42 protein-coding genes and 3 pseudogenes are annotated in these 41,153 nt (G+C 69.6%); 26 read left to right on the top strand and 19 right to left on the bottom strand.

Going from position 1 to position 41,153, the window contains the following annotated elements:
* From ACFKCF_RS45880 to ACFKCF_RS45845, 8 genes are all read right to left on the bottom strand, one after another.
* Nucleotides 1-1,021 (bottom strand): LacI family DNA-binding transcriptional regulator (locus ACFKCF_RS45880; protein WP_394501670.1); only part of this gene is annotated, 1,021 nt, incomplete at its 3' end.
* Between the two features lie 115 nt (nucleotides 1,022-1,136).
* A complete protein-coding gene (locus ACFKCF_RS45875; RefSeq protein ID WP_394501669.1) occupies nucleotides 1,137-2,465 on the bottom strand; it encodes a NosD domain-containing protein in 1,329 nt (442 codons plus the stop codon).
* Between the two features lie 162 nt (nucleotides 2,466-2,627).
* Entirely contained in the window at nucleotides 2,628-3,587 is a 960-nt protein-coding gene (locus ACFKCF_RS45870; RefSeq protein ID WP_394501668.1) for a hypothetical protein, read from the bottom strand.
* A gap of 33 nt (nucleotides 3,588-3,620) precedes the next feature.
* Nucleotides 3,621-4,652, bottom strand: a complete 1,032-nt coding sequence (locus ACFKCF_RS45865; protein ID WP_394501667.1) for a LacI family DNA-binding transcriptional regulator — start codon at nucleotides 4,650-4,652, stop codon at nucleotides 3,621-3,623.
* A 60-nt stretch (nucleotides 4,653-4,712) separates the two neighbouring features.
* Nucleotides 4,713-5,834: a glycoside hydrolase family 172 protein gene (locus tag ACFKCF_RS45860; RefSeq protein ID WP_394501666.1), complete on the bottom strand. Its 1,122-nt coding sequence runs from the start codon at nucleotides 5,832-5,834 to the stop codon at nucleotides 4,713-4,715.
* Nucleotides 5,835-5,862: 28 nt separating this feature from the next.
* Nucleotides 5,863-6,690, bottom strand: a complete 828-nt coding sequence (locus ACFKCF_RS45855; protein ID WP_394501665.1) for a carbohydrate ABC transporter permease — start codon at nucleotides 6,688-6,690, stop codon at nucleotides 5,863-5,865.
* Nucleotides 6,687-7,646, bottom strand: coding sequence for a carbohydrate ABC transporter permease (locus ACFKCF_RS45850; RefSeq protein WP_394501664.1), 960 nt, complete (start codon nucleotides 7,644-7,646; stop codon nucleotides 6,687-6,689). The genes ACFKCF_RS45855 and ACFKCF_RS45850 overlap by 4 nt, the downstream gene beginning before the upstream one ends.
* 13 nt (nucleotides 7,647-7,659) lie before the next feature.
* A complete protein-coding gene (locus ACFKCF_RS45845) occupies nucleotides 7,660-8,964 on the bottom strand; it encodes an ABC transporter substrate-binding protein (RefSeq protein ID WP_394501663.1) in 1,305 nt (434 codons plus the stop codon).
* A gap of 204 nt (nucleotides 8,965-9,168) precedes the next feature.
* Here ACFKCF_RS45845 and ACFKCF_RS45840 point away from each other — a divergent pair, with 204 nt between their 5' ends.
* The 5 genes and pseudogenes from ACFKCF_RS45840 to ACFKCF_RS45820 all read left to right on the top strand — a co-directional run bounded on the left by ACFKCF_RS45840 (nucleotide 9,169) and on the right by ACFKCF_RS45820 (nucleotide 11,735).
* A complete protein-coding gene (locus ACFKCF_RS45840) occupies nucleotides 9,169-9,891 on the top strand; it encodes a PfkB family carbohydrate kinase (protein ID WP_394501662.1) in 723 nt (240 codons plus the stop codon).
* Nucleotides 9,836-9,961, top strand: a pseudogene (locus tag ACFKCF_RS45835) (PfkB family carbohydrate kinase); the annotation flags it as partial. The gene ACFKCF_RS45840 and the pseudogene ACFKCF_RS45835, both read left to right, overlap by 56 nt.
* A gap of 11 nt (nucleotides 9,962-9,972) precedes the next feature.
* Nucleotides 9,973-10,323, top strand: coding sequence for a replication initiator (locus tag ACFKCF_RS45830; protein WP_394501661.1), 351 nt, complete (start codon nucleotides 9,973-9,975; stop codon nucleotides 10,321-10,323).
* A complete protein-coding gene (locus ACFKCF_RS45825) occupies nucleotides 10,320-10,496 on the top strand; it encodes a helix-turn-helix transcriptional regulator (RefSeq protein ID WP_394501660.1) in 177 nt (58 codons plus the stop codon). The genes ACFKCF_RS45830 and ACFKCF_RS45825 overlap by 4 nt, the downstream gene beginning before the upstream one ends.
* Nucleotides 10,497-10,499: 3 nt before the next feature.
* Nucleotides 10,500-11,735, top strand: a complete 1,236-nt coding sequence (locus tag ACFKCF_RS45820; RefSeq protein WP_394501659.1) for a tyrosine-type recombinase/integrase — start codon at nucleotides 10,500-10,502, stop codon at nucleotides 11,733-11,735.
* A gap of 158 nt (nucleotides 11,736-11,893) precedes the next feature.
* Here the strand turns inward: ACFKCF_RS45820 and ACFKCF_RS45815 are convergent.
* The 3 genes and pseudogenes from ACFKCF_RS45815 to ACFKCF_RS45805 form a co-directional block, all read right to left on the bottom strand.
* A pseudogene (locus ACFKCF_RS45815) lies at nucleotides 11,894-12,010 on the bottom strand (IS5/IS1182 family transposase); the annotation flags it as partial.
* 107 nt (nucleotides 12,011-12,117) lie between these two features.
* Nucleotides 12,118-13,896 carry a reverse transcriptase domain-containing protein gene (locus tag ACFKCF_RS45810; protein ID WP_394501658.1) on the bottom strand — a complete coding sequence of 593 codons (1,779 nt, stop codon included), beginning with the start codon at nucleotides 13,894-13,896 and terminating at the stop codon, nucleotides 12,118-12,120.
* Between the two features lie 491 nt (nucleotides 13,897-14,387).
* Nucleotides 14,388-14,664, bottom strand: a pseudogene (locus tag ACFKCF_RS45805) (transposase); the annotation flags it as partial.
* A 456-nt stretch (nucleotides 14,665-15,120) separates the two neighbouring features.
* On the opposite strand from ACFKCF_RS45805, the gene ACFKCF_RS45800 reads away from it, so the two are divergent.
* A complete protein-coding gene (locus ACFKCF_RS45800; protein ID WP_394501657.1) occupies nucleotides 15,121-16,578 on the top strand; it encodes an arabinofuranosidase catalytic domain-containing protein in 1,458 nt (485 codons plus the stop codon).
* 169 nt (nucleotides 16,579-16,747) lie between these two features.
* On the opposite strand, the gene ACFKCF_RS45795 is transcribed toward ACFKCF_RS45800, so the two are convergent.
* Both ACFKCF_RS45795 and ACFKCF_RS45790 read right to left on the bottom strand, forming a co-directional pair.
* Entirely contained in the window at nucleotides 16,748-17,362 is a 615-nt protein-coding gene (locus ACFKCF_RS45795; protein ID WP_394501656.1) for a DUF4240 domain-containing protein, read from the bottom strand.
* Between the two features lie 142 nt (nucleotides 17,363-17,504).
* Nucleotides 17,505-18,674, bottom strand: a complete 1,170-nt coding sequence (locus ACFKCF_RS45790; protein WP_394501655.1) for an acyl-CoA dehydrogenase family protein — start codon at nucleotides 18,672-18,674, stop codon at nucleotides 17,505-17,507.
* A 115-nt stretch (nucleotides 18,675-18,789) separates the two neighbouring features.
* Between ACFKCF_RS45790 and ACFKCF_RS45785 the strand changes: the two genes are divergently transcribed.
* Nucleotides 18,790-19,503: a TetR family transcriptional regulator gene (locus tag ACFKCF_RS45785; protein ID WP_394501654.1), complete on the top strand. Its 714-nt coding sequence runs from the start codon at nucleotides 18,790-18,792 to the stop codon at nucleotides 19,501-19,503.
* Here ACFKCF_RS45785 and ACFKCF_RS45780 read toward each other — a convergent pair.
* Entirely contained in the window at nucleotides 19,493-19,903 is a 411-nt protein-coding gene (locus ACFKCF_RS45780) for an organic hydroperoxide resistance protein (protein WP_364853122.1), read from the bottom strand. The genes ACFKCF_RS45785 and ACFKCF_RS45780 overlap by 11 nt on opposite strands.
* 82 nt (nucleotides 19,904-19,985) lie before the next feature.
* Here ACFKCF_RS45780 and ACFKCF_RS45775 point away from each other — a divergent pair, with 82 nt between their 5' ends.
* Complete coding sequence (locus tag ACFKCF_RS45775) at nucleotides 19,986-20,552, top strand: TetR/AcrR family transcriptional regulator (protein WP_394501653.1); 567 nt, start codon at nucleotides 19,986-19,988, stop codon at nucleotides 20,550-20,552.
* Between the two features lie 24 nt (nucleotides 20,553-20,576).
* Here the strand turns inward: ACFKCF_RS45775 and ACFKCF_RS45770 are convergent, their stop codons facing one another.
* A complete protein-coding gene (locus ACFKCF_RS45770) occupies nucleotides 20,577-22,355 on the bottom strand; it encodes a PA14 domain-containing protein (protein WP_394501652.1) in 1,779 nt (592 codons plus the stop codon).
* 117 nt (nucleotides 22,356-22,472) lie between these two features.
* On the opposite strand from ACFKCF_RS45770, the gene ACFKCF_RS45765 reads away from it, so the two are divergent.
* From ACFKCF_RS45765 to hypF, 4 genes are all read left to right on the top strand, one after another.
* Nucleotides 22,473-23,459 carry a phosphotransferase enzyme family protein gene (locus ACFKCF_RS45765; protein WP_394501651.1) on the top strand — a complete coding sequence of 329 codons (987 nt, stop codon included), beginning with the start codon at nucleotides 22,473-22,475 and terminating at the stop codon, nucleotides 23,457-23,459.
* A gap of 98 nt (nucleotides 23,460-23,557) precedes the next feature.
* On the top strand, nucleotides 23,558-25,165 hold the full coding sequence (locus ACFKCF_RS45760; protein ID WP_394501650.1) for an FAD-dependent oxidoreductase: 1,608 nt from the start codon (nucleotides 23,558-23,560) through the stop codon (nucleotides 25,163-25,165).
* 34 nt (nucleotides 25,166-25,199) lie between these two features.
* Nucleotides 25,200-26,432 (top strand): cytochrome P450, encoded by a 1,233-nt coding sequence (locus ACFKCF_RS45755; RefSeq protein WP_394501649.1) that lies wholly within the window; start codon nucleotides 25,200-25,202, stop codon nucleotides 26,430-26,432.
* Between the two features lie 63 nt (nucleotides 26,433-26,495).
* Nucleotides 26,496-28,766, top strand: a complete 2,271-nt coding sequence (hypF, locus tag ACFKCF_RS45750) for a carbamoyltransferase HypF (RefSeq protein ID WP_394501648.1) — start codon at nucleotides 26,496-26,498, stop codon at nucleotides 28,764-28,766.
* On the opposite strand, the gene ACFKCF_RS45745 is transcribed toward hypF, so the two are convergent.
* A complete protein-coding gene (locus ACFKCF_RS45745; protein ID WP_394501647.1) occupies nucleotides 28,733-29,254 on the bottom strand; it encodes a hypothetical protein in 522 nt (173 codons plus the stop codon). The two genes, hypF and ACFKCF_RS45745, sit on opposite strands and share 34 nt — an antisense overlap.
* 146 nt (nucleotides 29,255-29,400) lie before the next feature.
* Between ACFKCF_RS45745 and ACFKCF_RS45740 the strand changes: the two genes are divergently transcribed.
* From ACFKCF_RS45740 to hypE, 13 genes are read left to right on the top strand one after another with little or no spacing between them, the layout of a single operon-like run.
* Nucleotides 29,401-30,411 carry a hydrogenase expression protein HypE gene (locus ACFKCF_RS45740; protein WP_394501741.1) on the top strand — a complete coding sequence of 337 codons (1,011 nt, stop codon included), beginning with the start codon at nucleotides 29,401-29,403 and terminating at the stop codon, nucleotides 30,409-30,411.
* A gap of 16 nt (nucleotides 30,412-30,427) precedes the next feature.
* Nucleotides 30,428-32,233, top strand: a complete 1,806-nt coding sequence (locus ACFKCF_RS45735) for a nickel-dependent hydrogenase large subunit (RefSeq protein WP_394501646.1) — start codon at nucleotides 30,428-30,430, stop codon at nucleotides 32,231-32,233.
* Entirely contained in the window at nucleotides 32,233-32,688 is a 456-nt protein-coding gene (locus ACFKCF_RS45730; protein WP_394501645.1) for a hypothetical protein, read from the top strand. Before ACFKCF_RS45735 ends, ACFKCF_RS45730 begins: the two co-directional genes overlap by 1 nt.
* A complete protein-coding gene (locus ACFKCF_RS45725) occupies nucleotides 32,685-33,320 on the top strand; it encodes a DUF5947 family protein (RefSeq protein ID WP_394501644.1) in 636 nt (211 codons plus the stop codon). Before ACFKCF_RS45730 ends, ACFKCF_RS45725 begins: the two co-directional genes overlap by 4 nt.
* Complete coding sequence (locus ACFKCF_RS45720; protein WP_394501643.1) at nucleotides 33,317-33,535, top strand: hypothetical protein; 219 nt, start codon at nucleotides 33,317-33,319, stop codon at nucleotides 33,533-33,535. Before ACFKCF_RS45725 ends, ACFKCF_RS45720 begins: the two co-directional genes overlap by 4 nt.
* A gap of 26 nt (nucleotides 33,536-33,561) precedes the next feature.
* Entirely contained in the window at nucleotides 33,562-34,197 is a 636-nt protein-coding gene (locus tag ACFKCF_RS45715; protein ID WP_394501642.1) for a DUF6084 family protein, read from the top strand.
* Nucleotides 34,198-34,203: 6 nt separating this feature from the next.
* Complete coding sequence (locus tag ACFKCF_RS45710; protein ID WP_394501641.1) at nucleotides 34,204-35,133, top strand: hypothetical protein; 930 nt, start codon at nucleotides 34,204-34,206, stop codon at nucleotides 35,131-35,133.
* Entirely contained in the window at nucleotides 35,130-35,951 is an 822-nt protein-coding gene (locus tag ACFKCF_RS45705) for a hydrogenase maturation protease (protein ID WP_394501640.1), read from the top strand. The genes ACFKCF_RS45710 and ACFKCF_RS45705 overlap by 4 nt, the downstream gene beginning before the upstream one ends.
* Before the next feature lie 6 nt (nucleotides 35,952-35,957).
* Nucleotides 35,958-36,065, top strand: coding sequence for a DUF6893 family small protein (locus ACFKCF_RS45700; RefSeq protein ID WP_394501639.1), 108 nt, complete (start codon nucleotides 35,958-35,960; stop codon nucleotides 36,063-36,065).
* Between the two features lie 7 nt (nucleotides 36,066-36,072).
* Nucleotides 36,073-36,456, top strand: coding sequence for a hydrogenase maturation nickel metallochaperone HypA (locus tag ACFKCF_RS45695; RefSeq protein ID WP_394501638.1), 384 nt, complete (start codon nucleotides 36,073-36,075; stop codon nucleotides 36,454-36,456).
* Complete coding sequence (locus tag ACFKCF_RS45690; RefSeq protein WP_192785127.1) at nucleotides 36,434-36,706, top strand: HypC/HybG/HupF family hydrogenase formation chaperone; 273 nt, start codon at nucleotides 36,434-36,436, stop codon at nucleotides 36,704-36,706. The genes ACFKCF_RS45695 and ACFKCF_RS45690 overlap by 23 nt, the downstream gene beginning before the upstream one ends.
* Before the next feature lie 12 nt (nucleotides 36,707-36,718).
* Nucleotides 36,719-37,876, top strand: a complete 1,158-nt coding sequence (hypD, locus tag ACFKCF_RS45685) for a hydrogenase formation protein HypD (protein WP_394501637.1) — start codon at nucleotides 36,719-36,721, stop codon at nucleotides 37,874-37,876.
* Entirely contained in the window at nucleotides 37,873-38,946 is a 1,074-nt protein-coding gene (gene hypE, locus ACFKCF_RS45680; protein ID WP_394501636.1) for a hydrogenase expression/formation protein HypE, read from the top strand. The genes hypD and hypE overlap by 4 nt, the downstream gene beginning before the upstream one ends.
* Nucleotides 38,947-39,009: 63 nt before the next feature.
* On the opposite strand, the gene ACFKCF_RS45675 is transcribed toward hypE, so the two are convergent.
* The 3 genes from ACFKCF_RS45675 to ACFKCF_RS45665 are packed head-to-tail and all read right to left on the bottom strand — an operon-like array spanning nucleotide 39,010 to nucleotide 40,300.
* A complete protein-coding gene (locus tag ACFKCF_RS45675; protein WP_394501635.1) occupies nucleotides 39,010-39,609 on the bottom strand; it encodes an SIS domain-containing protein in 600 nt (199 codons plus the stop codon).
* Nucleotides 39,606-39,821 carry a HypC/HybG/HupF family hydrogenase formation chaperone gene (locus tag ACFKCF_RS45670; RefSeq protein WP_394501634.1) on the bottom strand — a complete coding sequence of 72 codons (216 nt, stop codon included), beginning with the start codon at nucleotides 39,819-39,821 and terminating at the stop codon, nucleotides 39,606-39,608. Before ACFKCF_RS45670 ends, ACFKCF_RS45675 begins: the two co-directional genes overlap by 4 nt.
* Entirely contained in the window at nucleotides 39,818-40,300 is a 483-nt protein-coding gene (locus ACFKCF_RS45665) for a phosphoheptose isomerase (protein WP_394501633.1), read from the bottom strand. The genes ACFKCF_RS45670 and ACFKCF_RS45665 overlap by 4 nt, the downstream gene beginning before the upstream one ends.
* Before the next feature lie 150 nt (nucleotides 40,301-40,450).
* Between ACFKCF_RS45665 and ACFKCF_RS45660 the strand changes: the two genes are divergently transcribed.
* Complete coding sequence (locus ACFKCF_RS45660; RefSeq protein ID WP_394501632.1) at nucleotides 40,451-40,990, top strand: DinB family protein; 540 nt, start codon at nucleotides 40,451-40,453, stop codon at nucleotides 40,988-40,990.
* Nucleotides 40,991-41,153 lie beyond the last annotated feature (163 nt).

The raw sequence follows: 41,153 nt of genomic DNA, 5'->3' as shown, positions 1-41,153 counted from the left end.
ACCGCGGCGGCGGCCCCACCGAGTCCCGCCTGACCAGCGGGCATGGCATGAGATGTCCCTGCTCTCGTTGCCCGAGGCCGTCTTGGATGAGCTCCAGCAGCCGGCGGACCGCCCACGTGCCCATCTCGTAATGGGGCAGGGCGACGGTCGTCAGTGCGGGGGACAGCTCGGGTGCGATCAGGTCCTGATCGTCGTACCCGACGACGGACAGGTCGTGTGGGATGCGCAGGCTGTTCTCGGCCGCGGCGCGGTAGCACCCCATCGCCATCCGGTCGTTGTAACAGAAGATCGCGGTGGGCCGTTCGTCGAGGTCGAGAAGGCGCCTCGCCGCTCGGTAACCTCCCGCCGTGTCGCCGTGCTCGGCCACGACAAGCTCCGGGGTAGCGGGGACCCCGGCCGCGGCCAGCGTTTCGTGGTACCCGGCCAGGCGTCCGGATGCCGCCGGGACCTCCAGCGACTCGGTGGCGAACCCGATCCGCCGGTGACCCGCGCGGAGGAGCTCGCCCACCGCCGCGGCCGCGCCTCCGCGTTCGTCGGGCACCACGTACGGCATGGACCCGCCGGTGGGGCGGGCGTCCAGGACGACGGTGCTCACGTCGCCGAGCATCTCGGGGATCTCGACGTCGCGGTGGTACATGGTGGCGTAGATGACACCATCGACCCTCCGGTCGAGCAGCGCCCGGACGGCCCGGCGTTCGAGCGCGTGCTCTCCCCCGGTGTTCACCAGGAACAGCAGGTAACCGGCCCGCCAGGCCGCGTCCTGAGCTCCCTGGATCATCCGCCCGGCGAACGGGGTGGTCGCTATGTCGTCGCTCACGAACCCGATCGTCTGCGTCCTGCGGGTACGGAGGCTGCGGGCGATCGGGTTGGAGGTGTAGCCGAGGTCGCGCGCGGCGGCGAGGATCCGCTCCCGGGTCTCGGGGCTGACGCGCGCGCCCTCGACGTTGTTCAGGACCACGGAGACTGTTGAGACGCCTACGCCGGCTCGGGCCGCGACGTCCTTGATCCGTGGCTTTCCCATGGTTCTCCCTGAAGAATCGATTCAGCAAATCGATTCTTCATCCCAAAACGGACACTGGCAAGGGTTCGATTCCGAGGCGTTACCGGGCCCGGGAGCTCGGGCCGCCCGGCAGAGGCTAGGGGGTGGCGCGGAAGGTGTACTCGGCGGCGTAGGCGACGAACTGCGAGGCGGTGGCGCTGTCGATCACTTTCGTGCCGTGCGTGCTCTCATCGAGCACCACGGCGTTCACCGCCACGTTGCTGACCACGCTGTTGTTGGACACGTGGTTGTTGTGTCCGGCGGCGACGAGGATCATGGTGGGTTGCGCGCCGGATGGTTTGATCTTGGCCGGAGCGACGTCATAGGCGAAGAGGTTGCCGGTGACCATGTTGCCGTCACCGCGCAGGTGGATCACCCCGTACAGGTCGTCCTTGCCGTTGTCGTACGGCTGCATCGGCCCCCAGGGTTCCGGTTCCCTCCGGAAGTGGTTGCCGCTGACGAGGTTCTCCTTGTTGGCCCCATCCGAATCGAGCATCCCGGGGTAGAAGCCGTGCAGCCGGTTTCCCGTGATCGACGACCGGTTGGTGTTCCGGAGGTGGATCAGGCTCTTGCCACGCGGGAAGATGTTGTTCCCGGCGATCAGCAGCCCTTGGTGCCCTTCGGCGAGAATCGAGTAGCCGATGTATCCGGCCCCGACATGGTTGTCGGTGACCTTCGACGCCTGTCCGGAGCCGATCAGCTCCACGCAGCTCCCGCATTCGGCGATGAAGTTGCCGTGCACGCTCAGCGCGTCCGCGTCTCGCACGATCAGTGCGCGCTCAAGGTAGACGAACCCCATCCGTTCGATGCGGAAGGCGTCGTTCGCCGTTTCGACGCGGATCCCGATCCTGCCGTTGGCGTAGGAGTTCTGGTTCGGCGTGAAGGAGAGTCCGTCGAGGCAGAAGTTGTCGAAGACGACCGAGCTCAGCCGTGGATCCCCGCTGCGGGAGACCAAGAAGGCCTCGCTCTTGCCGTCGGTGTTCTCGACCCGGATCCGGCTGCCGCCCGGCCAGATCTCGTGCCAGGCCGAGGTGTCGCCGGCGTTGTACCGGATGCTGGAGGAGGCGAAGCCGTGGCCGTCGCCCTTGATGGTGAGGTAGCTGACATCGACCGTGACCCTGGTCTTGAGCGGGTAGTCGCCGGGCGGGATGTGAATCACCGCACCGGGCTTCGACGACTGGTCGGGCTGGCGCTGCTTGATGTCGGCGATGATGTCGTTGATCAACGCGCCGATGTCGGTGTAGCAGGTGATGGCCGGGTTGGTGGAGTGGGGCCAGGTCGTGACGTCGTACACCGTGGACGGCCGGGTCTGAGCGGCTGCGGCGGGCCGGCCTGACAGCACGGCTAAGCCGGCCGCCGCCGCGCCGACGGCCGGCACTCCTCTGAGCAGCGCGCGGCGGGCGAGGCTGGGATTCTTCTCGGTCATGCGGTTCCTCCTGACGGTGGGAAGCGATATCTGGGGGGTCGAGAAGGCAGGTGGGCTGAAGTGTGCCCGCCGTGCTCCAGCCCAGAGAGCAAGGCGGCGCTTGAGGGCATGCCGGTCGGCTTTGTCGAAGGTGGTTCGAGGGCCCGTCGAGCGGGCGGGGTGTCACATCGGGAGCGGCTGGGTGCTCTGCAGGCCGTGAGCCGGATCGAGGCGCACGGGGATCGGGCCGGTGATTTCGCCGATGAAGCCGCCGTCGTCGGTGTGGCGGAAGGCGAGCATGACCCAGGCGCCCGCGCGATCTCGAACGATGCGGCCGCTGTAGAGGGACTCTTCGGTGAGGCGCCGCGCCTGCCGCGGGTCGTACGGTCCGAGCAGGTCGCCGGGTTGGAGTACCCAGACACCGCCGCGCTCGCCGGTCGAACGCCGCTCCTCCGACAGCTCGGTGTGAAGGCTCGAGAACAGCAGTACGGGGCTGCCGCCGACGATCTCCACCTGGATGACCTCCAGGTGGCCGAAGCCGGTGCCGGGCGCGCTGAGCGGAGGTTGCGCTTCCCAGGTGAGCAGATCGTGGGAGCGGGCGTGTCCGATCACACCGCGCTGGTCGGGGTCGCCGACCCGGGAGCGGGCGGTGATGAGCATGTGCCAGCCGTCCCCGCCAGGGTCTCGAAAGACCCAGGGGTCACGCCACGCTTCATCGGGCCACTGAGCGCCATGGAGTTGTTCGTACCAGCGTGGGTCGCTTTCCAGGATGGCTTCCGCGCCGTGCTTGTGCCAGGTGTGCAGGTCGTCCGAGGTGGCCAGGCCGATGCGCTGTTTGAGCCCGCGTTCGGCGTGGCTGGTGCCGGTGTAGAACATGTGCCAGGTGCCGTCGTCCGCCCGGACGATCGAGCCTGTCCAGGTGGTGTAGTCGTCGAAGGCGGGGCTGGTGCTGGGGGCGAGGGCGTCAGGGCGTACGGTCCAGTCGGTGAGGTCGGCGGACACGGCATGGCCGACCGAGACGTTCCAGTGGCGCTGGTCGGGGTCGCCGATCGTCTTGGGCGCCTTGAGGAAGTACAGATGGTAGGTCTCGCCGTCGTCGGCGAGCCAGAAGTCCCAGACCCAATGGTCGTCGAGACGCAGCACGTAAGACCCTTCCGGTGATGACGCCGGTACGCCTCAGGCGGACGGTGCCGCGACCGAGGACCGGCGGACGAGGGGGCAGGGCAGTGTCCGCACGGGGACAAGCCCTGTTTTCCGGGCGGGGTCGTCGATCAGCTCCATGAGGCGATCGACGGCCCAGGCGCCCATTTCGTAGTGGGGTAGCTGCAGGGTGGTGAGGGCGGGGTACAAGCCGTCGGCGATGTACTCCTGGTTGTCGAAACCGACGACCGACACGTCCGCGGGGATGCGCAGACCGAGCTCGGCGGCCGCCCGATAGGCCCCCATGGCCATACGGTCGTTGTAGCAGAAGATCGCGGTGGGCCGGGGCGTGCGCTCCAGCAGGCGGCGGCAGGCCAGGTAGCCGCCCGTGGACTCGGACTCCTCCCGCACCACGAGTGCGGGATCGTAGGCGATCCCCGACTCCTCCAGTGCCTGCCGATAACCGTGCAGGCGCCCGTGGGTGGCGGGAACGTCGTCGCTGTTGAGGGCGAGCCCTACGCGCCGGTGGCCGTGCTCGAGCAGTTCCCGGGTGGCGTCGTAGCCTCCCTGGACCTCGTCCGGGACCACGGCGGGCGGCCCATCACCTTCGATCCTCGCGTCGGCCAGGACCAGCGGGAGACCGTGCAGGGCGGCCGGAATCTCGACGACCTGGTGGTACATCGTGGCGTACAGCACCCCGTCGACCTGTTGCTGGTGCAGCGCCTGGATGCCGCGCGCCTCCGCGGCCGGGTCTCCCCCGGTGTTGATGAGCATCAACGCCCACCCGCGAGTCATCGCGACCTCCTGGGCGCCGAGGATCAGCCGGCCGGCGTGCGGGGTGGTCGCGATGTGGTCGCTGATCATCCCCAGCATGTGGCTGCGCTGGGTGCGCAGTCCGCGGGCCATTTTGTTGGGGGCGTACCCCAGCCGCTCGGCTGTCTCGCGAACCCTGCGACGGGTTTCGTCGGGCAGCCGGGCGCCCTCCACATCGTTGAGCGCGCGGGAGACGGTCGTGATGGACACGCCTGCTTCGCGTGCGACGTCCCGGATGCTCGGTCGCCTGGTCACCGCCTGTCTCCTCTTCCTCGCTGCTGCCAGGGGGATCCCTTGATGGCGTGGTCGGTCGCATCACTCGTCCCAGAGACCGTGCTCGGGCCAGCGGCGCGGCAGCCGCTCCTCGACCGGGGGGAGGTCGGCGTGCGGGGCGTGCGGATGGAGTTGGTACCAGTAAGCGACGCTGGAGTAGTCGTTGCCCTGGTCGTTGGCGTGGCCATGTTCAATGGTGACGCGAATGGACTCGGCGAAGCGAACGGGATCCTCGATGTGGAAGCGGTACATGCTCCACAGGCCGAAGTGCTCCTGCGGACTGCTGGCCAGCGATATGCCGTGGTACGGCCCGGCGTACCCCCCGCTCGGGAATCCCCACGCGGCGTTGAAGTAGTCCTCGGTGCCGGTGCCGTGCAGGGACGGCGGCCACTGCTCACCATCGATGAAGATCATGTCATCGCCCTCCCCCGGCCAGGTGAACTGCTGGTTGGAGGCGTCGAAGTTGTCGATGCTCAGCACGCAGCCGACGTAGTGCCCGGTGCCGGTGGCGTCCAGGATGACGTAGTTGTCGTCTCCGGTGAGGTTGACGCCCGGCAGCTCCCACGGTGGGGGGTTCTCCGCGCCCGAGGGGTGCACGACCTTCTGGCAGGGCTTCTCCTGCCGGTAGTAGGCGTGGAAACGGCCCATGTCCTCGGGAATCGGCTCGTTGGTGAGCTCATAGTCGATGTAGTAAAAGAAATTCTCCACCGGCATGTCGCTCTCGTTGCGCAGTACGATCTCGGCGCGCGAGCCGAACGGCATCGGGAAGTAGCAGTTCATCGCGGCTGCGAATGGGCCCTTGGGTCCGCGGCGCGGACCGAAGACCATGCTGAGCGGCAGTGACACGTAGTGCGTACAGGTTGCGTGCCCGACCCCGAAGAAGTCGCCCAGCGGGCTGCGCACGCTGGGGTTGTCCTCGCCGTCCCAGTACATCTCGATGACGAGCTTGCGCAGGTACTTCTCCGAGTAGCACCGGGTGGTCAGCCAGATGTGCTCGATGATCCCGCTGCCCTCGATGTCGGCCAGCACGTGGGTCTCGCCCGGGGCGACGACGGCGAAGTCGCGGTTGCCGCCGGTACGGTCCCAGGTCGACGATCGCAGCGATCGTCCGGCCTTGACGTGCGGAAGTCCGCCCAGCGGGCTGGTCGGCTGCCAGAACTGCATGGATATTGACCTTTCGCGAAATGGTGGATCAGCCCTTGACGGCGCCGAGGGTCATGCCCGCGACGATCCGCCGCTGGAGCAGCAGGGTGAACAGGACGACGGGGACGGAGTACAGGGTGGCCAGTGCGGTCATGGGTCCCCATTGCAGGCCGTACTGGGTCTGGAAGTTGGCGATGACGATCGGCGTCGTCTGCGCCCGCACCGCCGTGAGCAGCAGCGCGAACAGGAACTCGTTCCAGGACGCGAGGAAGGCGAAGATCGCCGTCACCGCGATGCCGCCGCCGACGACCGGCACCACGATCCGCACCATCGCCTGCAGCCGGGTGCAGCCGTCGACCTTCGCCGCCTCCTCCAGACTGGACGGCACTGCCTCGAAGAAGCTGGCCATCAGCCAGATCGACAGCGGCAGCGAGATCGTCGTGTGGGCCAGGGCGAGCGCGGTCGGCGTGTCGGTGATGCCGGCCGCACTCATCAGGTTGACCAACGGAACCCCGACGGCGACGGGCGGCACCATACGGGTGACCAGGGCCAGCATGACGAAGATCCGCCCGCTCACGGTCCCGTAGCGGGTGATGCCGTATGCGGCCGGGACCGCGAGCAGGACCGACAGCAGCGTGCTGATCACGGCGGTGGAGGTGCTGTTGATGAACGAGGGAATCACGCCGGGCGTGGCCAGAGCGGTGCCGTAGTTCTCCAGGCTCCAGGACTCGGGCAGCACCATCGGCGGCACGGCGATGGCGTCAGTGGGCAGTTTCAGCGAGGTCAGGACGAGGTACGCGAACGGAAACGCGTACAACACCACGATGGTGGCCAGCAGTGCCCACAACAGCGTGCGGGTGCTCATGCGGGAGGTCATCGCGCCGCCCCCTTCCCCGGCCGCCAGATGGTGGCGACCGCGATCAGCGCTACGACCAGCATCGCGAGCAGGTAGAGGGTGCCCATGGCGCTGGCGAGCCCCGGCTCGCCGAATCGCACCATCGTCCGGTAGATGAGCAGGCTGAGCGTCTCGGAGGCCGACTGTGGGCCGCCATTGGTCTGGATGAGGATCACGTCGAAAGCCCGCGCCGCGTCGATGCCGCGTACGACGAGCGCGACGGCGATGACCGGCCGCAGCAGCGGCAGCGTCACGCGTGTGAGGGTGTGCCAGGGCCCGCTGCCGTCGAGACGAGCGGCCTCCAGCACGTCGCCCGGAATGTTCTGCAACCCCGCGAACAGCACCAGGGCCATGAACGAGGTGGTCAGCCAGATGTCCGGCAGAGCCACCGAGAACAGCACGATGCCCGGGTCACTCAGCCAGCCGATCGCGTCGGGCCCGCCGATGACGCCGAGCCGGGTGAGCAGTTCGTTGACGATGCCGAAGTTGTCGATCAGCAGGAACCGCCAGAGCAGGCCCGCCACCACCGGGGCGATCATCAGGGGGTACAGGAACAGCGTCCGGATCCACCTTGCCCGCCTGCCGAGCGCGTTGAACAGCAAGGCCACCGCCAGCCCGAGGGTGAATTCCAGCGTGACGACGAGCGTCGTGTACAAGGCCGTACGACCGGCAGCGCCGAGAAACTCGGGCGAGGTCAGCGCCTGGCCGTAGTTGCCCAGTCCGGTGAATTCACGTGTCCCGGCCAGCGGGGCGATGTCGTACAGGCTGTCCACGACCAGCTTCACCAGCGGCCAGCCGACGAACACCGCCAGGAACACCGCCGCCGGGGCCATCAGAGCCAGCGCGAACCGGTCGTCGGTGAACCCGCGACCGGGCCGGCGGCGCCGGTGATCGCCCCTGGCCGGGGCCTCGCCGCCAAGGGGGACGGTCCTGTCCACCGTTCGGATCAATTCACTTGGCAAGGCTCTGGACCTTGCTCTTGGCGGCGGCCAGCAGGGCCGCGTAGTCGGCGTTCGGGGTGAGCGACTGCTGCAGCATCGGGATCAGCACGGTGTCCACGATCTGCTGCCACTTGGCCGTCGCCGGACGTGGCTTGGTGGCTGTCGCGTTGAGGGTCTCCAGCAGCGGCTTGAAATGTTCGTAGCCGGGCCTGTCGGCGTACTGCTCGAATGCCGACTTCCGAGCCGCCAGCCCGAGTGAGGACTCGATCGCCATCGCGTTGTTGTCATAGGCGAACTTGACGAACTCGGTGGCCAGGTCGGCTTGCTTGCCGGCCTTGGGCACTGACAGGTACCAGGGACCGGGGACGCCTGCCACGCCCGCCGCTCCTCCGATCATGGGCGCGACCCCGACCTTGCCGTGCACCGGGGAGTCCTTCGGGATGAGCGGAAATGCGTGCGCCCAGAACCGCATCATCGCCGTCTTGCCCTGGTTGAACAGGTTCTGCGCGCCCGCCCAATCAAGCTGCCCGGCACCGGGCGGGCTCACCTTGAGCTTGTTGTTCAGGTCGCTGTAGAACGTCAGCGCCTTCAGGTGCTGCTCGTTGTCGACGATGACGTGGCCGGAGGCGTCCAGGACCATGCCCGGCGACCCGGCCTGCAGCACGTGCGCGAGCCATTCGGTCTCGACGGCGCCTTTGACGTCTGTGCCGTACAGCGTGCCGCCGCGGGTGAAGAAGGCCGCCACGTCGTTGAACTGCTCCCACGTCGTGGGCGGGGCGAGCTCGCGGCCGTACTTCTTCTTGAAGGCGGCCCGTTCGCCGGAGTCCTCGAACAGGTCCTTGCGGTAGAAGAGGATCTCGGCGTTGGTCCACACGGGCATGCCGACGAACGTGCCGCCGACCTGCGCCTCGGTCACGAGGGCCGGGAACAGGTCAGCCTTGACGTCCGCCGTGAACAGCTCGGTCAAGGGGCGTACGGCCCCCGCGAACGCGGGCAGCCAGATCGCGTCCAGGGCGGCCACATCGAAACTGAGGGCGCCGGAGGACAGCTCACCGGACAACCGATTGAACAGGCCGTCGTACGGCAACTCGATGAACGTCACCTTCGCGCCGGTCTTCGTGGTGAACGCCTCGGCGACCTTCGTCAGCTCAGCTTTGCCGCCCGCCTCGACCAGGACGCTGAGGGCCTTGGCGCCGCCTGCGCCCGATCCGCTCGTCGTCCCGCCGGCGCCGCACGCCGTGGCCATTACCGCCAGGCCCGACACGCCCGTCCACCTCAACAGGTCGCGCCGGGACAGGCCTGAGTTGTGAGACATGGTGCTCTCTCCCGTCAGCCCGGGGCTCATGCGGTGCACCCCCGACCGCCGCAGAGCAAAAACGTTTGCGCAAACGTAGCTCCCTGCATCGAAGCAGGTCAAGAGGACGAGCGAAACTTCCCCGCAATCCTCCCGAAACCAGCCTCCGGCCTTGCGGAATCGATTCATCAAATGTCACCATGTCGCCGGCATGAAGGGAGGCACATGACGTTCCTGGTGATCGGCGAGAGCCTCGTCGACCTGATCGGCTCTCCTGACGCACGGCGGTTCAGCGCCGTCGCGGGAGGCAGCCCGCTCAACGTCGCGGTCGCGCTTGCCACGCTCGGGCAGCCAGTGCGATTCGCCAGCGAGATGGGCGACGACTTCTTCGGCGACCTGCTGCGGGACCATCTCGGCAGACACGGAGTCGGGCCTGCCGAGATAGTCCCGAGCGCCGCGACCAGCCTGGCCTTCGCCAGGATCGGCGAGGGCGGGTCGGCGTCCTACGACTTCCGGTTCGACTGGCGCTTCTCCGGCCCGGTCTCGCTCGACGGCGTCACCTGCCTGCACACAGGATCGCTGGCCACGCTCGTCGAGCCCGGCGCCAGGCATGTCCGGGAGGTGATGCGGGCCGCTGCCGAAGCGGGAATCGTCGTCTCCTACGACCCCAACATTCGCACCTCGCTCATCGGCGACCGGGCATCCGCACTGACGTCGGTCGAGGACTGCGTACGGCTCTCGCGACTGGTCAAGGTGAGCGCGGAGGACCTGGCCTGGCTGTATCCGGGCGAGCCGGGCCTGGACGCGGCGCGACGCTGGGCGGCGTGGCCGGGGAAGCGCCTGGTCGTGGTGACCCGGGGCGGCGACGGCGGTCGGCGATCCTCGGTGACTCGTGATCACCTGCCCCGCACCCGTCGTCGAACTTGTCGACACGGTCGGCGCGGGTGACACCTTCACCGCCGCCTACCTTGCGGTTCTCGGCGATGGCGAACTCACCGCGCAGCGAGTTCGCGACTCGTTGCGCCACGGATGCGCGACCTGGAGCTGTACAACCTGCGTGACCACGCCCGCCGCCTCATCACCACCTGCATGCGCCTTGGCAGCGAACCCGACCTCGCCGAACTCCGCCTCACCAACTGGGCCCACATGCTCGGCTTCCGCGGCCACTTCTCGACCCGCTCCCGCCACTACTCCACCACCCTCGGCGACATCCGAGCCGAACGCGAACACCACGCCCGAGACAACGACATCACCACCGGCCGCCTCCCCCTCTTCGACGAAGACAGCGTCCTCGTCATCAGCGAATGGGAGTACGCAGGCAAGGGCCACTCCCTCGGCGATCAACTCCCGGTCGCTGCCATCACTGGAGGGTGCCTATGAGTACTCTCGCCAAGCTCTGGACTGTGGAGGACGTAGCAACCTTCCTCGGTGTTCCGGTCGCCACGCTCTGCCAATGGCGGCACCACCGCACAGGCCCCAGAGGCCGCAAGATCGGCCGTCACCTGCGCTATGTGCCCGAGGACGTCATGTCCTGGGTCCAGGACCAGGAGTAGCCCATGGCCTTCGTCAAGGACCTGTGGACGAAGACCATCCGGACCCCGGACGGCAAGTCGCAGAAGGTCAAGACCGCACGCCACGGCAAGGGCAAGCGCTGGCTCGCCGTCTGGGTGGACCCCGACGGCAAGGAACGTTCGACCGCGTACGACCGCAAGGCCGACGCCGAACGCAAGATCGCCGCCATGGGCGCCGACATCGCCCGCGGCGACTACATCGACCCGAGTGCCGGCAAGGTGCTCTTCGCCGACCTCGCCGAACGGTGGCTCGCCTCACGCATCGTGGACCCCTCGACCAAGATCCGGTACGAGTACATCCACCGCCTCCACGTCGCGCCGACCTTCGCCAAGCGTCAGGTGAAGAGCATCAAGCCGTCGCAGATCCAAGCGTGGATCAGCGGCCTGAGCAGCCGCTTCGAGACCTCGACCGTACAGACGGCCTTCCTGGTCCTGCAGGGCGTCCTCGACCTGGCCGTCGCCGACGAGGCGATCAAGCGAAGTCCCGCCAAGTCGCCGATCGTTCAGGTGCCGAAGCGCACCGCGGAAGAGATCACAGCGTGGTCGGACGAACGGGTCCACGCCCTGATCGACGCTCACCCCGCCCTCTTCCGTCTGCTCCCGATGCTCGGAGCCGCATGCGGACTACGGCAGGGTGAGCTGTTCGGCCTGGCCCTCGAAGACATCGACTTCGAGGAGCGCCTTCTCCGTGTACGACGGCAAATCAAGAAGTTAGGAGCCGACCACGTCTTCGCCCTCCCGAAGAACGACCGTGAGCGGGTCGTACCGCTGCCCGACTGGGCCGCCGAGGCCATCAAGCGGCACGTCTCGACCTATCCCCCGCTGGCTTGCTCTCTGCCCTGGGAGAAGGTGGACGGCAAGCTTCGCACGCACAACTTGCTGTTCCGATGGACGGACGACCGCTTCATCAAGGCCAGGAGCTACAGCGAGACCGTGTGGAAGCCCACCCTCGTAAAGGCCGGCGTGATTCCCGGCCCCGCTAGGGACTCACGCCAACGCGCCCGCTTCGTCACCTCCCGCAAGGAAGGGCTTCACCAGCTTCGTCACTACTACGCCAGCGTCATGCTCGCCGGCGGGGTCTCGGTCAAAGAGCTTGCCGAGTATCTCGGGCATGCCGATCCCGGCTTCACCCTGCGCGTCTACGCTCACATGATGCCGGGCTCACATGATCGTGCCAGACAGGCGATCGATGACCGTCTGTTCCGCCTCCCGGGCCGTTGAAGGCGCCAAGCGTTGGGACGGCGTGGTGCGGTCGACGTCGAGGCTGCTTCCAGACGGGCTGGTCTACTGCAGACGCAACGTCTGCAGGACCTCCGCGGGTGTCAGGACCACAATGCCTACTCGGCGTTTGAGTTCTTCCCGTTTCTTAAGACGTCGTCTCATTTGGTGAGTCGGCGGTAGCAAATAAGGGCGGCGGCGATCGCGACGAAGGATGCGAAGTGGTCGGCCCGGCGTTCGTAGTGGCGGTGCAGGCGTCGGCAGCCGGCCAGCCAGGAGGATGGGTCGGCCGAGCGACGAGGTGTCAGCCGGGGCTGATCCTTTTCCGCTCGGCCTCCCGCCGAACCGGACTTGATGGTTTCCCGATCATCCGGCTCTCCAGTGACTACTGCGTGAACGGTGAAGCAGGTTGCCCGTGGATTTGGTCATGGCAGGCGGCGCAGACCACGAGGGTCTTTCGTCGCCGGTTGGCCATGGCTTTGGCCCACTGGGGCTGGAGCGGCCCGGGTGCGCCGAGGTCTTTCAGCGCGCGGACGTGGTGGACCTGAACCTCGCCCTTGTGCTGGCAGATCTCGCAGATGTCCGCCAGGAGCCGGGTGAGCAGCTCTTTGTGCGGATAGTCGACCCGGATCGGCTGGCGGTCGATGACCGTCGCCGTCTTGTGCCGATGGAGTGGTATCCCACCGAACCGTGCGACCAGTGGCTGCCTGCCAGGGCGTTCGAGGCATGCCTCGAAGCAGGTGCGCGGCCCGTGCGGTGTGGAGATCTTGGCCTTATGCTTGGCCGCCATCTTCGACACCGACGAGCGGTGCTTGCCTGCCAGGGTCTTGAGCATCGAGGTCTCCATGACCCAGCGCAGCCGGTGAAGCCGGAAGACGTCTCCGGCCAGCAGGTAGTACTGGACGATGCCCCGGTAGATGGCCCCGTAGGTTGCGACGATGGTGTAGTCGGCGCCGTTGGTCAGGGCCTTCTGCTTGGCGGGTTTGCCGTGCCGCAGGTAGGGGTTGGCTTTGGCCTTGATCACATCCAGGGGTATCCGCAGCGCGACCTGCCCGTTGACCGTCCTGCGACGTCGGGTGGTCTTGCTGCTGTTGTGCTGGATGGTGATCTCATAGCCGAGGAACCGGGCCGCGCCGGTGCGGGCGTGGGTGATCAGCGTCTTGTCCGCCGACAGTTCCAGCTTGAGTTCGTCGCGCAGGAACGTCGTCAGCCGCTGTTTGATCTCCTCGGCTTCGGCCTTGGGTCCGGTGAACCCGAGCAGATGGTCATCTGCGTATCTGCAGTAGCGCAGCCGTCGATACTCCGGATCGCCCGGGTCGGCGCTGGGCAGGCTGACCATCCGTCGCCGTAGTGTCCGAGCCTCGGCTCGGTCGCCGCGTCGGCGGGCTTTGGCCAGTTGGTTCTGCAGGTCGAGGTAGGCAGGATTGCGAGCCCTGCGTCCCCCTCGGGTGTACTCCGGAATCAGAACCGTCTCGACGAACACATCCAGCTTGTGCAGGTAGATCGAGGACAGGATCGGCGAGGCGACCCCGCCTTGAGGAGCGCCCGACAAGGTGGCTCCCCATTTCCAGTCCTCCAGGTATCCGGCCCTGAGCATGTTACGCACCAGCCGCAGGAACCGGTTGTCGTGGATCTTCTCCGACAAAATCTTGATCATCAGGTCGTGGTCCAACGACCCGAAGCAGTCGGCGATGTCTCCCTCGATGAACCAGGCCGTCCCGGTCCAGGTGTTGGCGATCTCCCGCAGCGCGGTATGACAGCCTCGCCGTGGCCGAAACCCGTGAGACCGGTCGGAGAACGTCGGCTCGTAATACGCCTCAAGCAACAGACGCACGACTTCGCCGACGAGTTTGTCCGACCAGGTCGGCAGCCCCAGCGGACGCGTCTTCCCGTTCTTTTTCGGGATATGCACCCGCCGGACCGGACGGAATCGATAGCGCTCGTGGCGCATCGCATCAATGATGCCTTCGATCTTCCGCACGGACATGCCGTCCACGGTTTCCTGCGTGACTCCGGGCGTCATCGCGCCATGGTTGGCATAGATGCGTCCGTAAGCCAAGAGATATAACTGCGGATTGAACAGTTGCCGATACAGTCCTTCACATGGCAGGCCACGCCTGCCGCGTTCACGCAGGACACCCAGCACCGTTGCGGCGCTCTGCATTACGCATACCTCCCGATCTGGTGGTGTCCGATCACCTGGCCTCCTTCGCCCATGTAGACGGCTTTTCCGCCCTCCCTGGCCGGTCGTGACTCCGGCGACTACTACGAGGCCTCCGTCGCCATAGGGCTCGCGCCCGACAGGCGATCCCGCGTTCGTCTCTGTTGCACGTGACAGCGTGACGTAGGCGTCCCACTCATCTCCTTGAACACCCTCGCTGGGCGTCGCCCCGCACTCCGGAGGTTGCATCAGCCGACAATCGAAGCCAACGCAGAGCACGGCACCGGTTTCAAAGGTCTTTCCGGCAGATGGGAACTTGCATCGACTGGAGATTAGGATTCAGGCAATCAAGCTTTCGCCATATCACGCGGGCCCCTCCGGCACCCCGTCCCAGACCTCTGGGCTCGGCCGCCGGATTTCCTGGCATGCTATTGTCCCCTTCACCTTTCGGATCCAGGTCAGCCATTCGGCCCAGAAACCTCCCTCCAAGTCCCTCCCGGCTCAGCCGGGGATACAACAGAGCGCCTCGCGGCGCACACGGTCCGCTCGACCACCCAGCGTGACGTCGTCTGCCAGGAGGCTCCGAAGACGGGCAGGGAGCTGCCGCCAGGCGCAGCCGGTGATGGCCACGTACACGATCGCCGCCAGGATCAGACGATCGTTCACCCGCCGCCGCCCGCCACCTTGGGGCCTGGTCGGCGATGGCGGAACCACTCGCTGGAATAGCTCCCATAACTCATCCGGCACCAACCGCTGTAAGAACGCTTCCACGACTCATCCACGAGCGATCTCCAAATGAGTCACGCTCTTATTAGAGCCCTAAAAAGGAGGCCGCAGACCGGCCCGAGCCCGGTTGATCGAGGACGGGAAGCAAGCACCAATTAATCGCCGACGCCACCGGCATCCCGCTCACAGCCGCCGGACGGCGGTCCGCTGAGGCGGGCGACGTTCACCTCCCGGCGGACGCGGGGGATGAAAGTTTCACGACATCTCCTCGCAACGGTGCGAACGCGTCACGGTAAGAGCCCAGGCGGCGCGCCGACGGCACCCGGGCGTCCGGGAGATTTGATCCACGTTCTTGACGCCGGGACCTTCATTGGATTGACTCCCCACTACTGTTAACCGCGAATTGATGTCGGGCGAGAATCAATGTTAGCGTTAACACTACCTAGCAGGCCCGCCGTGTCGGCGCCGTCCGATTTCGATTCCCGATCGAGAGAAGAAGGCATGATGCTTTCCGGGAGCCTGAGAAGGGCGCTCGCGGCCGGGGCGAGCACGTTGATCGCCGCCGCCTGCCTGGTTGGCGGTGGTACAGCCCAGGCCGCGACATCGCAGTCGTGTGACATCTACGCCGCGGGCGGGACGCCGTGTGTGGCGGCGCACAGCACGACCCGTGCTCTGTACGGCGCCTACAACGGCCCCCTGTACCAGGTCCGGCGGGCCTCGGACAACACGACCCGCGACATCGGCGTGCTGAGCGCGGGTGGAGTCGTCGACGCCGCCGCCCAGGACTCCTTCTGCGCCAACACGACCTGCCTCATCACCATCATCTATGACCAGTCCGGCCGCAATAACCGCCTCACCCAGGCGCCTCCCGGCTACTGGAAGGGTCCTGCCCCTGGCGGATGGGACAACCTCGCCGACGCGAAGGCGGCCCCGATCACCATCGGCGGCCAGAAGGCGTACGGCGTCCGCGTAGAGCCCGGCACCGGCTACCGCAACAACAACACCAACGGCGTCGCGACCGGCGACCAGCCCGAGGGCATCTACGCCGTCGTCGACGGCACGCACTACAACGAGTGGTGCTGCTTCGACTACGGCAACGCCCAGACGGACGGCCAGGCCGACTCCCCCGCCATCATGGAGACCGTCTACTTCGGCGCCGACAAACAGTGGGGCTACGGGGCCGGAGCCGGCCCCTGGATCATGGCCGACCTGGAGTGGGGACTGTTCTCCGGCGTGAACGCGGGCTACAACAACCTCGCGCCCATCAACCACCGCTTCGTCACCGCCATCGTCAAGGGCGAGCCGAACCACTGGGCGATCCGGGGCGGCAACGCACAGTCGGGCGGCCTGACGACCTACTTCGACGGACGGCGCCCCAACGGCTACCACCCGATGAAGAAGGAAGGCGCCATCCTGCTCGGCATCGGCGGCGACAACAGCGTCTCGGGCCGCGGCACCTTCTTCGAGGGCGTGTTGACCTCCGGTTATCCGAGCGCCGCCACCGAGGACGCCGTACAGGCCAACATCGCCGCCGCCGGCTACGCGCCAGCGGGCGGCGGCAACCCGCAGCAGGGCGTCCAGATCGTGGGCGGCCAGTCCGGCCGGTGCGTCGAGGTGCCGAACTCCAGCACTGCCAACGGCACCCAGGTGCAGTTGTGGGACTGCGGGAGCGGCACCAACCAGCGGTTCACCTACACATCGGGCAAGAGCCTGCAGGTGTACGGCAACAAGTGTCTGGACGCCTACGGGCAGGGCACCACCAACGGCACCCAGGTAATCATCTGGGACTGCAACGGCCAGGCCAACCAGCAGTGGAACGTCAACTCCAACGGCACGATCACCGGCGTGCAGTCGGGGCTGTGCCTGGACGCCAACGCGGCGGGTACCGCCAACGGCACGAAACTCATCCTGTGGTCCTGCAACGGACAGGCCAACCAGCGGTGGACCCTGCGCAGCTGATTCTGACCATCTGGTTAGACCGTGACTCATTTGGGCGCTGACAGATGGCCCGCCTTCCCGCATCCGCATGGCGATCCCGGAGCCCTTCGTCGGCCAGCAAGCCTGTCGACGAGGGCTTTCCGGCAGTATGCGAGTGTTGAACGCCTCAGGAGCGGCAACTATCGGATCTTCATAGGTCCAGGTAGCGGGCTATCCGGGGAAGCCTGCGAGCCAACTCCTGCTCATCATCGAAATCCCATTGCTCGCCGCGGGGACCACTGGAAACCAGCGGGAAATCACCGGAAACGCCACGAGCCTCCGCGGCTTCGCCAAGCCCGTCCGCCCCGTGTCCTGTCACCCGCTCGTAGGCGTCGTAGTGCACGTAGGCCAGAACTTCGAATTCCGGCTCTTCTTCCCTCATCTGCTCCGGATCCGATGGCCGGCGCTTCGTGGAGTTGGCATACGACTCCTCCAACTCCAGCAGGTGGAGCACCTCAGGAAGTTCGATCAGCCGATCGGGGCAGTCGGTGACGGACTCGAACGTCTCGCGCCCCAGACTGACGAGCCAGTTCACGAAGTACTCGAAGCCGTCGAGCGAACCGCTGCCGAACACGAACCAGTACGCCGCATACAGATCGACGGTGCAGCCGCGATTCTGAGTGATCGTCCACCAGACGTCATAGTCGATGATTTCATCGACCGGTCGACGGGAAAGCTCGCCCTCCAACCACGCGACACGCGCTTTCCTCGTGTCAGTCTCATGGCCGGAACGCTCGATCAGGTCCCAGAATTCGTCGACGTCCATGCCGCGTGATGCTGGCACTCCTTGAGCCGTCCTGTAAAGATCACGGAATAGGGACGGAACAGGCCGAGAGCGAAGATCAGCCCGGGTTTCAGCGGACCCGGCCCACCGCCCAAGAAGAGCCGGATCCCCGCACGTCAACCGCCTACTTCAAGAGCTGGCGGGCCATCACCATGCGCTGGATCTGGTTGGTGCCCTCGTAGATCTGGGTGATCTTGGCGTCGCGCATCATCCGCTCCACCGGATAGTCCCGCGTGTAGCCGTACCCCCCGAGCAGTTGGACGGCGTCCGTGGTGATCTCCATGGCCGCGTCGGAGGCCGCGCACTTGGCGGCGCTGGAGAAGAAGGTCAGCTCCTTGACCGGCGTCCCGCGCATGGCCGTCTCGGACATGCCCGCGGCCGCGTACGTGAGCTGCCGGGCCGCCTCCAGTTTCATGGCCATGTCTGCGATCATGAACTGCAGGCCCTGGAAGTCGGCGATCGGGCGGCCGAACTGGCGGCGCTCCTTGACGTAGCCGATGGCGTAGTCGAGCGCGCCCTGGGCGATGCCGAGCGCCTGGGCGGCGATGGTGACGCGGGTGTGGTCAAGGGTGGCCAGGGCGGTCTTGAAGCCGGTGCCCGGCGCGCCGATCATGCGCCAGGCGGGGACGCGGACGTCCTCCAGGATCACCTGGCGGGTGGGCGAGCCCTTGATGCCGAGCTTCTTCTCCTTGGGGCCGAAGGAGACGCCCTCATCGGACTTCTCGACGACGAAGGCGGAGATTCCGCGCGCGCCGGCCGACGGGTCCGTCACCGCCATCACGGTGTAGTACTCCGACACCCCGGCGTTGGTGATCCACATTTTGGTGCCGTTGAGGACGTAGTCGTCGCCGTCCCGGACCGCCCGGGTCTTCATCGACGCCGCGTCCGAGCCCGCCTCCGGCTCGCTCAGCGCGTACGAGAACATCGCCTCGCCGCTGGCCACCGCCGGCAGGTAGCGGGACTTCAGCTCCTCCGAGGCCGACAGCAGGAGCGGGACCGTGCCGAGCTTGTTGACGGCCGGGATCAGCGAGGACGAGGCGCACGCGCGGGCGACCTCCTCGATGACGATCACCGTGGCCAGCGCGTCCGCCCCGGCGCCCCCGTACTGCTCGGGGATGTGCACGGCGTGGAAGTCGGCCGCGACGAGGTCCTTGTAGACCTCCCAGGGGAACTCCTCGTTCTCGTCCGCGGCGGCGGCGCGCGGGGCGATCTTCTCCTCGGCGAGGGCCCTGATCGCCTCGCGGAGCATGGGGTACTCCTCCGCCACGTCGTGCAGGTGGCCGGCCAGGCTCATTCGCTTCTCCCAACTCAAGGACAGGCACTCAGTGACTCAAGATAAGGCACTCAGTGACATGACGCCAGAGCGGGTGTACGGTGAATCACCCCGACAGGCGGATGGAAGGGAGCAGATGTCCGCGAGGCGAGACGCGCGGCGGGAGCTGATGTCCGCGGCCATCAGCCTGTCGCTCGACGCCGGGTTCGACGCGACCACGGTGGACGAGATCGCCAAGGCCGCCGGAGTGGCCAGACGGACGTTCTTCCGGCACTTCCGCACGAAGGAGGACGCGATCCTCCCCGACCACGACGCGTGCCTGGGGCGGGTGACGGAGTTCCTCCAGGAGGCCTCTCCGCTGCGCTCGCCGCTCCTCGTGATCGCGGACGCCGCCGGGATCGTCCTGGACATGTACGCCGAGGACCCGGAGACGGCCGTCAAGCGGTACGAGCTGACGCGGCGGGTGCCGGCGCTGCGCGAGTGGGAGATCGCCGCCATCAGCCGCTACCAGCGGGCCTTCGTCGGCTACATGGACGGCCGCCGCGCGCAGGACGGCGGGCAGGAGTTCCGGCTGCGCCACGAGGTCGCCTCCGCCGCCGTGGTGGCCGCGCACAACCACGTGCTGCGGGGCTGGCTGCGCTCCGGCGGCCGGGGGGACGTACGCGCGCGGCTCGCGGCGGCGATCTCGGAGGTGACCAAGGCCCTCGGCCCCTGGGTGGACGGCCTCGCGGCCGAGGCCGCCGCGGACGAGGTCATGGTCGTCCTCACCACCCGCCGCACGCCGCTGTGGAAGATCGCCGAGGAGATCGAGGCCGTCACCCGCCGCCCCGACGATCCCGCTACTCGATGACCAGGTTGACGGGGATGTTGCCGCGGGTGGCGTTGGAGTAGGGGCACACCTGGTGGGTGGCCTCGACGAGCGCCCGGGCCGCCTCCGGCGCGATGGAGTCGGGCAGTTCGACCCGGAGCGTGGCGTCGAGCTGGAAGCCGCCCTTGCCGTTGGGCGACAGGCCGATCTCGGCCGTGACCGACGCGTCCGAGACGTCGAGCTTCTGCTGCGCGCCCACGAGCCGCATCGCCGAGGCGAAGCAGGCGGCGTAGCCTGCGGCGAAGAGCTGCTCGGGATTGGTGCCCTCGCCGTCGCCGCCCAGCTCCTTCTGCATGGCCAGCTTGACGTCCAGCTTCCCGTCCGAGGAGACCGCGCGGGCGTCACGGCCGGCGGAGGTGGCGATGGCGGTGTAGATGCTCATGTTCGTTGCCCTTCGTTTAGACAGACCTGTCTGTCTGCTGCTGAACCTGAGAGTAGACAGGTCTGTCTGGTATCGTCAACTCGTGAGCGCAGAAACGTTGGAGGGCCGTCGCCCCAGCCCGGCGCGCGAGCGCGTCCTCGAGACCGCGACGCGCCTGTTCTACACGGAGGGCGTCCACTCGGTCGGGATCGACCGGATCATCGCCGAGGCGGGCGTCGCCAAGGCGACCTTCTACCACCACTTCCCGGGCAAGGACGACCTCGTCCGCGCCTACGTGGTCCAGCAGACCTCGCTGCAGCGCACCCTGGTCGCGGCCCTGCGGGCCACTTCGCCGCGCGAGAAGCTGCTGGAGATCTTCGCCTACATGTGCGAGTTCGGCGCGGGCACCACCTATCGCGGCTGCCCGTTCGTCAACACGGCGGCCGAGTATCCCGACCCAGGCCACCCCGTACGGCAGGCCATCAACGAATACCGTCACTGGGTCCGCGGACTCTACCGCGACCTCCTCGCCGCCGACGGCCACGCCGACCCGGAGCGGACCGCCGACATCCTCCTGCTGCTCAGGGACGGGCTCGTGGTCGGCTTCGACCTCGAGGATCCCGCCACGGTCCGCGCCGCCGTCCAGGAGGCGCTCGCCAGGGTGCTGTGAGCCCCCGGCCGGGGGCTCACAGGCTCAGCCGGCGAGCAGGTTCGCCGTGGGGATGATCTGCCGCTGTACGGTGGGACTGGACCAGTGCAGCTGGGCGATGGCGTCGTAGCCGCTGTCGTAGAACTCCATCTTGAGGTTGTGCGCCCCGGCGCTGAGCGCGATCTGGCCGCTGTCGTCGCGCTTGGAGTGGTCCGTCCAGTTGTCCACGAGGAGCGTGCCGTCCACCCAGAGCCGCACGCCGTCGTCGCTCGTGGTGATGAACGTGTACGTCTCGGCCCGCTCGGCGATCACCTTGCCGGTCCACCGCACGCTGAACGTGTCGGCGGACACGGCCGGGTCGGGGGCGTTCGCGCCCCAGTCGAAGTCCACCGCCGGGTCGATCCGGGTCAGCTTGGGCGTGGTCAGGTCGGCGTTGTCGAAGTAGGTCGCGGACAGGCCCTGCTGGTCGATGACCAGGGTCGTGGCCGAGCGCGCGGGGAGCGTGAGCGTCGCGGAGCCGCCCGCGACGGCGGCCGTGCCGGTGCGGTGCGGGGCCCACGTGTCGGAGGTGCTCTGCCAGATCGCGGCCGTGCCCGCCGTCAGGCCGGTGAACGTGAGCTTGGTCTCCAGCGGCTGGGCGCCGACGTTGACCAGGACGACGTTCTTGGCCGCGTCCGAGGCGAACGCGTACAACTGGTCGGTGTCGGCCGTCGCCTGCACCATGGTCGTGCCGAACGGGCGGAACAGGCCCTCGCCGGTGAACATGCCGATGCCGTGGTAGATGGGCAGCGGCTCGCTGCGCTGGATGCCGCCCTCGCCCTTCGTGCTGGTCAGGCCGAGCTGGCCGTTCTTGTCGCCGTACTGGTAGGCGGCGGCTCCGGCGTGCAGGATCTGGCCCAGCGCCGCCGCGCCCCACAGCGTGTTGAAGTGGGTCAGCGTACGGTGGCCGTCGGGGTCGTCGAAGTCGGAGTTGAACTCGCCGATCTGCAGGTCGATCTTGCGGCCGAGCACGGACTCGGCCAGCGCGCCGACCTCCTTCAGGTCCGTCTCGTAGCTGCGGATGGCGGCGCCGAGGAGGTCCTCGTCGGTGATGGGGTCCTGGCCGTTGCCGTAGTCGTGGTAGTCGAGGAAGTCGACCCGGTCCCGCGAGCCCTCCAGGAACGTCCTGATGTACGACAGGTCGTTCCAGGCCGTGGCGGGGCCGCCGACGCGGACGGCGGAGTCCACGGCGTCGAGGGCGTCGGTGATCAGGTTGAAGCGCCGGCTGTACTCAGATGCTGACATTTCCGGCTTTTCCGGGGTGCAGGTGCAGTTGAGCTCGTTGCCCAGGATGAAACGCCGCACCGGCGTGCCCGAGGCGGCGAAGTGCCGGTAGAGGGCGACCGCGTCGTCCCGGTTCACCTCGGCGGTCTGGCGGCCGTCCACCTGGAGGATGACGACCGGCTCGGCGCCCAGGTCGCGGATGGCCGCGATCCAGGCGTCGCCCGTGATGGTCGTGTCGCACTTGTACCCGCCGCACACGATCGGGCTGGAGGGGTTACCCGGCTCCTGGTAGTGCAGCTCTATGCGCATCCGGCCCGCTTTGAGGTTGCGCAGGTTTTCGCGGTGCCGGGAGTCGTTCGTGATGTACGAGCCCTCGCCGTACCCGGTGATGCCGACGCCGTAGTCGCCGGCGGACAGCGTACGAACCGGCTTGGTGAAGTCCACCGAGACGGCGGCGGCAACGGCCGCCTGCGCGGGTGCCGCCACCGGCCAGATCGCCACGGCCGCGGCCAGGCCGCCCGCGAGAGCGGCGCGAAGCGCGCGGCGCGCTGATGCAGTCATCCTTCTCCTGTCACAAGATCCGTGAGAACTCGTGGATCATGACATATACGGATGACAGCCGAGTGAATGCGGGCGTGGCGGTTCATACTGGGGACGCACGGATCCCGCCGCGGAGGGGTGAGCGTGGTCACGGAGCTGGTCGCGCATGTGCGCGAGGCGTTCGGATGGGACGCCGACGTCGTGGTGTCGGCCGGGCCGCGGGGCGCGCTGGGGCAGATCTGGCGCCTGGAGGTGGGCCCGGCCCGGTACGCGCTGAAGGAGATCTTCGGCGAGCCGCCGTCGGAGGCGTTGATCGAGGCGGAGCTGGCGTTCGCGCGGCGGGCGGCCGAGGCGGGAGTGCGGCTGCCGGCCAGCCACCCCGACCGCGCGGGCCGCCACCTGCTGAGCGCCCCCGGCGGCGGGACGTGGCTGCGCCTGTACGACTGGGTGGACCTGCGGCCGGTCGATCTCGCGGCGCGGGCCACGCCGCGAGAGCTCGGGGCGCTGCTGGCGCGCCTGCACCGATGTGCTCCCGCCGCGACGGCGGAGGCCGGCGGCGGGCCGCCGGCCGCCTGGTACCACCAGGTCCCGGCCGAGCGGGACTGGGCGCGGGTGGACGCAGGTGGCGCGGACTGGGCCGGGCGGCTGGCCGACCGGCTGGCGACGCTGCCCGAGCTGTGCGCGGCGGTCGGGCCGGCCGATCCCGCCGAGCTGATCGTCTGCCACCGCGACCTGCACCCGGAGAACGTCCTGGCCGGCCCTGCCGGCGCCCTGGTGGTCGTCGACTGGGACAACCTCGGCCCGGCCGCGCCGGGGCGGGAGCTGGCCAGGGCGCTGTTCGACTGGTTCTGCGAGGGCCCGGACGCGGATCTCGACGCCATGGGGACGATGTATGAGGCTTACGTGCGCGACGGCGGGCCGGGCCGCATCACGCAGGCCGCGGACTTCTCGATGCTGCTGGCGGGCCGCCTGAACTTCCTGCTGGCCCAGACCCGCATCGCGCTCGACCCGGGAGCCGAGCGACGCCACCGGGAGTGGGCGGAACGCGAGATCGACGAGGCCCTGCGCATCCTGCCGACGCCGCGCCAGCTCGCGGACGTGCTGGCGCTGACCGCCTCCCGCTGACCCGGCGGGCGTTTGGTGTGGCTATGACCGCAATGGGTATGCCACCGGTGATTACTTACAGTAATCGCCTCACTACATGCCAGAAGAGGGCGAGCCAGATGAGAGTCGTCGTTGATCTCACCCGCTGCGAGGGCTACGGGCAGTGCGCCTTCCTCGCGCCGGATGTCTTCGCGATGCGCCGTTCCGAAGCCCTCATGTACGAGCTCCACCCGGACGACTCCAAGCGCACCCGCGTCCTGCGCGCCGCCGCGGCCTGCCCGGTCCAGGCCCTGGTGGTCGACCAGGTCCACACGCTCGGCAGGCCCGCGAAGGCCGCCCCGCCCAGGCCGGTGAACGGGAAGAGGCCCGTGGAGGTCGGCCGCATCGTCATCGTGGGCGCCTCGCTGGCCGGGCTGCGGGCGGCGGCGACACTTCGCAGGGAGGGCTACGCCGGGTCGCTGACCCTGATCAGCGCGGAGCCGTACGAGCCGTACGACCGGCCGCCGCTGTCCAAGCAGGTCCTGACCGGGCAGGTGGCCGCCGACGACACCGCGCTGCCGCGGCGGGCCGAGTTCGAGGCCGAATGGCTGCTCGGGCAGGCGGCGACCGGGCTGGACCTGGCGGCCCGGCAGGTTCGCCTCGCGGACGGCCGGAAGGTGGACTTCGACCGCCTGCTGATCGCCACGGGAGCACGCGCCCGGTCCTGGCCGAACCCGCAGGAGGCCGCCCTGGACGGGGTGTTCGTGCTGCGCACCAACGAGGACGCGGCCCGGCTGCGGGAGCGGCTGATCGCGGGCCCCGGGCGCGTGCTGATCATCGGCGCCGGCTTCACCGGGTCGGAGATCGCCTCCGTCTGCCGCGAGCTGGGGCTGGACGTCACCGTCACCGAGCGCGGGAAGGCGCCGCTGGTCGGCGCGCTGGGCGGGACGATCGGGGCGATCGCGGCGGACATGCATCGCGATCACGGCGTGGACCTGCGCTGCGGGGTCAGCGTCGAGGCGCTCGAAGGAGACCGGGACGGGCGGCTGCGCCGCGCGCGCCTGTCCGACGGCACCACGCTCGACGTGGACGTGGTGGTGGCGGCGCTGGGCGCGGAGCGCAACGTCGAATGGCTGGAGGGCTCCGGGCTGGCCGCGGGGGTGTGGGGCGTCGCCTGCGACGCGGGCTGCCGCGCGTTCGACGTCAACGCCCTGGTCACCGACAACGTCTTCGTCGCCGGCGACGTGGCGCGCTTCCCGCACCCGGTGTACGAGTACCAGTTCCTGTCCCTCGAACACTGGGGCAACGCGGTGACCCAGGCCCAGGTCGCGGCGCACAACATGATCAGCGCCGAGAGCGACCGCTGGCCGCACGTGTCCCTGCCGGTCTTCTGGTCCGCCCAGTTCGGCGTCAACATCAAGTCCGTCGGGGTGCCGACCTTCGCCGACGAGGTGGTCATCGCGCAGGGCTCGGTCGCCGAGCGCCGGTTCGTCGCCGTCTACGGCAACCGGGGCCGCATCACGGCCGCCGTCGCCTTCGACCAGGCGATGTGGCTGGACTTCTACCAGGCGCAGATCGAGCGGGCCGCGCCGTTCCCGCCCGGCCCCGGCATGGTCGGACGGCCCGACGGCATCCAGGTCATGCCGGCCGACGTACCGCAGCGGGTCTCCCCCGCCTACGGCGCGACCGTGGTGCTGACCGGCCACAACCCGGACGAGCGCCGCGTGACGCTGCAGCCCCGGCACTGAACCACACCGAGCGAGCACATCAGGGAGCCTTCATATGGCGGAGGAAGTAGCAGCGGCGAGCGTCTACGAGCGGATCCTCGACCACGCCAACCGCGCCGATCCGTACCCGCTCTACAGCGAGCTCCGCAGGACCCCGGTGGCCCGGCAGGCGGACGGCGGCTACGTGGTCAGCGGCTACCGGGAGATCGTCGCGCTGCTGCACGACCCCCGCGTGAGCTCCGACGTCCGCAACATCCCCGAGATCGCCGCCGAGCGTGAGTCGGGGACTGCGCTGCCGTCGTCCTTCATCAGACTGGACCCGCCGGACCACGACCGGATCCGCTCCATGATGATGCGGCACTTCGGGCCGCCCCACTCCCCCGGCCGGGTCGACGGCATGGCGCCCCGGATCATGCGGATCGTCACGGACCTGATCGACGGGTTCGCCGGGAAGAGGCGGGTCGACATCGTCGAGGACTTCGCCTATCCGATGCCGGTCACGGTGATCTGCGAGCTGCTGGGCGTGCCGCGCGAGGACGAGCCCCGCTTCCACCGCTGGTCGCAGGCCATCATCGAGACCGTCGACCCGACGACCGGGACCATCGGCGAGCGGGAGCGGCGGAACATGGAGATCAGGACGGAGCTGGGCGCGTACATGGAAGAGCTGGTGCAGGCCCACCGGCGGCGGCCGGGCGACGACCTGCTCTCGGCGATCGTCACCGACCCGGCCATCGACCTGCGGCTGGAGGAGCTGCTGAGCGCCGCCTCGACGCTGCTCGTCGCCGGCCACGAGACCACCGTCAACCTCGTCGCCAACGGCGTGCTCACCCTGCTGCGCAACCCCCGCGTGCTGGACCGGCTGCGCCACGAGCCCGACCTGGTCATCGGCACGGTGGAGGAGCTGCTCCGCTTCGAGCCGCCGGTGCAGCTGCTCAGCCTCCGGCGCTCCGCGCTGGCCGACATCGACATCGCGGGCACCACGATCCCGAAAGGCGCCGTCATCAGCCTCGTGCTCGCCGCCGGCAGCCGTGACCCCGCCCGTTTCCCCGATCCCGACCGCTTCGACCCCGACCGGCAGGACAACCAGCACCTCGGCTTCGGCAGCGGCATCCACTACTGCTTCGGCGCCCCGCTGGCCCGGCTGGAGACGCAGCTCGCGCTGGGCGAGCTCGCGCGGCGGCTGGTCAATCCGCGCCTGGCCGGCGACCCGCCGCCGTACCGGCCGAACCCGGGCCTGCGCGGGCCCCGGCACCTCTACGTGGAGTTCGACGACGTCCTGCCCGCGTGAGCGGTCCGCCGCCTCGCCGACGAGGTGATTCAGTCCGGGCCGTTCTCGTTGCAGACTGGCCCGATGGGGGTGCGGGTCCGGGTCGAGGGCGTCGTTCAGGGGGTGGGCTTCCGGCCGTTCGTGCACGGGCTGGCCACGCGGCTCGGGCTGGCGGGCCGGGTGGGCAACGACGCCCACGGCGTCTTCGTCGAGCTGGAGGGCGGTCGCGGCCAGATCGCGGAGTTCCTGGTACGGCTGGAGCGCGACGCGCCCCCGCTGGCCGCGATCGAGCGGGTGACCGTCGCCTCCCGTACGGTCCGTGCGGGCGGCCGGTTCGAGATCGTCGCGAGCGACCCGTCAGGGGCGTCACGCACGCTGGTCTCGCCCGACATCGCGACCTGCGCCGACTGCCTGGCGGAGCTGGCCGACCCCGCCGACCGGCGCTACCGCTACCCGTTCGTCAACTGCGTCAACTGCGGGCCGAGGCTGACGATCGTGCGGGCGATGCCGTACGACCGGCCGCTGACCACGATGGCGGGGTTCGCCATGTGCGACGGCTGCCTGGCCGAGTACCACGATCCGGCCGACCGGCGCTTCCACGCGCAGCCCATCTGCTGCCCGGCGTGCGGTCCCGCGCTCAGGCTCGCCGGCGCGGCGGGCGACCCGCTGGCCGGCGCCGTGGAGGTGCTGCGCCAGGGCGGGGTGCTGGCGGTGAAGGGGCTCGGCGGCTACCACCTGTCGGTGCCGGCCGCCGACGAGCGCGCCGCCGCCGAGCTGCGGCGGCGCAAGCGGCGCGAGGACAAGCCGTTCGCGGTCATGGTCGCCGACCTGGCCGCGGCCCGGCGGCTGTGCGAGGTGGACGAGGCCGGCGCCGCGCTCCTGACCGACCGCGCCGGGCCGGTCGTCCTGCTGCCGCGCCTCCCGGACGCGGCGGTGGCCGGGGCGGTCGCGCCGGGAAGCCGGCAGCTCGGGCTGATGCTGCCCTACACGCCGCTGCACCACCTGCTGCTCGCCGGCGTGGCCGCCCCGATCGTGCTGACCAGCGGCAACCGCTCGGACGAGCCGATCGCGTACGACGACCGCGACGCCCTGGAGCGGCTCGGCGGCATCGCGGACGCGTTCCTCACGCATGACCGGCCGATCCACCTGCGCGCCGACGACTCGGTGGTGCGGCCCTTCCGAGGGAAGGGGATGGCCGTGCGGCGCTCGCGCGGCCACGCTCCGCGCCCGTTCACGCTGGCCGGGGAGGCGCCCCGGCCGATCCTCGGCTGCGGCGCCGAGCTGAAGAACACCTTCTGCCTGGCGAAGGGCCGGCACGCGTTCGTCTCCCCGCACATCGGCGACCTGGAGGACTACGAGACCTTCCGGTCGTACGTCGAGGGCATCGAGCATTTCGCCGCGCTGTTCGACGTACGTCCCGAGGTGGTGGCCCACGACCTGCACCCGGAGTACCTGTCCACCAAGCATGCCCTGGGCCTGCCAAACGTCGAGCTGGTCGCCGTCCAGCACCACCACGCGCACATCGCCGCCTGCCTGGCCGACAACGGCGAGCACGGCCGGGTGATCGGGGTCGCGTTCGACGGGCTCGGCTACGGGCTCGACGGAACCCTGTGGGGCGGCGAGTTCCTGCTGGCCGACCTGGTCACGTTCGAGCGGGCCGGGCATCTGGCGCCCGTGTCGATGCCGGGCGGCGGCGCGGCCGTCAGGCAGCCGTGGCGGATGGCCGCCGCGTACCTGGACGGGGACGGTGAGGCGCTGGCCGTGGCGCGGCGCAACCGGCGGCGGTGGGGGCAGGTGAGCGCGCTGGCCCGGCGCGGCGGGCAGGCCGCGCCGCTGACGTCGAGCGCGGGCCGCCTGTTCGACGCCGTGGCGGCGCTGCTCGGCGTGCGCGACACCATCACCTACGAGGGGCAGGCCGCGATCGAGCTGGAGCAGCTCGCCGACCCCGCCGAGCGCGGCGGCTACCCGGCTGCCGTCTCGCGCGACGGCGGCGTGCTGGTGGCGGCCGGCTCGGACCTGGTACGGGCCGCCATGGCGGATCTGGCCGCGGGCGTCGGCGTGCCGGTCATCTCCGCCCGCTTCCACAACGGCGTGCGCGATCTCATCGTGCGCTGCTGCCTGATGCTGCGCGACGGGACGGGGCTGACGACGGTCGCCCTGTCCGGCGGTGTCTTCCAGAACCTCCTGCTGCTGCGGCGCACGGTGGACCGGCTGGGCGAGGCCGGGTTCCGGGTGCTCACCCACTCCGGCGTGCCGGCCAACGACGGCGGCATCAGCCTCGGCCAGGTGGCCGTCGCCGCCGCCCGGGACCGGCTCGGCGATCACTCCATGGGGCTCTCCGGCACGTCCCGGTGAGGCCACGGGGAGGCGCCGACCACGACCCCGTACAGCAGGTGGTCGGCCAGCAGCGCCAGGCGCTCCGGCGTGGTGCGGGGGTGGCGCGGCAGGCCGAGGGTGGGCGCGATGGCCGCCTCGAAGGCGACCCAGATCGCGACGCCGTACGCCGGTCCCGCCCAGGGGTGGCGGCGGACCGCGTGCGGCAGCAGCCCGTACAGCGCCCCTCCGGCCGTGCCGTACCCCCAGTGCGCCAGCTCCACCATCGCGGGGCGCCGCTGATGGCGCACCCGGCGGAACAAGCGCGGGATAGTGCGCTCCAGCACGGCCTCGGGCGGCACCTTCGCCACGAGGCCGATCGCCGTCGTGAACTGCCGCAGCCCGGACATCGCCATGGAGCCGATCGCTCCCCGCGCGGCGGCGCGGATCAGGACCTGCGCGGGCCGGGTGGACACGCGTTCGCGCTGCTCATCGCGGGTGCCGGTACGGGGCGGCAGAGTCTGCGTCATGGTTTACAACCTCCGTCATCACGGTATGTCCGCTACGTAGAGTCGCAGGTCGGATACCAAGCGATATGGGGGCCTAAACCTCTACACAGGCCAACAAGGGGGCTTGGGCCATGACAACCACACAAACACCGAAAGCCTTGGACGAGGTGCATATCCTGTGGACCTCGGAGGGCATGAGCTGCGACGGTGACACGGTCTCGGTCACCGCCGCCACGCTGCCGAGCCTGGAGGACGTCCTGCTCGGGCTCGTACCGGGACTGCCGAAGGTGCACCTGCACAACAAGGTGCTGGCCGCGGAGACGGGTGACGCCTTCATGGCCCCGTTCCACCGGGCCCACCAGGGGGAGCTCGGCCCGTTCATCTTCGTCGTGGAGGGTTCCATCCCGAACGAGAGGATCAACGGCGAGGGCTACTGGACGTCCATGGGCAACGACCCGGTCACCGGCGAGCCCATCACGGTCAACCAGTGGATCGACCGGCTCGCGCCCAAGGCCTGGGCCGTGGTCGCGATCGGCACCTGCGCGACGTACGGCGGCATCCACGCCATGGCCGGCAACCCGACCGGGTGCATGGGGCTGTCCGACTACCTGGGCCGCGACTTCCGCTCCGCGGGCGGGCTGCCCATCGTCAACGTGCCCGGCTGTCCCGTGCAGCCGGACAACTTCACCGAGACGCTGACCTGGCTGCTGTACCAGGCGGCGGGCCTGGCGCCGACGATCCCGCTCGACGAGATGCTCCGTCCCACCTGGCTGTTCGGCAAGACCGTGCACGAGGGCTGCGACCGGGCCGGCTACTACGAGCAGGGCGACTTCGCCCAGGACTACAACTCGCCCAAGTGCCTCGTGCGCGTCGGCTGCTGGGGTCCGGTGGTCAACTGCAACGTCACCAAGCGCGGCTGGATGGACGGCGTCGGCGGCTGCCCGAACGTGGGCGGCATCTGCATCGCCTGCACCATGCCCGGCTTCCCCGACAAGTTCATGCCCTTCATGGACGAGCCTCCGGGAGCGTCCGTCTCGGCCGCGATGAGCGGCGCGTACGGCGCGATGATCCGCAGGCTTCGCGCGATCACCAACAAGGCAGCGAACAAGGAGCCGAAGTGGCGCCACAACCGCCGCAGGCTGACGAGCGGGTTCGACCCGCGCTGGGGAAACGGTTGAGAGGGAGAGCGGCGAGGTGGCAATCCGTACGGCGGGTGAGAAGAAGCTCAAGGGCGAGGCCCGCGAGCTGGTGGAGATGTCCTGGGACCCGATCACCAGGATCATCGGGAACCTGGGCATCTACACGAAGATAGATTTCAAGAACCGCGAGGTCGTCGAGTGCAAGAGCACGTCGTCGCTGTTCCGCGGCTACAGCGTGTTCATGAGGGGCAAGGACCCGCGCGACGCCCACTTCATCACCAGCCGCATCTGCGGCATCTGCGGCGACAACCACGCGGTCTGCTCGATCTACGCGCAGAACATGGCGTACGGCATCAAGACCCCGCCACTGGGTGAGTGGATCGTCAACCTGGGCGAAGCCGCCGAGTACATGTTCGACCACACGCTCTTCCAGGACAATCTCGTCTTCGTCGACTACTGCGAGCAGATGGTCAAGGAGACGAACCCGAGCCTGCTGCGCCGGGCCGAGACGACCCAGGCGCCCAACTCCGGGATCCACGGCTACCGGACGATCGCCGACATCATGCGCGCCTGCAACCCGTTCAGCGGTGACCTCTACCGCGAGGCGCTGCAGGTCAGCCGGATCACCAGGGAGATGTGCTGCCTGATGGAGGGCCGGCACGTGCACCCGTCCACGCTGTATCCCGGCGGCGTGGGCACCGTGGCCACCCCGCAGGTGTTCACCGACTACATGGTGCGGCTGCTCAAGGTCCTCGACTTCGTCAAGAAGTCCGTCCCGATGAACGACGACCTCTTCGACTTCTTCTACGAGGCGATGCCCGGCTACGAGGAGGTCGGCCGCCGGCGCGTGATGCTCGGCTGCTGGGGCGCGTTCCAGGACCCGGCGGTGGTCGACTACGACTACCGGACCATGAACGAGTGGGGCCGGCGGATGTTCGTCACGCCGGGCATCGTGGTGGACGGCAAGCTGGTCACGACGAACCTGGTGGACATCAACCTCGGCATCAGGATCCTGCTGGGCAGCTCCTACTACGACGACTGGCAGGCCGAGGAGACGTTCGTCACCCACGACCCGCTGGGCAACCCGGTGGACCAGCGCCACCCGTGGAACCAGACGACCCTGCCCAAGCCGCAGAAGCGCGACCTGGAGAACGGCAACTACAGCTGGGTGATGAGCCCCCGCTGGTACGACAGGAGCACCGGCGACCACCTGGCGCTCGACACCGGCGGCGGCCCGCTGGCCCGGCTGTGGACCACGGCGCTGGCCGCGCTCGTCGACACCGGCACGGTGCGGGCCACCGGCCAGAGCGTGGAGATCAACCTGCCCAAGAGCGCCTCCTTCCCGGAGACGCGGCTGGAGTGGCGGATCCCGCGCTGGGCGAACACCATCGAGCGCAACCGCGCCCGCGTCTACTTCGTGGCGTACGCGGCGGCGATGGCCGTCCACTTCTTCGAGCAGGCGATGGGCGAGGTCAGGGCCGGGCGCACGCAGGTGTTCACCGACTTCGACGTGCCGGACGAGGCGATCGGCGTCGGCTTCCACGAGGCGGTGCGCGGCGTGCTGTCGCACCACGTGGTGATCCGCGACGGGAAGATCGCCAACTACCACCCGTACCCGCCGACGCCGTGGAACGCCAGCCCGCGCGACAGGTACGGCACGCCGGGCCCGTACGAGGACGCGGTGCAGGGGCTGCCGATCTTCGAGGAGAACGGCGCCGACTCGTTCAAGGGCATCGACATCATGCGTACCGTGCGCAGCTTCGACCCGTGCCTGCCCTGCGGGGTGCACATGTACCTCGGCGGCGGCAAGGTGCTCAAGCAGGTGCACTCGCCCACCTTCGGCGCGAGCGTCTCCGGCTGATGAACGAGCGCGTCCGCAGGATCGAATCCCTGCTCGACAAGGCCGACGCGGCCGCCACGGAGCTCGTCGCGGAGGTGCTCGGCCTGTACGGCGAGGGCCTGGCGCGGGTCATGACGCTCGTGGGCGAGGAGGCGGCGGCGCGCCTGGGCGCCGACGAGCTGGTCTCGCCCCTGCTCCTGCTGCACGATCTGCACCCGCTGGACACGCGGACCCGGGTGGAGCGGGCGCTGGCCGGCGCAGGCGACCTGCTCTCCGTCGAAGGCGACCTGGTACGGCTGCGCGTACGCCCGTCCGGCTGCCGCTCCTCGTCGGCCGGGGCGGCCTCGGCCCTCCGGGACGCGGTGCGCGAGGCTGCCCCGGAGATCGAGCGGGTCGAGATCGAGGTCGCGGACGCGGCCCTGATCCCGGTCGAGAGCCTGAGCGTCCGCCCCGCCTCGCGGGCGCCGGTGCCATGACGGGCCTGCTGCGCCGGCTCGCCGCGCAGTCGGTCGAGCCTGCTCGGCGGGAACGGCGGACCCAGCGCTGCGAGCTGTGCGCCGAGCCGCTGCCGGCCGTCCACCGCCACCTGCTGGAGCTGGCCGGGCGCGAGCTGCGCTGCGCGTGCCGCGCCTGCCAGGTGCTGTTCGACCACGCGGCGGCCGGCGGCGGGCACTACCGGCTGGTGCCCGAGCGCCGCTGGCGGCTGAACGGCTTCCGCCTGGACGAGGGCGCCTGGGCCCGCCTGCGGGCGCCGGTGCGCACGGTGTTCCTGATCCACGACTCGGACACCGGTGACCCGGTCCTGTACTACCCGAGCCCGGCCGGTGCGGTGCAGGCGCCCGCCGACCGGACCGCCTGGGAGCTGCTGCGACGCGACAACCCCGTGCTGCGGCAGCTGGAGCCGGACGTCGAGGCCCTGCTCGTCGACCGCGAGGCCTGGATCGTGCCGGTGGACGACTGCTACGCGCTCGTCGGAGCCATCCGCGCGCACTGGCGGGGCCTGACGGGCGGCAAGGACGTACGCGAGCACATCACCCGATTCTTCACCGACCTCGGCGGCCGGTCCGTCACCGTGCCGGCCGCCGGCAGCGACAGGAGTCCAGCATGAAAAAGAAGTCGACGATCAGGACCGGGCGGCGCGACGTGCGTCCCGACGCCCCCTCCCACGTCAAGGGCGTGGCCGAGGGCAACGCGGCGGGCAGCTACGACAAGCAGAAGGGCCACCTGCCCGACGGCCGCTCCACGGCCAGGCGCTCGACCGGCGTCAACCCGCGCATGCACGACCCGATCGACCCCGACATGCCCAACCTGTCACCCGCGTGAAGCCGCCGACATCAATGGCGACCTCAATGGCCACGCCACCGGCCCTGCGGATCGAGGTGCGCGACGTCGAGCCCGCCACGCCCGCCGTCGCGCCCGCTCTGTGTTTCCGGCTCGACCTGCGTGCGGACGCTCCGGTCCAGGCGCTCACGCTGGCCACGCAGATCCGCATCGACGCCACCGCACGCGGCTACGACGAGCCCGCGCCGCAGCGGCTCAAGGAGCTGTTCGGCCCGCCGGAGGAGTGGGGACGCAACCTGTCCAGCCTGCTGTGGACGCAGACCGTCACCCACGTCCCGGCCTTCACCGGCGGCACGACCACGCCGGTCACGGTCGCGTGCACCTACGACTTCGACGTGGCCGCGGCCAAATACCTGCACGGCCTGCCGGACGGCGAGGTGCCGCTGCGGTTCCTGTTCACCGGGACGGTGTTCTACCTCGACGACGGCCGCCTGCAGGCGGCCTGCCTGCCGTGGGACACCGAGGCGGACTTCCGCATGCCGGTGGAGGTGTGGAAGGACCTCATGGACCGCCACTTCCCGGACACCGCCTGGATCCGGCTGGAGCGCGGCACGTTCGACCGCCTGTACGCGCACCGGGTCCGGCACACCCTGCTCGGCTGGGACGACGCGGTGCGGTCGCTGCTGGAGACGGGCGGAGGCTGATCCCACATGGACCCTGTCAGGCAGATCGCGCAGGCCGTGCTTTACGAGGGCTACCTGCTGTGGCCGTACCGGGAGTCGTCGCTGAAGAACCGGCACCGCTGGACGATCGGTGGCGTCCACCCCGAGGCGTACGGGCGGGCCAATGACGGCAACCCGTGGCTGATGCGTACCGAGTGCCTGCTCGAAGCCGGGCCCCGCGACCTCGTCGACGTGTCCGTGCGCTTCCTGCACGTCGTCACCCGGCTGCGCGCCGGGGAGCCGGAGGCGACCGGCACCGGCATCTTCGAGGAAGCGCAGGAGCGTGAGGTGAGCATGCCGGGCCTGGTCCTGGAGGATCTGCTGCACGGCCCGCTCATCGAGAAGATCGACATCCCGGCCCGGCAGCAGTCTCCGGAAGGCGGCTGGCGGGAGTTGTGCGGCCGGATCGAGGCGAGCGCGCGACGGCTGCGCCCGGACCTGTTCCGGATCACGGTCGAGGTGGTCAACACCACGCCCTGGCCCGGAGGCGGCCGCGAGGAGGCCATGCGGCGCACGCTGGTCTCCGCGCACACCGTGCTGCGCGCGCCGCGGGCCCGGTTCGTCTCCCTCATGGACCCGCCGCAGGATCTGCTGGCGGAGGCTGCGGCCTGCGACAACGCCGGCGTCTGGCCGGTGCTCGCCGGGCCGGAGGGCGACCGGCACACCGTGCTGTCCGCGCCGATCATCCTCTACGACCACCCGCGGATCGCGCCGGAGAGCCCCGGCGACCTCTTCGACGCGACCGAGATCGACCAGCTCCTCACGCTGAGCGTGCTCGCCCTCAGCGACCGCGAACGGGAGGAGATCCGCCACGGGGACCCGCGCGCCCGCGCGATCCTCGACCGCTGCGACTCCCTCACACCCGACGAGCTGATGCGGTTGCACGGCATCATGCGCAGGACGGAGCCACACGAATGACTGGATTCTGGACCCGGATGGAGGGCCGCGGCCCCGCCGAGGTCGTCATCGCCGGCGTGCAGGTCGGGCCGGGCAGCCGGGTACGGCTGCGGCCCCGCGCGCAGGCCGACGTCTTCGACCTCGTGCTCGACGGCCGCGTGGCCGTCGTGGAGAGCGTGGAGCAGGACGACGAGGGCGCCTTCCACCTCGCGGTCACGCTCGACGACGATCCCGGGCGCGACCTTGGCGAGGCCCGGCTGCCCGGGCACCGGTTCTTCTACTCCCCCGAGGAGATCGAGCCTCTCGGGGAGCAGGACGGCCGCCCGGAACCCGGCCGCGTCCTGGTGGCCGGGATCGGCAACGTGTTCCTGGGGGACGACGGGTTCGGCGTCGAGGTGGCCCGCCACCTGGCCGGGCAGGCGGGCGTCGCGGGCATGGAAGTCGTCGACTTCGGCATCCGCGGCATGGACCTGGCCTACGCCCTGCAACGGGACTACACGGGCGTGGTCTTCGTGGACGCGGCCCGGCGTGGGCTGGCTCCCGGCACGCTCACCGTCCTCGAGCCCGAGCTGCCGGACGGGGAGGACGCCTCGGTGGAGACGCACGGCATGGACCCGGTCCGGGTCCTGCGGCTGGCCCGGCAGCTCGGCCGGCTCCCCGCGCGGGTGCGGGTCGTCTGCTGCGAGCCGGCGTCGGTCGAGGAGGACCCGTTCGAGCTGAGCGCGCCGGTACGCGCGATGGTCGGCGAGGCGGCCGGCCTAGTGAAGTCCCTGGTTATGGAAATGATTGCGGAAAGTGCCACTCCGGACGCCCGCGATCCGGCACCCACGGTGAGGTGATGTGAGATGTGGAAGTCGCGCACGGTGAAGCTGGTCGTGCTCTGCGGGATGGCGCTGGTCGTCATCCGCATGTGGCCGGACATCCGGCGATACATCAAGATGGAGCGAATGTAGGGGCAGCATGCATGAGATCGGGATGTGCGAGGGGCTCGTCGAGCTGATCGAGCAGCAGGCGGGAGGCAGGACGGTCGCGGCCGCCCGGGTACGCGTCGGCGCCCGGCACGCCGTCGTCGACGAGGCCTTCGGGCAGGCGTTCACGCTGGCCGCGGCCGGCACGACCGTTCAGGACGCGGTGGTGGAGCTCGTCATCACGCCGATGACGGTCGGCTGCCGCAACTGCGGCGAACACTCCGAGTCGGTGGACACGCTGGCGGCCTGCCCGGGTTGCGGCGACGATGGCGTCGACATCAGCGGCGGCGACGAGCTGGTCCTGGAGTCGCTCACCTTCGCCGCGTCAGGCGCTTCCGACGGGGAGGTGCCCGGTGTGCCTTGGCATTCCAGGTGAGCTCGTCGAGCGCCTCCCCGAACACGAGGACCTCGCCGTGGTGGACGTCAGCGGCGTGCGCCGTCGCATCAACGTGGGCCTGCTCGCCGACGAGGCGCTCGGGCCCGGCGACTGGGTGCTCGTGCACGTCGGGTTCGCGCTGTCCAAGATCTCCGAGCTGGAGGCGCAGGCGGTGCTCGACTACCTCAACGGGCTCGGGCAGCCGTACGAGGACGAACTCGACGCGCTGCGCACCTCGGACATCGCCTAGGAAGGACCTGTGATGCGGTTCGTCGATGAGTACCGCGACGCGGGCACGGCGCGGGCGCTGGCCGCTCAGATCGCCGCCCGCTGCCGGCCGGGGCGCCGATACACGTTCATGGAGGTGTGCGGGGGTCACACGCACACCATCTACAAGCACGGACTGGAGGACCACCTGCCGGCCGAGGTCAACCTCGTGCACGGCCCCGGCTGCCCGGTCTGCGTGATCCCGATGGGCAGGGTGGACGATGCCATCCACATCGCCCGCCAACCGGACGTGATCATGACGTCGTTCGGCGACATGATGCGGGTACCCGGCGGGGCGGGCTCGTTCCTGGACGCCAAGGCGGCGGGGGCCGACATCCGGATGGTGTACTCGCCGCTGGACGCGCTCAAGATCGCGCGGGCCAACCCGGACCGCAGGGTCGTCTTCATGGCCATCGGCTTCGAGACCACGGCGCCGTCCACGGCCATGACCGTGCTGCGCGCGGAGGCCGAGGGGCTGGCCAACTTCTCCGTCTTCTGCAACCACGTCATGATCATCCCGGCGATCAAGGCCATCCTCGACTCGCCGGACCTGCGGCTCGACGGGTTCATCGGGCCGGGCCACGTGTCGGCGGTGATCGGCTGCCAGCCGTACGAGTTCATCGCCCGCGACTACGGCAAGCCGCTGGTGGTCGCCGGGTTCGAGCCGCTGGACATCCTCGACTCGGTCCACCGCCTCCTGACGCAGCTCGCCGAGGGCCGCTGCGAGGTGGAGAACCAGTACGCCCGCGTGGTGCCGTGGCAGGGCAACCGCATCGCGCTGTCGGCCATGGGCCGGGTGATGCGGCTGCGGCCGCACTTCGAGTGGCGCGGGCTCGGGTTCATCGCGCACTCCGCCCTCGCCATGGCGGACGAGTACGCCCGCTTCGACGCCGAACGGGTCTTCGACCTGCCCGGCGTGCGCGTCGCCGACCCGCGGTCGTGCCAGTGCGGCGAGGTGCTCAAGGGCGTGCTCAAGCCGTGGGAGTGCAAGGTGTTCGGCACCGCGTGCACCCCGGAGACGCCGATCGGCACCTGCATGGTCTCCTCCGAGGGCGCGTGTGCCGCGTACTACAACTTCGGGCGCTTCAGCCGGGAGGAGATGCGCTCGACGGCCGCCGGCGAGCCGCTGGCGGAGGAGGCGAGCCGGACATGAACCGCGAACAGCAGGTGCTCGCCCGCATCGAGCGGATCCGGCGGCGCAAGCCGGTCGTCAGGGAGGAGCGGATCACGCTCGCCCACGGCGCCGGCGGCAAGGCCACCCACACCCTGATCGAGGCCGTTTTCCTGGAGGCGTTCCGCAACCCGCTGCTCGCGCCGCTGGACGACGGCGCGCTGCTGCGGGTGGGCGGCGAGCGGCTGGCCTTCACCACCGACTCCTTCGTGGTCTCGCCGCTGTTCTTCCCCGGCGGGGACATCGGCGACCTGGCCGTCAACGGCACCGTGAACGACCTGGCCATGTGCGGGGCCCGGCCGGCCCACCTGTCGGCCGGCTTCGTCCTGGAGGAGGGCTTCCCCGTCGCCGACCTGCGGCGCATCACCGACTCGATGGCCGCCGCCGCGGCGGCGGCCGACGTCACGATCGTGACCGGCGACACCAAGGTGGTCCAGCGCGGCAAGGCCGACGGCTGCTTCATCACCACGGCCGGGGTCGGGCTCGTCGAGCAGCCGGTCACGCTGTCGGCCTCGCACGCGCGGCCGGGAGACGCGGTCCTCGTCTCGGGCCCGATCGGGGAGCACGGCGCCGCCATCATGCTGGCCAGGGACGACTTCGGCATCGAAGCGCCGATCGCCTCCGACACGGCTCCGCTGCACGCCATCGTCGCCGAGCTGCTGGCCGCGATGCCGCAGCACGTCCGTACGCTGAGGGACGCCACCCGGGGAGGGGTGGCCACCGTCGTCAACGAGGTGGCCAACGCGTCGGAGGTGGCCGTCGTCCTGCGGGAGGACGACATCCCGGTGCGGCCGGAGGTCACCGGCGTGTGCGAGCTGCTCGGCCTCGACCCTCTCTATGTGGCCTGCGAGGGCCGTTTCGTCACGGTGGTCGACGGCGAGCACGCCGGGCGGGCCCTCGAGGTGCTGCGCTCCCACCCGCTGGGCGCCGAGGCCGCGATCATCGGAACCGTCGCGGCGGCACCGGCCGGGCTGGTCCTGCTCCGCACCACTTTCGGCGGCACCCGGGTGGTCGACGTCCTGGTGGGCGACCCGCTGCCCCGCATCTGCTGAGCTCGGTCGGCGGGCGGCCCGTCCACCCCGCACCTGCTGAGCTCCGGTCGGCGGGCGGCCCGTCTACCCTGCGGCGGCTGAAACCAGCTCGGCCAGCACGTGGTAGAGGGTCGCCTGCGCCTCCTGGATGCGGTGCACCGACGACGAAGGGACCACGAACAGGTGCTCGGCCAGCCCTTCCTCGGCCATGCGGCCGCCTCCGGAGCCGGCGAACCCGATGGTCACCATCCGCAGGCTCGCGGCCCGCTCCAGGCCGCGCAGCACGTTGGCCGAACCGCCGCTGGTGGACAGGGCGCAGGCGATGTCGCCCTCGCCGCCGAGCGCGGCGAGCTGGCGGGCGAACACCACCTCGAAGCCGACGTCGTTGCCGAGCGCCGTCACGAGCGCCGTGTCGGCCGCCAGCGACACCGCGGGCAGGCCGCGCCCGGTGAACAGGTCCGCCACCGACTGCGCGTCGGTGCTGCTGCCGCCGTTCCCGAACGTGAACAGCCGCCCGCCGCGGCGGAAGGCGGCGGCCAGCGCGGCCGAGCACGCCACCAGCGGGCCCTCCAACTCGTCCAGCACCCGCCGCCGCAGCTCCAGGCTCTCGCGGGCCTTCTCGGCGGTGGACGCCAGCGCGTCGAGCGGGTCGCGCCGCAGGAACGGGTAGAGCGTCTCGGTCATCGGTCGTCCCTTCCGAGCACGGCGATCGCCTCGCCCGCGTGCACCAGTACGGTGTCCCCGACCCGCGCCTGCACCAGCGCCACGCTGATCTCCTCGGTCCCCGCGCCGGTGTCGGCCCGCGCCAGCCCGTCGGGCAGCAGCCCCACGACCCGCACGGCCACGGCCACATCGCCGCACGTCACGCAGGAGTCGCAGACCTCCTCGTCACTCATGTGGGGCACTCCGATTCCTGGAACACGTGGACCAGCTCCCACAGCAGGTGGTACATCGTGATGTGGATCTCCCTCGCGACCAGCGGATCCGCGCTCCGCGCGGTCAGCACGTGCTCCGCCTGCGCGCACGCCTCGTCCGCCGTCAGGGCGACGGTCAGCATGCCGAGCGCGCGGGCGGCGGCCAGGTCGCCGTCGAGCGGCCGGATCCCCACGGCGATGTCCTGGGAGCGTCCCAGCACCGGCAGCGAGGAGGGCTCGGCGCCCAGGCTGAGCGCCGGAAGCGCACGCTTGCCCACGATCACCGGGTGGGTGAACTCCACGGCCACGTGCGCCGCGTCCGAGGCGGCCTCGCCCCGGCCGAAAGCCAGCAGCCTGCCTCCGCGCCGGAACCGGCCGGACATGGCGGCCGCCGCCGCGACGACCGCGCCGACGTCTTCCACCAGCGCCGTTCCGGCGGCCTCACGGACCCGATCGAGCACTTCGGCATCCCGTCTTCCTGCGCTGCACGACATCGCCCATTCCACCGTGGTCCGGTACGAACGGCGCGGCTTTCCCCGCCACCGATTCGGCAAGGTCCCGGCAAGATTCGCCCACCCGAACGGCCCGCCGAGGCTCTACACTCACCGATCATGACTCAAGTGGACGAGCAGGGCCGCCCCGAGCCTCCTCTCGCGGCCGACGAGACCGCGACCCTCCTGGGCTTCCTCGACTACCAGCGCGCGACCTTCGCGTGGAAGTGCTCGGGCCTGGACGCGGCCGGGCTGAAGGCGACCGTCGGCGTGTCGTCGATGACGCTGGGCGGGATGCTCAAGCACCTGGCCTACGTCGAGAGCTACTGGTTCATCCGGTCGCTGCGCGGCGGAGAGTGGCCGCCCCCGTGGGACGCGGTGGACTGGAAGTCCGACCGCGACTGGGACTGGCGTTCGGCCGCCGACGACTCCCCCGAACAGCTCTTCGCGCTCTGGCAGGAGGCGGTGTCCCGCTCGCGGTCGGTGGTGACGGAGGCGCTGGCCGGCGGCGACCTCGGCCAACCGGCCAAGCTCAGCTGGGCCGACGGCCAGACGCCCGGCCTGCGGTGGATCCTGTGCCACATGATCGAGGAGTACGCGCGCCACAACGGCCACGCCGACCTCATCCGGGAGTCGGTGGACGGGCTGACCGGGGAGTAGCCGCCGGTCCTCGAATATTGTCGGTGAGCTGCTCTAGCCTCAACGCCGTTCAGTTAGGGCTGGGGTAGCAGCGTCAAGGGCTGGCCGGGATCATGTTGATGCTGATGGTGGCTTTGTAGGTGGTCCGGTCGATGGCGGGTCCGCGGGCGTTGTATTTGGAGAT

Origin of the sequence: Nonomuraea sp. JJY05 (assembly GCF_043496855.1) — a bacterium.
In the GTDB taxonomy this organism is placed as follows: Bacteria; Actinomycetota; Actinomycetes; order Streptosporangiales; family Streptosporangiaceae; genus Nonomuraea.
The sequence above is the reverse complement of the archived record's forward strand: the minus strand, read 5'-3'. Positions and strand labels throughout refer to the sequence as shown.

What these genes read in the sequence shown, in the direction of transcription:
- ACFKCF_RS45875 (WP_394501669.1), bottom strand. Translation starts at nt 2,465, where the DNA reads ATGACCGAGAAGAATCCCAGCCTCGCCCGCCGCGCGCTGCTCAGAGGA.
- ACFKCF_RS45860 (WP_394501666.1), bottom strand. Translation starts at nt 5,834, where the DNA reads ATGCAGTTCTGGCAGCCGACCAGCCCGCTGGGCGGACTTCCGCACGTC.
- ACFKCF_RS45855 (WP_394501665.1), bottom strand. Translation starts at nt 6,690, where the DNA reads ATGACCTCCCGCATGAGCACCCGCACGCTGTTGTGGGCACTGCTGGCC.
- ACFKCF_RS45845 (WP_394501663.1), bottom strand. Translation starts at nt 8,964, where the DNA reads ATGTCTCACAACTCAGGCCTGTCCCGGCGCGACCTGTTGAGGTGGACG.
- ACFKCF_RS45840 (WP_394501662.1), top strand. Translation starts at nt 9,169, where the DNA reads ATGACGTTCCTGGTGATCGGCGAGAGCCTCGTCGACCTGATCGGCTCT.
- ACFKCF_RS45830 (WP_394501661.1), top strand. Translation starts at nt 9,973, where the DNA reads ATGCGCGACCTGGAGCTGTACAACCTGCGTGACCACGCCCGCCGCCTC.
- ACFKCF_RS45825 (WP_394501660.1), top strand. Translation starts at nt 10,320, where the DNA reads ATGAGTACTCTCGCCAAGCTCTGGACTGTGGAGGACGTAGCAACCTTC.
- ACFKCF_RS45820 (WP_394501659.1), top strand. Translation starts at nt 10,500, where the DNA reads ATGGCCTTCGTCAAGGACCTGTGGACGAAGACCATCCGGACCCCGGAC.
- ACFKCF_RS45810 (WP_394501658.1), bottom strand. Translation starts at nt 13,896, where the DNA reads ATGCAGAGCGCCGCAACGGTGCTGGGTGTCCTGCGTGAACGCGGCAGG.
- ACFKCF_RS45800 (WP_394501657.1), top strand. Translation starts at nt 15,121, where the DNA reads ATGATGCTTTCCGGGAGCCTGAGAAGGGCGCTCGCGGCCGGGGCGAGC.
- ACFKCF_RS45795 (WP_394501656.1), bottom strand. Translation starts at nt 17,362, where the DNA reads ATGGACGTCGACGAATTCTGGGACCTGATCGAGCGTTCCGGCCATGAG.
- ACFKCF_RS45790 (WP_394501655.1), bottom strand. Translation starts at nt 18,674, where the DNA reads ATGAGCCTGGCCGGCCACCTGCACGACGTGGCGGAGGAGTACCCCATG.
- ACFKCF_RS45785 (WP_394501654.1), top strand. Translation starts at nt 18,790, where the DNA reads ATGTCCGCGAGGCGAGACGCGCGGCGGGAGCTGATGTCCGCGGCCATC.
- ACFKCF_RS45780 (WP_364853122.1), bottom strand. Translation starts at nt 19,903, where the DNA reads ATGAGCATCTACACCGCCATCGCCACCTCCGCCGGCCGTGACGCCCGC.
- ACFKCF_RS45770 (WP_394501652.1), bottom strand. Translation starts at nt 22,355, where the DNA reads ATGACTGCATCAGCGCGCCGCGCGCTTCGCGCCGCTCTCGCGGGCGGC.
- ACFKCF_RS45760 (WP_394501650.1), top strand. Translation starts at nt 23,558, where the DNA reads ATGAGAGTCGTCGTTGATCTCACCCGCTGCGAGGGCTACGGGCAGTGC.
- ACFKCF_RS45755 (WP_394501649.1), top strand. Translation starts at nt 25,200, where the DNA reads ATGGCGGAGGAAGTAGCAGCGGCGAGCGTCTACGAGCGGATCCTCGAC.
- hypF (WP_394501648.1), top strand. Translation starts at nt 26,496, where the DNA reads ATGGGGGTGCGGGTCCGGGTCGAGGGCGTCGTTCAGGGGGTGGGCTTC.
- ACFKCF_RS45745 (WP_394501647.1), bottom strand. Translation starts at nt 29,254, where the DNA reads ATGACGCAGACTCTGCCGCCCCGTACCGGCACCCGCGATGAGCAGCGC.
- ACFKCF_RS45730 (WP_394501645.1), top strand. Translation starts at nt 32,233, where the DNA reads ATGAACGAGCGCGTCCGCAGGATCGAATCCCTGCTCGACAAGGCCGAC.
- ACFKCF_RS45725 (WP_394501644.1), top strand. Translation starts at nt 32,685, where the DNA reads ATGACGGGCCTGCTGCGCCGGCTCGCCGCGCAGTCGGTCGAGCCTGCT.
- ACFKCF_RS45720 (WP_394501643.1), top strand. Translation starts at nt 33,317, where the DNA reads ATGAAAAAGAAGTCGACGATCAGGACCGGGCGGCGCGACGTGCGTCCC.
- ACFKCF_RS45715 (WP_394501642.1), top strand. Translation starts at nt 33,562, where the DNA reads ATGGCCACGCCACCGGCCCTGCGGATCGAGGTGCGCGACGTCGAGCCC.
- ACFKCF_RS45710 (WP_394501641.1), top strand. Translation starts at nt 34,204, where the DNA reads ATGGACCCTGTCAGGCAGATCGCGCAGGCCGTGCTTTACGAGGGCTAC.
- ACFKCF_RS45705 (WP_394501640.1), top strand. Translation starts at nt 35,130, where the DNA reads ATGACTGGATTCTGGACCCGGATGGAGGGCCGCGGCCCCGCCGAGGTC.
- ACFKCF_RS45700 (WP_394501639.1), top strand. Translation starts at nt 35,958, where the DNA reads ATGTGGAAGTCGCGCACGGTGAAGCTGGTCGTGCTCTGCGGGATGGCG.
- ACFKCF_RS45695 (WP_394501638.1), top strand. Translation starts at nt 36,073, where the DNA reads ATGCATGAGATCGGGATGTGCGAGGGGCTCGTCGAGCTGATCGAGCAG.
- hypD (WP_394501637.1), top strand. Translation starts at nt 36,719, where the DNA reads ATGCGGTTCGTCGATGAGTACCGCGACGCGGGCACGGCGCGGGCGCTG.
- hypE (WP_394501636.1), top strand. Translation starts at nt 37,873, where the DNA reads ATGAACCGCGAACAGCAGGTGCTCGCCCGCATCGAGCGGATCCGGCGG.
- ACFKCF_RS45675 (WP_394501635.1), bottom strand. Translation starts at nt 39,609, where the DNA reads ATGACCGAGACGCTCTACCCGTTCCTGCGGCGCGACCCGCTCGACGCG.
- ACFKCF_RS45670 (WP_394501634.1), bottom strand. Translation starts at nt 39,821, where the DNA reads ATGAGTGACGAGGAGGTCTGCGACTCCTGCGTGACGTGCGGCGATGTG.
- ACFKCF_RS45660 (WP_394501632.1), top strand. Translation starts at nt 40,451, where the DNA reads ATGACTCAAGTGGACGAGCAGGGCCGCCCCGAGCCTCCTCTCGCGGCC.